The following is a 53,821-nucleotide window of genomic DNA, read 5'->3' on the forward strand; positions in this document are numbered from 1 at the left end:
TTTCGAGTGAATCGGTTACTGACTCGCCTTTTTTAATTAACTCATCAAACGCTGTAATAAGCTTTTTTGATTCTTCTGTTAATTGGTAGGTCTTATCTCTGGCTTTCTCTGCGGCAGCTGCCTGCTCTGCCTTAATTTCGGCCGCCACTTTAGCTTGAGCTGCTTCGAGAAGTTGCTGTTTCTCTAGTTTCTCAATAGCTTCGCCATAACCCATTGCTTTTGCGGCAGCTTCACCCATCCACTCTCCGAGTGGGGTAAGCATGCCGACAACAGCCACACCCATCACACCGAGTGAGGTAATAGCAATACCCAAGGTGCCTAGACGGCCTACCAAGCCCATTAGGCTTGTACCAGCAGAGGCAGTAGCTGTTGCTGCAGATGTTGCTAACTGTCCTTTAGCCACAGCAGTTGCTCTAGTTGCGTTAGCGTTCGCTATTTGCGCCTGCGTATTGGCTACAACCGAGGTGGTTTCTTGAGTAATAGCTAATGATGCAGCTTTAACGCTATTCGCTTTATCCAAGAACATTAGACCGATGTTTAGAGCCTTATATGCTACAAATGCCTGACCAGCCAACATCAACGTAGAGACAATCGTATCCAAGTTTTCAGCAACAAACTTAATAGCTTCTGCAACTTTAGAGCTTGCACCAGTAGCAGCATCCGCCTCACCAATATAAACCGTCCATGCAGTTTTAAGATTTTCAATTGATGCACCGATTGTTGTGGGGAATTTAGCGAATTCAGCACTAATTGCTTCGCTTTGGCTTAATAAAGCCTTTGTTACAACATCAGTTGTAAGCTTCCCCTCACCAGCCATTTCGCGCAATTTACCGGTGGTTACATCAAGCCCATCAGCCAACGCTTGAGCTAATCGTGGCGACTGCTCCATGATCGAGTTGAATTCATCACCGCGAAGTACACCTGAACCTAATGCTTGGTTAAGTTGAGTAATAGCTGCTTCATTGGATGCGGCAGATCCACCGCCCACCTGAATGGCTTTGTTAATTGTTTCAGTTAAAGAAAGCGCCTGTTCTTGCGGCCACTTCATCTCTTGGCCAATCTTGGTTAGTCGAGAATATAGATCACCAGTTGCGGTTAAATTAGAGTTGGTATTAATGGCGACATTTTTAACATCATCCATGGCTTTTTGTAGATTGCCATGCTCTCCAATTGCTATTGATAGACGACCAGATAGGTTTTTATACTCATCGGCAGTCTGTGCAATTTCCATTGCCGTGGTGCCAATACCGAGAGCAGCTAAAGCCCCGGTTAGAGCATTAAAGCCGATTTTTAAGCCCTGCAACTCCCCTGACGCACCTTTTGAAGCCTGCTCTGTTTGTTGTAACTCTTGTGATGTTGCTTCTAATTCTTTATCAAGCTGCTTTACTTGTTGAGCTGTCTCTTGAGATTGGTTGCCAAGCTGATCTACCTCTCTTGTTGCACTATTGGTATCACCTACAACACTGGCTGATCCATTCTTAAGTGCTGCAAATGCATCCTTTGCTGCTTTCTCTGACTGATGCATATTGGAAACAAAAGCTTTTGTATCCGCATCCATCACCAGCTTAAATGTTAAATTCTTACCAGACATGCTGACCTCTAAATTTTAGGTACTAAAAAAGCGCCTAGAGGCGCAGCAGATATAAAAAAACCGACCTCTTATTGGGTCAGCTTTATTTAATTGAATTCACAATTACATTCCTAAGTAAAATTTGGCGACCTGTATCAGGAAAGATGCAGCCATTATAAAAACCGCAATAAAGGCCAAGTGCCAAAATACTTTCACAAAATTCTCTGGTTTTAAGTTCATTGCTTCCATTGTTGCTCCTAGAAACTTTAATGAAAATTTGTTATCCTTGTCGCTCATTTATGGTTTTTAATCCTTTTGGGTTGGAAACAAAAAAGCCCATGATTACGAGTCACGGGCTTTTTGCTTTTTTGGTACTAAAAAACCACCCGAAGGTGCTTTTGTTAACTACACTTGGAAGACCAAAGTCTGTCCATTATTTGAGGTGTAAATATTGCATCTTTTGCATCAGACTCAATGATTACACTCTTATCTTCTGGGAAGTAGATATAGCGCGAAAAGCCTGTATATCCACCCATTCTGTTTTTGGCGTTTACCTCACCACAATTACCCTTTTGATTTCTAAATTTAGCTGAATCGGAATCTATTAAGCCATCTTTAACCTTTTGGGCGGCAACTTCAATTTGAGCGCGCTCTTTATCCTGTTCTGCCTTTTGATTAGCCTCATTAAGCTTAATGCGATCTAATTCAGCTTGAGCTTTCTTTTCTGCAGCAGACTTGGCAGCGTTTGCAGCATCAATCTTTTCCTGCTCTAATTTTTGCTGGTGAGCAATCTCAGCTTGTTTTAGTCTTTCAGCTGATGCCTTGTTGCTTTGATGCATAAAATAAAACATACCGGATGCCAAAACTAAAAGACCAATGATTAAGTATTTCATTCGGCATCCCTCTTAAATATTACGCCATAAGATTTTCACAATTCTGTCTCGGCATAAAATGACGGTGTACTCCTGCAAATCTACCTGTTTTACATACTCAGTAGCTGAACAGTGAAGTCTTCCATCTTCCAGGACGTAGAATCTCGGCTTACCAAGCTCAAGCTTACTTTTAAGTGCTTGATGGCTATCCCCAATTCTTACCAAATCACCGGATGGAGTGCGAATGCTGGTAGTTGTCCTTTCTGCATACGAGAACCCCGACACCAAACATAAAGCTAATAATAATTTTTTCACACTAACCCCCTAAATAGTTATTTACGCATCATAACTTTAGGGAGATGCTTGATCAATCAGAGACCATTTCTTTTTTAAATGATTCAAAGCCTTTTTTATCGGACTGCGCTACACGTCCAGCAATAGCAGAGTTGAAGATTCCCTGCTTGTACAGCTTGTTTGCTGCCTTGATATAGCCCTGGAATGCGCCGTAGGTCATTTCCATGATTTCGCTATGCTGATGGCCCATTGATACCAGAAACTGAAATGAATCAAACCAGGTGGATTCTGTAGCTGGCTTTTTAACACTGCGCCTTGGTTTTTCGTATTTGAAGTAAGCCTGATTGACCAGAAGCACCGCTTTAAGTAGATCTTTAAATCCCTGTTCATCAGTAGCAAGTTCCACCAGTGATTCATTGTCCAGATCAGTAACACAGCCAATAGTCGAAATGACTTGCACGCCGTGAGCCTTGAATAGCCCTGTCAAAATCTCATCTGAATGATTTTGGTCTTTGATGAAGTTTTTCAAAACTTCAGCATGCATTGCCCAGGTGTCAAAGTCTTTTATCTGGATCTGGCGGACTTCGATATCATTAATCCGGATGCTGCGATTTGTTGCTAAGAAAAAATCATTCATGATGGGGTCCTGAGAAAAATTTTAGATATTAAAAAAGCACCCTAAGGTGCTTTTTTGATCTGATTATTTATTAGAATGCCATGGCTACTAACTTAGTAAACGTTTTACTATCAGTGGTGGCTAGCATTTTTCGCCCATCTTTAAACTTCAAGATGAACGTGACATCCTTACCTTTACCACCAAGCAACAAGCCCGCAAGCAAACCAACTGGGCCTAGCAGTGCTGCACCAGCAACACCCCACCCGACTGTACCACCTATTCTTTTTACATTTTCTTCAGTTGCTACAGTTATCTCTTCAATTTCGACACTGGAAAATGACTGAACATTACCAGAAAAACCATCACCTGCCGCCCATGGTGCAGAAATTGTAAAAACCCCACCCAATATAGTGATTGAGCCCTTACCCTTTGTGAAGTCACCAGCATGTATAATTAAGTTTGCCATTATAATTCCGTGATTTTTAAAATTATCAACAAACAAGATACTAATTAAATAGATAAAAAGAAACCTCCCGAAGGAGGTTTGGTTTCATCTAACCCATTTTGGCAACTGGCCATGTTTCTTCAAATATTTTTCATCATGGCGACCTGAGACATCCCAATAAAAAAATACAGCAAGTACCACTGGGATAACAAGTTGCCCCCAGAATAACCAACTTATATTTTCTGAAATAAAATTTTGAAGCGGATAATTCCCGAAATAATTAAAACTATGTGCCAATTTTAAAACAGGTATATAAAAAATCGCTGACAAAATTACCAATGCGGAATAAAGCAAAGACAAGTACTTCAGTTTTGGAAACTCTCTATAAGCACAATCTATTTTAGTTAATCTAAAATCTAACCACTCAGGCATGGCAACCTCATAACTTATTTTATATTCAACTTATACTATAAATTGCTGCTTTTTCAAGCACTAAAGAACCTCTCTGGAGAGTGGCTTGTGCTTTAAATATTATCAAATAAATCTAATCCAATTTTTAACTCATTTCTTGAAAAAACTTTTAAATTTAATTCAAGATTTTTGACGCAACTAAGAACACCTTTATCCTCGGACAGTAATATTTCAGCACCATTCGAAAGCGCGATCGCTATTATCTGCAAGTCAACTTTGACTCTTTGTTTATCACTATTAAGAATGTCTTTGTGAAGCTTACTGGATAACTCTCCACAAATTAAAGCGGCTTTTTTATCAAAGATACCAGTGAGGACTTTATTGTGTTCGTATGACAATAATTGCATGCGACGCTTATTAAAATCGTGCGCTGTAAACTCAGCAATCACAGGAGTTGGAATTAATAACGTTGCACTATTCTGATGTAAGAAAGTTTCTAAATTGTTATGTACAGCCCTATCAGAAACCAAGTGAATCAAAATATTATTATCAATAGCAACAATCACTCATGACGCTCCTTAAGCCATTCTGCTATAGGGTCGTCAAACTCATTCCAACCACTATCCCCAGCATCCTTGAAATCATTAATCCAGTCTAAAATATTTCCATCTTCAATTTCTTGAATATTATCAGCAGTGAACTCAACAAGCTCTAGATCATCATAACTTCTATATCTATATTTTGCTTTACCAATGAACTGCAATTGATGTTGTGTACGCCATTTATTACCCAAGCTCATCGACAGGGCTGGTGATATTGCAACACTAACATTTTTTCCTGCTATTGTTTGAACTTGGATGTGATCAGTCTTATCACTCCCCTCTTTAAGTCCAATTACCCGGCCACGAATAGCCTCTTGTTGAGTAAAAAGAAATCCTTCTTCCTTTCTCTTAAAGTCATATAGTTTTATATATTCATCATTAGCAGAGGTCTTGTAACGCAGCAATGTACTTGCTTTTGGGTATTTATTTAAAAATTCTGTAATTGTTTTATAAGCACCAGTTTCATCATTAACTGATTTGTGAAAATTTGCGATCTTCTCTTCAAAATACTGATAGTCAAACTTGACGCAATAGTCTGCCGATCCTTCTTTTACATCTCCCCATACAAGATTCTTAGAGCCTAGCAACTTACATAAAGATTCTAATAACTTTGCTGAATCAAGAGGGTTAATTTCTTTAAGCTTTATACCTCTAACATATAAAGAGAATGTGTATTCTGTTTCATTAGACATGATACTCACCCCCTATTTAATGTTATGGATTTATCACTAATGCTATATTAGCATTTGCTGTAATTTAACATCTTTACATTTTTGTTCAATAGATTAGAAAAAATATATGACACAGAATGTCGTTAAAAAAGAAACCAACTCACGCTGATTCCTTACTCATTTTCTCACCCATTCACATCATAAAAGTAAGGCTTTCCAGTAGAGGGATTGATTGGTGATAGTACGGTTTTTAATATCGCACTTTTTAATTCATTAATCTCAATTTTACCGCGCTGACCAACATACTGACGAAACTCACCGCGACTTACCCCATAAGATTTAACCAATTGCTCACTGACTAACGGCGCATATTCAGCAATCTGATTAAGTGACTCACAATCCAAGGGCTGACCTTTTAGGTGCAACTCAATCGCCTCTATGAGTAGTTCTTTGTTTATATCCATCTTCTCGCCCATGCTTATAATTCTGCCTAAATTATAACATTGATAAAAACACAGGCACAAAAAAAGACGCTAATGCGCCGTGGAGTTCTTTGTGCCTGTGTTTGTTAGACGGCTGCTGGAATTGTCACAACATGGCCATATAGACCTAATGCTGGATCTGATTTTTTAGTCACATCCGATAAAGCCTGACCTGAAATTTCATACTGACCCAGTTCTTCATGGATCAATGGGAAAGTGGTTTCTGGTGACTTCTTGGTACGCCATAGCGTTACAGCCACATGCTCACCGTTTGCAGTATTAATTCCCTTAAAGAAGAGCTGATACTCTTTTTCAAAGTCTGATGCCAGAGTAGTACGAGTTACAGCACCAGTTTCATAACTTGCCAGAATTGGCATGGTTAAGTCAGCCACATCATGGAAAATCACTGTGCCAAACTTTGCATCAAGTGTGTAGCTTTCCGGATCGACCGTTTTGGCTGTCCCGCTGGTTGAATCCTTGAACGAAACGGTTTTCAGGTTATAGCCATCAAGTTTGATTTCTTGACCCGCGACTACAGTACCTAAAGACACATCTGTTTCGGTTTTAGTTGCCACAGTATGATTCATACCTGACAAGATATATTCAAGGTTCTCAGGAGTAACTTCTTCTAACTGCCCGGAGAAGTTGACTGATGTGGTAGTAATCATGGTGAAATCGGTAGTTCGCTTACCAGACATTGATTCCTGATGCTCAATGACATCAGCACCGATCTCTAACTCAAACTCGGGCACGTTACCAATATGGCGCATTGCACCAGCAACACCATTCACAATTTCTGCCAGGTAGAACTTACCATGTAGAGAAATATAGTTGTTCTTAGCCATTACTTTTCATCCCCTGTGCTTTTCTTGGCTGGAGCTGCTTTAGGTTCAGGTGCTTCCTGAATCACGCCATCTGCCACTAATTTTTTAATTTGTGCATCATCAAGCCCGCCGACTACATCGCCTTTTTGAAAGCGACCGACAGGCTGTAATGCTTTGTATTGTTTTGCCATGACCGGCTCCTAAATGAATTTCTGTGATTCAAAGATAATCGTGATATATGCAAAGCCTGGACTATACCCATCTCGTACCGAAATAAAATCCAGTGCTGTACGTGATGCCAAAGGTTGCCAGCCTGACAGAAGCTGAATAACTCTTTCAGTCAAAAGCCCCGCTTCATCACTTACCGCCCGACCATCGGTCATTTGAGATTGAGCATTGCGACATGCCACCGTAACCGCCCATTGCTGGCCGATCTGGTTGATGCTTCCACGACCTGCACTGGCTTTCTTGTCTATACGGACAAAATTGACATGTGCCGACGGCGTGACCTGCGACATCTCAGTTACGCTGACTGAGTTTAACGGCGTATAGATCTTTAGAAATTCTGGAATCTCTTTCAGTTTTTCTGCAATCTCATCACGCACCGCGAAGAAGGTGCTCATCTATAAAACTCCCGACAATATCCAAAACCATGACCTCATCTTCCGCATCAAGCCCGAGTTGAGTTCGAGGCGGTAAAATCGACTGCTTAACTTTCCGATATTGACCACCCACTGCAAAAGTAATGTATTGGCCATTCTTAGGTAGGATTGTTGCGCCATAATGCAGATGAGGTGCGTACGCCACATCTGTACCCACCTCCACACCGCTTGAAAGAACATTGTGTGTGTAGGAATTCATGAGGCGGCCAGTATCACGCAATGTTTCACCAACACCCACACCATTACGTCCTTGCAGCTTGGCTCTCCATGAAACCTTCCATGGGTTACCATCCACACCAGTACCGGTTAAAAACCGATGCTGAATACTATTCACAAGCCCAGCACCAATCTCATCAAACAACTGGTTCTTTAGCGAATCAAAGTTACCTAATTGGTTAAGCACTGCTTCAATAGGTGAGCTATCGGCTTGAATGGTTATTGCAAAAGCCATAAACACCTCACTTCATACTGGGCATCATGTCTAAAGTGGCATCACCAAATACACCACCGGTGTAACTTGTACCGATGGGTGCTGTTGATGGTCTGCCTTTGGGTTGGTCGTCGCTGATTTGGTTACTGGTATCTAAAATTGCCAGTGAGTTTTTGCCATCCCGTACACCCTTTAAGAAATCTATCGCCATCTTGTAGCGTAGTTCAACTGCCTCAGGCGCTGCTTCAAAATGGAGTTTATAACGTGCTATATCACACACTAGTCGCTTCAAATTATTAGGCACATTTGGCAAGGGCAATGGGTAACGTACTGCTAGATATCCGTCCACCTCCTCACAAGCATCCTGCAAAGAAATTTCTAATGGATCTGAAACATCAGCAGGAAACATGAGCGCAAGGTTAAGTACGTTTTCACCAAATCGAGCGACTAAATCAGCTTTAGTCGCATACATAGATCACCTACTTGGTTTCATCAGCAGGTTTTTCACCGGCTTTAGGTTTTGCGGCAGGTTTCACCTTTTCAAGTTCAGCCACTTTTGCTTTTAGCTCGGTAACTTCTTGATCTGCCTTCGCCTTGTCAGCAGCTACTGTCTGATTGGCTTCGGTTAAGGTTTTATTTGCTGCTGTCAGCTCAGCATTAGCCTTTTCAAGCTCAGCCAAGCGTGCAGCGGTATTGTCTGCCTTAGGTTCTTCCGGCTCTTGATATTCTTCAATAGCCCCAGATGCTAAAAGGGCCTGAAGTTGTTTAGCTTCAAGCCCCGCTATTTCCTGACCTGGACGAAAGTGTCCGATCGATTGTTTTGCAATGTACTTTGGCATTTGATTCCCCTTAAACGAAGCCGCGACCGCCGACTAAGCCATTTTTGTTATTTGGAACAGCAAGTGGAGAAGATTCAGCAAGCAATTGAATGCTTGAAGGGTTTTTTTCCTGCCATTGGCTTAAATAGAACTCTAAAGCCTGACCGAATGCTTCAACGTTTTGCAATGCACAGTGCGCAATCCAACCATTCGCATCAGAAACCAGACCAAAGAAATCTTCTGGAATGAAGCGCTCAATATCCCCACCCATATTGTGCTTAGCATCATAAGTCCAGATTTCCATATTATCGACCGTGCCACGGAATTGAGGCTTGTCAGCTTGGTCGAAAGTTGGAGTCAGTGGAACGCTAATACCTGCATAAGGAGCAATGAACTTTTCTTTAAATTCAGGATCTTTAATCATCACGTTATACACTTTTGAGGTAGTCAGCGCCATGATTGGTGATGTACCAGAATGTTCTACCGAAAGATCAATCATTGCCTGAATATCTTTAACAAGTGTCGCTCCAACTTGTCCCCATTTCACCAATGGTGAGAAATTACAAGCCGCATTACGCTCATAATTCACTTCATACATTGGGAAATCAGCAGAGGCAAAGGTGGTTTTGCCGTAAAGCAATACATCACGTGCAATTAACACCTTCCGGTTTTCAATTGACTGACGCAGATACAATGCTTTTTGAGCTTGGTCGATCAGTAGCAGATCAGCATCAGATAAACGATTTGAACCGGTGGCAATCACACCAAACTGACGTAAGCGTGCGATAAGAGCAGTGTTCTGCACTTCACTTGGCATCACCGTCATCATTGGTTTCAGATAAGCTGGCTTAACGAATTTCACGTTACCAGATTCACCTACTTTAATCTGACGTCCAGCTGCAGTCGGAGTAACAAACGGCGCAAGTGGTGTCGCAGTATTCAGCTCACCAACTGGAACTTCTTTTTTAGTGTATGAAACACGTTGAGGGAAAAAGCGGTCCATCAGCCAGGTATCTACCTTTTGAGTGGTATCAGTCAGTAATACCAGCTGTGGCACATCCAGTAATTCCACTGGTGCATTTTGAAATGTAAAAGTTTGACTCATGTCTTAGTTCCCCACAACTTTACGAAGTTCGATTTTGTTTTTTAATGCTTGTGCACGTACTGCATCATATTGAGCAGTAGTCAGAGGTGTTCCATTCACTGTAACTACTGCAATATCAAATGGGCCTTGCACGTAGATCGGCATCTCAAGATTATTAGCCGCATGGTAAGTAGATTGAGCTACAGTGAAATCCGAAACAGCAATTGCATTCCATTCACCTACTACACCTTCAGTGACAACAGGATGATCAGCAACGTTATTGGCACTCACGTTAAGTAAATCGCCGCGCTTATATGCTGTAGCAGTTTTTACTTTGGCATTTTCTGTACGTACGCCGTCACCGACCACTAGTTGTTTATTTTCAATAGTGCCTGTTAATACTTGGCTCATGATTTAGCTCCTTGTTGCTGCGCTGCTACAAACTGATTAAATGCCTGATCTAAAGCCGAGCCTTGTGGAACTTGACCACCCTGCCCTGGATTGGCTTGATGAGTGAACAAGTGAGCAAATGCCGGATTTACACTTGGTGTTTGTGTTTGTGTTTGCTGTTGTTGTCCAGCTGGCTGCTGTGTATTACCTGCCGAGAATTGACGAAGCTGCTTAGCAGTAAAGCTAAAAACTGAATCATCCATATTGGTATAAGCTGTTTTATCTTCAGCACAGAACTGTGTTTTCAGCTCAGTTTCTAAAGCTGCAATTTCATCAGCACGTTTTTGCGCTTTGAATTGCTTAAGTTCAGCCAGTGCTTCATCACGCTCACGCTCTGCCTGCTCTTTGGCTTGTTGTGCTTTTTCTAATTCGGTCACGTTGGTGTCCTCTTTGGTTGGGTTTGGATTGGCTTTGCCCGAAAAGGCTTTGATTGATGTATTGCGATCAGCACCGGTTGAACAGATCGTAAATTCACGAATGCGGTTTTGACGGAAGATGGTGATTGGGCCTTCAAACGACTGACCATTTACCGTGACCGTTTTGCCTTGTGAGACTTCCTCAATAGATCCTGGATCAATCATCATCGACATCTGGAATGGGAAGCCGTCATCAGAGTCCTGAACAATTTCCTGTGCCTTAGCATTCGTGAGAAAATCACCAGATACATCAATCTTTCCGTTGGTATCTACACTCTGAACAACACCAATTCGACTTGAGCCGAAGTGCTCTTCAAGTAAGGCTGTCGGCTTATCAATCTCAATTCCATCAAGATCAAAAACGACACCAGAACGCCCCCAATACCAATGACCATCTACACGGCCACCCGCATAAGCAGTGCCTTTAAATTTCCGCTTCTGCCCTTCTTCAGCTTTCGGTACCTCAATCGCTGAAGCATTAAATAAATACTTCAGCCGCTCTTCATTTGGATCTGGCATTTTTCATGCTCCATAAAAAAAGCACCCATATGGGTGCTATTCATCTATTTCTACTTAGTTAATTTTTTTCGATATCAACATCACACTGGAAAAGACCTTTATTTTCAATTCCAAGAGTTAAAGAGGGATTTTTAGGCTTGGCTTGATACTCTAATGAAATACCATCAATTCGATGCCCCGTACGCGCTTCGAACTCATGACATTGTTGATCTATAAGCTTATTTAAATTGCGTTTAAAAGCATTTTCTTCATGCTTAAGCATTGCATCATTCATGAGCATCTCCACTTAGGTTTTGATCATTATATCACCACAATACTTAAACTCTTCTTACAGATGAATACCTTGAAGATTAATTTACTAATGCCATCAACGTGTAAACCATCTGTCCTTCAACCACTTCTATCGAAACCACCTCAAAAGATAGCCCCATCGGCATGAGAACGCCGTTACCAGCATTGAGCATATCCAGATCAATACCGAGCCCTTTTGCATTTTCGATCTTAATCACGATATCTGAAGTCGTATCAACCATCAGCAACGGCGCATTCATCTGAATAGTTTGCCCTACCTGATAAGCCGCTACTTGATTAAGAGTTGCAGCACCTACTACGGTAGAAGCCGTATTGCTTGCCACAACTTGAATCGCTGCCATGTCAGTACTCAGCCAGCGTTTAAGTACATCATCAGCCAGTGAGCTTGTAGCAGAGTTTAAATAGCCGGTCAGTGCAGCATCATTTCCCTGCACGTAGTCCAGAAAGGTACGAATCGCACTTGGTCGAATACTTGGATCAAGTGGAATTACCGTATTGGCTACCGTATCAAACAGGTCCCGTGTCTTATCATCCATCGGAGCAAATAGACTGGTGAGCTTTTTACTCGCCGTCCATTCAGCCTTAATGACCTCCTTTTGCTCGAGTAGATATTCTTTATCTAGTGATGAGGCACTGATCTTTTTATCCACCAGTGATTCAAACTCACCAAACTGCAATGGGTGAGAACTCCAATCCAAAGCCTCGGCAATTTCAGGCAACTGATCATCAGGTGTAATGCCGTATTTCAGTGCCTGCTTCTCGGTTAAGGCAATCACGGTGCACCGGCAACGAAATCCCAATGGTGGATAATGTGTTAGCCAGAATGGATGATCAATCGGCAGTACGATACGATTCAAAGCTAAATGAGCAGGACGTACGCGACTATCATTGATCGCCGAGTACATCAGGTATTGTCGTTTAGCTTTATTCCGTTGCTGCTGTTGCCATCGTCCATGTCCATAAGCACTTTGGATATTGGTACGAAATACATTATCCAAATAGTGTTTAGGCAGGATGATTTCAGATTCTTCAATCAGCTTCTGAAAGTCCTTGAAAGTACCGCCATCGGCAATCGATTTATTCACGGCCTTAATGACTGTTTCAACCTGCTCAAGGCTCGATAGAAAGCTAACCGTAGTTGCCATCTGTCGGGTCTTAAGGTCCATTGAGTAGAATTCATCAGGTAGCACGATCTTTTTACTGTGAGCGTACTGAAGCGCCTCAAGAAACGTGACTGGTTGCATATAAACCTCATGGCTTTCGTGGAGGTTGAGCTAATAGCGCATCAATCAAGACTCTAACTCTACTTTGTTTAGATTCAGCACCCAAAATAGCTACCTTGACTGTTTTCTTGCATCCACATGGGCTGTAACCACTCCCATTCCGACCATCAAAACCACGGCGGCATGATTCGCATTTTTCACTCATTACTTCCCACCTTGCGCCGTCACATACCCCAACATATCTGCAGCATATAAGGCTTGATCTAAATTAGCCGTGAACTGTGTCTGAGTTGCACCAGGTATTAATTGCATCAGGTTATAAGCCAGACTTTCTGGACTATCAGACTTGAATATCAATTCCTTGACCTGGTCCGGCTTAAGTAACTGCAATTCATCTTGGCCATCAGTCAGTTCTTCAACTTCTTGCTGTTCTGGTGATAACTTGTTTGCTTGTGCCTTGAAGTTAAACGCCGTCTTAGGCAATGCAGTAAATTGATTGAAGCCAGTTTGAGGCTGTTCAATCACATCACCATCTTCAAGCCCGTACTCACGCTTAAAGTATTGTGGCGTTAAGACTGCACCGGCATTCTTTAACTTCACATCACGATCCGCTTTAGGCTCTTCCAGTGATTTCTCTTCACCAATGATGACTCGATGACGTTCCCAGCTATTTAGATCGCATAACGCATTAATAACGGCTTGGATCGTTGGCATGATCATTCGTACGTCAGCTTTATACTTCGAGTTCTGTACTTCTAAATGCACATCACCTAAAGCTCGTGAACCTGCGCCGTCGGTACCACTTGTCAAAGTCTGACCCAGAATCACCTTTTGAATACGGCGCTCTAAGTTCTTGTCAAAGACTTCAAATGTCTGGGAAGCATTACCATTAGTATTGGCAGTTTGTATTTCAACTGAATCTGTACCACTTAAAGCAATAACCGAACTGGCATGAGCTCTAAGTAGTGCATCACGCATATCTGTTGTCTTGCCGGTAGTTTTACCAACCAGCATGGGTAAGCCAAACTTTTCGACAAACTTGGCCCAGAACTTAAAACCAGAAGTCTTGAAGAACCAGACCCAGTACAGTCGACTTAATAAAGCCTCACCTAATGGATTTTCATAAGTAGATTTACAACGTGTCAAAAAGTGCTTGAAACGTTGGTCTACTTCCTGATCCTGTCGAGTCGTGTTGTAGTTGGCCAACAACATCAGGCGACCATCATTTTTAGGCTCATACCACTGCATTGGCTTTTCACCAATCCATTTAAAACCAATAAAAGGCGTAATAGTATCGCCTTCAATATGCAGGCTTGGTTCTTCCGGCTTGGTATAAATCGCCTCTAAGACTGAGTATCCATACCAACGGGCATTCTGTGCACCCAAGAGAATCTCAGACCACCACTCACGTAAATGTTCCATGATGATTTTTGATTCAGGCCGATCCATTGGCTCTACACGCCATGATGCACTTTCAAGTTTATCTTGGCGTTTTTCGATTGCCTGATAAATCTCGTCGTCATACATCATGACTTTTAATCGCGGCCGGGTGACCCCCGCCTTACGAAGGACCTCATCACCATCTGGCATTTTGGTCAGATAGCTGATTAAGGCCTGCTCTGCCTCATGAGAATAGAGTGCACCAGATTCGGGCTTGCTATTTTCAGACTTTTTACTTTTCTTAGCCATAAATAAAACCTTAAGCCGCTGGTGGGCTGTAATTAATTGCAATCACTGCATCTTCAATCGCATCAATGAGCGTATCCACCTGATCGTCATGATCATGGGTAAATGCCGCATTAAATGCTTCACACTCTTCAAAGAATTCACCGACCCAATGAGCATCTTTGGGCGCCAATACAAATCGGTCATCAGGCTTATCTTTGTAATTCGCTTCAAGATGGACCTGTACATCCATAAAACGGGATAACTTGTCCGTATTCCGCTGTACTGGAATCACAGCAACACCAGAGTAAGTACCGAGTGTTTGGATCAGTTGGGTACCAGATGCCTTGTCCTCTACTTTCATGTAGCGAATAGGCTTGGTGTGCCAGGTGTATTCTTTATGCTTATCCAGAAAGGCTTTCGCCTGACGGTTTAGCTCCGGTGCTTCCCATTTGCCACGTAAGAGGTCAAGCAAGTACAGCTTGCCATCTATCCCCATGCCTACAAGCAGGAATACAGAATAGTCATTGTGCTCTTTGGTTTTCTGCGCCGTATCAACAAGGACGGCGCGCCACTGTAATTCTGGATGCTCTTTATAGAATCCAAACCACTCGGACTTGATTAAGTCACCACCCAGTTTCTTAGGCTGCTGCATGTACTGACTTGAAAACGTATAACGGGAAACTGTCGCACCTTCTTTGTCCTTGCCGCCCTTTTCAAGCTGCAAAAGAGATTGAAGTGACTCCTTCTTTGGCCAGTAACTTTGACGGCCTTGCCCATCACGTTCAGTATCTTGCGGTACCAGCTTTTGAATATGCTCTGGCAAGGTTGCAATGTACTTATCGTCAATCAGGGCTGGAATAGAAATTTGAGTCCATTCACCAGGTAGATTTCCAGTCATGACAAAGTTAGTCGGATCCTCGGTATGCAGGCGCTGCATGATCATGATGATGGGCGTATCAGACTTAGCTTTACGTGAGTTCACCGTATTGAGTAGCTTACGATTTGCAGCATCTCGCTTGATCTTACTGAAAGCATCTTCAGGCTTTAACGGGTCATCAATGATGATACAGCCAGTAAAGCCATCATCTGCCAATGTCCCTGCTCGTCGTCCTGTTACCTGACCACCCATGGAGGCCACATATACGTGACCCACATCGTAATCTTCAACCGTAATTTTCCACTCTTTCTTGGAGTCAGTGCTGTTTGAGACAGTTAGATCCCACATCTGGCGATAGTCTTTCGACTTCACAATGTCACGCGCCGTATCCGATACGCCTTCTACCAGTGACTGAGAGAAAGATAAATACAGAAACCGTGACCGGGCATTTAGAGCTAAGCCGCGCGGGATCAGGTTAGTTGTTAGTTCGGTTTTGCCTGCTCCTGGTGGAACATTGATAACAACGTTTGCAATCTCACCTGCAATGACTTGATCGATAATCCAAGAGATATAAACGTGGTGCCAGTTCACTGTAAATTTAAAGCCCATACGAGGCTTGAAGAAACGCCGGGTGAAATATAAATGCTCATCTTCACACAGCTTCTTTTCAACCTGTGTTTGCAGATCCATTTAGTATTCCTCTTGGGCCTTCTTTACTGCAGCTTCAACCTGTGCTTGGGTAGCATGAACAACTGTTGTTTGAAGAGGTTCGCCGTCTTTACCAGTAATCTCTATTTTCTTTTCATAGTGACCTTTAACAATTTTTTGCATCTGATCAATTAATTTAATTGCTGAAACTACATTGCTTTTTTTATTCACCAATAGATCACTGAGAATTTTCAACTGAACAATATCGTTGGCACCTTCAATATTGTGAATTGGTTGATCAATGTATTCCTTACGCGCCTCATTAAATAGATCAATAAATTCCTGTGCTAAATCTGCACTAGCGGCTTTCGTTGGATCGTAATATTCCACCTGTTGAGGAGAGACATCTACATTAAATTTTTCCTTGATATCCCTCACTACATCAGAGATAGGCATAAACTGCGCAAGTGACCGAACAATAAAGATTTTTTCCGCTTTTTTAAGCCTTGCCATAAATCACCATCCATCAAGGAATATCAAGGAAAGTGGGCAAAAAAAATTAACCTATGACACAGTTCCCACAACACGCCGCCATACTTGCCTCTGATACAAACGGCGCATTTTTGGCAATTTCCAAAAGTCGCTTAACAGATTCGTCTGCACCCCATCGTTTAGTCTCACCAAAGAACACTTCAACGTCATGGCCAGCTAAATAATGCTTAGGTAAACCAGTCATATCGCTATAAATGATTTCGCCATCTTCATCACGCTCTACACCGATGTGATATAGCTCATGCTCAATCAGCCGACAAAACTCACGATCTGAGGCTTGCTCACAGAAAGCAGCATCCACAGTAATCAGATATTGAGGTACAAAGCCGAACCAATCCCGCATCTGTTGTTCCTGGCGTGCTTTCTTCCAGCCACCCACGTTAAACATGACCTTTTCACATTGCCCAAGCACCATACGTTTTTTCGCTACGGCGGCCGATGAAGCCCAGGCGAATGCAAGGAACTCTTCATTGTCATGGAGTAGTTCGGCAATATGATCATGATCGGGGTTATGTAGTTCACCACCTAAAGTAAGCCAATTTGTAATGACCCATTCTTTAAGCTCTGGTGCTGGTGCCAAGCGAATGGCTTCCTCTTGCTCAGCCTGATCAATCAGCTCCGTCGGCGGGAATGGTCTGAACTGTTCCATCTTCTAATCTCTCTAACTGGCTTCTAATCCAATTAATTGCATAACCTGATTCAATTTGATGAGGCTCAAGACGCACAAATGTATAACCTTGATCTTCAGCAAGATCATACTTATTAAATGAATTCGCTATCTTTTTCCCACCACGGCCAACCGACCATGAACTACCCACGATTTCTATAAGAAGATTCAATTTCACAATATAAAAATCAAAGCGCCAATTTTTGGTCGATTCAAATTGAAACTTGCGTCGATAACCAATTCGGTATTCTTCTAATTCTTGAAATAAGGTTTCTTCTGCTTCTAGATATTTTTCTTTAGCCTTAGGCAAAGGCTTGGTGCGTGATTTTGTTTTAATTGGGCGTTTTTTGGTTTTCCAGAAGTAGTCATCAACATCCATAAATTGCGCCCATTAAAAAAACCTCCCGAGGGAGGTTTATGTTACAACTGATTCCAATCTGATAGGTTTTCAACATATTCATTTAAATTGTAGGCACTTCTTATGTTATCAAGCATTTCACTTAACGCCTCATCAGCACTAATATTTGATAAGGTGCGATAACGCCCTTGATAAGCACAGCCCGCAGGCTTATAAGCTAAGCTTGCTGTATACCCACCAGTATTCATATCATCACCATAATAAATATAATAAGCATCCACCTTTAGAGGTGTTTCGCCAAACTGCTTTTTTTCAAATAACTCAATTCTTTTATAAGGCATTTTTTAAATATCACTATTAAAAAGGAGCTTGAGGTTAGCATTGGAATTCAGCTTAATTCAACCATGAAGCGCATCAAATTCACACCGAATACACGGCAGCTTTCTGATTGCCGCGAGTCTTTTGGGGTTGCGCTTCATAGAGATTGATTCTGATGTTTCTTGCCCGCTCTCGGTGGCGTTTAAGCTTTTCATCAACATTCACCATCTCTTTAGCAGTCATCATGCTGCGGGACAGACTGAGTAAAATATCAATCTGGTCGCAGTGTTCTTTTAATTCCCTTTGCGCAGATACTATGTCCATATTCACCGACCTTGACGCTTATACTTGCGTCTCTTTGCCTGACTTACACGATTAGGCTTTGATTTGTTTGATTGTGGCTCACCCCACAAGATTGAATCCCAATCACCACCACTTGAGCGTGAGTATTCCGCAAATGCCGTACCTAGCATTGCAGCAACAACCATTCGACCTAATCGCATATCTACCACCAATAAGAAAAGAAAACCCCTCAACATCTAGAATGCGAGGGGCTTTGATTGCCGTAATACGTTCGGCTAGTGTCACCGAAGTGACAAGGGTTACTTTTGTTGCTCGAGCTTAAGCTCATCATAACGGTCTAAACCAAAAGCCCAGTCAGCATTGCGATCATGCATTTCATGTGCCCAATTTTTTGGAATAAACATCATAAGTGGATGCACGATGCAATTATGAACAAAACATTTTAACCAATTTTTCATAAGGTACTCTCTGCCAATTATTCAACATTTTTCAAACAATCCCGACACACTTTGATTTCTTCATCATCAATCGTGTAATTGATCTCAGTTGCACCATGTAGGCCGAATAAACAGAATATAAATTGGAGCATACTTTTCTCCAGGCAAAAAAATACCCCCTTTGGGAAAAGGAGGCTGAAATTGGAAAGAAACTACAGCATAGAATCTATGGGCCATTCTACATGGGTTTGTTTTTTAACCACTGGCAAAATATTACATTTCACATAAATATCAATCAACAAAAAAGCCCACCTTTCGATGAGCCTAATTTAATTATTGGAATTCTAGATGTTTTTATACATCTCGCTTCCCAATAACTCTCTTGCGAATCTTCCTGCTAATTCTTCATTATAGATTTTCTGAGCTTTACTAAAATTCGAGTCATAGTCAGAGTTAAACATACCACTATCTCTATTAAGATACATATATAGTTCTATTTGCTTATTTCGACCAAGTTGCTGAACATAGTTGGGATCATATGCACCAGTAACCTGCATAGTTCTTAATTCTTCTATTTCATTCTGCGTGAGATGTCTTAATTCCATGTAATACACCTTAAGATTAAGCTTGGTCTCGGTTGAACCGTAATACGACCAGTATAGTAAAACTATACCTTGGTTTCCGGAATAATGGAATCCCTATACCTCAAATTCTTTATAGGTATTTTTTCTATAGTTTTTAATGGTTTTCGCCGCCTCATCAATTGCATTCTCAATAGCTAAAACCATGAGGTTCTCGTATGGCTTCCAAGTCTTGCGATAACACTCAGCATCCATTTGCCAACTACGCAAACCTGCATAATACAAACGACCTTGAGCTGTAAAATTGTTCTCAAGATCGGGGTTAAGAGAAAAGTCTATTACCATTCGCGCAATCATTGATGCCATCTCATCAATAGTTACTTTGGCTGGCTCTTTGCGTTTATCCAACTTGGCATTGGTAGACATGATGAGTGCAAGGTGTGACTGTACATGTCTATAATCCATCTCTGATTTACCCTCAAATACAATTAGTGCTGTAACTGATTTGGCAAGCTGTGTTTCCATGGATGCCACCGCACCAAGGCGGTCTTGATAATCTAACGGCTTCTCATTAGTCCCATGCACCACAGGCTCAAAGTTAGGTGACTTTGCTGTAGTGCCCCGAATCAACCATTCAAACTGTTCAAATTTTTCAACCATCGCATTCATCCCTATTCCCTCTCAAATCTCTCTAACGTCTATACCGTGTACTGTTTTCATCAAGTGTTTCTTATTACGGAAACTTGCTAACTTTCTGGTTGCTGCTGACTTCACATCCTCAACAATCTGCACCCCATCCTTCAGGTATGTGAAATCTGCAAAATATCGAAGTGCAGGCTTTGCTCTTTTCTCACCTGCAATCTTTACTTTGGGCGCCAATTCAAATTTGACCTGACACCGTAAATCTTGAATCTCACCTCTTTGCATTTGCGCTGTAAGTTCGATATAGCGCTTGTACTCCTTTTGGCTATCAAAGGTCATTCCGTCCTTTTCGATCTTCACAGCATTAAATTTGTTGCGTTTGGTGGCAGTCTTACGACCACCGCCATATTGTTTGTGATATTCAGCGAGTGAGATTGATGTCATTGGCACCCCACTTCTCGCAAAAGAACACCACTGGCTTATCCGTAAATTCAACCAATCCAAAGCGAAGTGAATGACGAAAAGTGTGCGAATCTCGAATCAGGGCATTTCGATAACCAGTTAAAACACCTCGCCAACCTTCAAGTGACATGGATGATTTGTTTAAGTTGCACGGAATGCATGCCGGGTTCATATTCTCAATTGTGTCCAAGTGCGGCTTATGCATTTCACCAGAGGTTTTAATTCCTCTTTTTTCACACTCAACCATCACCCGATCCACCGCCTCAATATGATCCGCATGCCATTTATCACTCAGATCACAACCACAATAAGCACAGTGCCCACCAAATTTATTTTTAAGTTGCTCACGTTGAGCTTTGGTTAATTTCATACTGCAGCCCCAAATAGCTGTTTTGTCTTTTCAGTGGCTACATACAGTCTTGTGCTGTGATTACATCTAAAAGCCAAGTAACCTGCCTGGACAAGTCCTCGCAGTTTCTGATTTAAAGAAGATCTGGTTTTGTCACATACATGTTCTTCTAGCTCTGCTGATGTGACTTCATGTTTTGAAAAAGCCACATACACCAGGATGTCTTTGATTTCTTCAAACCGCTGGATGGTGGGTGTGTTCATGCCGCCACCTGCTTCATCTTCGCCTTGAGAGCGGCACGTTGATTGCTAATCGCTTTAGCTTCCTTGCAGAACTCACAGCGGCATTTATGCTTGTTGTATGCGTAAACAGTGCCGTGATTGATTACAGGTGCATAAGCAAGGCCTTCTAATTCTTCGCACCAGTCGATAGTGTTTTTATCTCTCATTTCATATCTCCAATACGGCACATGAATACGATGTTCATTCCACCCCATGACGGACGATTAAAATTTTTAAGTTCTTTTCTTAAAGATGATTCAATACTTGCTCTGGTTTCAATTTTGTAAGGCATTGGGCTTTTGAAAATACGTCTCGCATCCTGATATGCCTCAACAATTACTACCTGCTTTTGACGGTCAATTGCCGTAACTTGAACATCTACGCTCACACCCCACCCCCTACACGCCGATCCATCCAATTGCACTCAACCACAGCCAATCCGTCATGCTGGAACCGGGACCATAGTCGATCACCCAAATCAGTCGCCAAATCATCCTTGGTCATATTTGAAATCAGCATGGTCGGCTTACCTGCGTCATAACGCGCATATAAAACCTTGTGAACCAGTTGCAGGCGGTTTTCATGGCGATCATGCAATCCATATTCATCCAGAATCAGAAGGTCATAATCGGTATAGCGCCAGATTGCGTTGGCTTCGTTGTCATCGGCTTTTTTCCAAGCGTTGGCAATCTCATTAGCCATATCTTCAGAAGTGACGTAGCGGGCGTATTTACGCGCCTCCAGAACGTTGCGAGCGACTGCGCATGCCAAATGGGTTTTTCCAGTACCAGTACGACCCACCATAATCAGATTGCGAGTGATGCCTTCCAGAAAGTCTTTAGTGAATTTCACACACTGAGCTTTAGCATGTTTCTGGCCGTCGTTAGTGGTGATGTATTCCTTAAAACCACTGTTTGCATGACGACCTGGTAACTTCGCGCCTTCAAAATGCTTTTCACGAACCATCTGATTGACAGAGGCTGCATGATCCTGATGGGCCTGATTTAAGATTTCAGATGCACACTGTTTGCAAATTGACTGGTTACCCAGTTGAACTTTTTGCATCTGGTGGCGGTCACAGTATTCAGAGCTGATCTGAATTTTTGAACCAAGTAGAGCTGCTGCATTCATACTAAGCCCTCCAAGTCGATGTCATCGGTTGCGGGTGCGTATTGTTGAACCTGGCCCCAGTTTTGATTTACGTTGCGGTTGTTTTGGGCGGGTGCTGCAGAGTGTGAATTTTGTTTTTGAGTGTATTTACGTTTGATCCACTTCACGAAGTTTGAATACATTTGGGTGTCTGTGATCAAGCCTGCGTTCAAACGTGGTTCGTAGTGAGCATTCACTTCAAGTAAAATCTGATTCACTAGTTCTTGGGTCATCGGAGTTTCACCTGATCTCTGTAACCAGGAATTCAGAGAATGTAAATCTGGTGTCCAGAGATTCAGAACCTGATCAACTGAATTTTCCTGCGCGTTTTTCTCTTTAAAGTTTTCTTTAAATATTTCTTTAAGTGTTTCTTTAATAGTGCCCCGTTCAACGGTACTGGTCCCGTCACCTTTCGCGGTACTAGTCCCGTCCCGTTTGGTGGCACTAGTCCCATCACCTTTAAGGGTACTACCCTCATTTGGTACTAGTCCCTTTTCGCGGTACTGGTCAGGAGTAAATAAATATTCATTCAAACAGCCTGTTGTTCTCTCGACTTTGATCAAGCCAAGCTCTTCCAGATCGCGAATACATGACATAACCGTATCGCGTTTTTTAATACCGCAATATTTTTGAAATTGAGTGATAGCAATTGGATGGGATGCACGGTCAAATCCAATGGTTTGACGCATGACAAACATTAAACACTTAAATGCCTTATCGTTCAGTTGAGCCATGATCTGACCATCAATTAAACCATTTGGCATCTTGGTGTAGCGCTCTTCTTTATTCGACATAGCTTTGCGCTCATTTTTTGGAAAATGAACTACTTGCCCTTGAGGTATTGGTGGTTCATGTGCTAGATTTGATTTCATATTTAAAATTCTCTCTAAGTATTTTGAATACAAAAAGCCTGATCTCGCAAATCAGGCTTTTTCTCGTTGTAGAGCTGATAAATACTTTGCGCACTCGCCTTTCATGGCCTTACGCAAAGACTGAATTTTGTGTTCGATTTCTTCCAGGATGCGATCCGTCTCATCCATTTCGGCAGGTGTCACTACGCCATCTTCTAAAGCAGATAAAACCTGCTTGTTTGCTGCACCATTTCCCACATTCATACCAAGCAGTGATTCAAGAACACCTAGTTCATGATCCTTGCCTTGAGCTTGATCTACCGGAACCAATACAAAACCTAATTTGTGCGCCCATACTTTTAATGGTGCTGGGTTTTGCGTATAGGTCAGCATTGCTTCAAATGCCTTTAGGCTCGGTAAATGGTTTTCCATGTTTGGATTGGCATAGTTCAAAATCGTGTTATGAGACACGCCAACAAGATCAGCTATCTCTTTTGGAGTAATGCCGTTCGACTGGTGCACCATCTTGTGCAATGCGGTTTTGGTCTCTTTCGATATATCCATGTGAACACCTTGTTTACTTTCACGTTTATTAAAAACACTAAGTTGTTGATAATTGGTTTAAGCGGTTAAGGCTTCCAAATTTGCCTTTAGCTTGCCCTGGGTGAGAACTTCAAAAGTTGCTTGCGTACGAGGTGGGATTCCATTTTTTTCCCACTTCCATAAAGTGACTTCTGAAAAGCCTGTTTTTTGGGATAATTCGCGTTTGGTCTTGCAGCCGTAATGGCTCATAAGATCACTGGGTTTCATTGCCTTCTCTACTTAACTGTAGTTAATAAACTAAAGTTATCACACCTTAACCACAGTTTCAACTTAATGTATTAACATTAGTTAAGATTATTTAGAATGGATTTGATCATGTCCTTCCACTTGCGCCTCCAAGAAAAATTAAAAGAAAAAGGCTATAAGCCTGCGGATTTAGCTAGAGCTGCTGAAGTTTCAGGTGTGGCTGCTGGAAAGTGGATTCACGGAGATAGTCAACCAAAAGCCGGAAAGCTAAAGCTTATAGCGAGGTTTCTCGATGTTAGTGATGATTGGCTTTTGACAGGCAGAGAAGCATCTCCACGGCTGGATAACAATGTGGATCTTTCTCAGAGAATACCTTTTGAAGGTCGTCCGGTTCCGGTCATCTCGTGGGTGGCTGCTGGCGCGTTTGATCCAATTCAGACTGTTTTAAAGGATGCGGAAATCGACGAATACCTGCCGCCAATCAAGGAATGTGGAAAAAATGGCTACGGCCTAGTAGTGACTGGCATTTCAATGTCTCCAAAGTTTGAGCCTGAAGATCGCATTTATGTAAATCCAGACTTCCAGGTTAGTGACCTAAAGACTGGGGATTTAGTTATTGTTTCCTGCACTGGAGATAACGAGGCCACCTTTAAACAGCTTATTATTGAAGGCACAACCAAGTACCTGAAACCATTAAATCCAAAGTGGGATGAGCAAATTATCAAGCTGACGGAAGATTGTCGATTGGTTGGTAAAGTTGTTGGTTTGTATAGAAAAATTTAAGAAATAAAAAAGCCGCTATATGCGGCTTGTAGCAAAAATACCCCATAAATAAAAAACTCTTGAAGAGGAAACTACAATGATCGCAACACTCAACAAATCTAAAACTGCGCTAACGATTAATCGTCAAGAGTTTAAGTTGGCATTAGGCAAAATTGGCACAGGAGTTGATAAACAAATAGCCTCGCTTAAAAAAGCCAAACAAAGCTATGACGCTGCTGAAATAGCACGTGAGGTCATTAGTGAAGCAAATATCTTTGAAGCGATTATAGAAGGCTTTAACGAAGCAGAAGAGACAAATCTAAAGTTGACTGACATAACCAATCTTGAAGTGGCACAAGGATGGATAGATGAGTTTTTAGAAAAGTATTCTGCGCTATAAACCCTAAATCATTTTTTGTTGATTGACGAAGGGAAATTGGGCCAAAAGATGGTTGCTAAAAAAGACTGATTGAAACTGAGGAAATAGCTAATAAATATAATGCAAAAGATTGAAATAAATTCACCCAAGATAAGTCATGTGTTTTACCAGCATCATCTACTGACAGTAATACTTAAGACTGGTGAAAGGTTCCTTTACCAGCTTCTTGAGCGCAGTACATTTACTAAATTTATAGATTCTGATGATAAGGACAGATTTTATAAAATGGAAATTGAAGCTAATAAAAAGTTTAAGCGTATTCAGCTTTTTATTTAGTTAAAATGGAGTTTGAGCACCACCCTCATATCATTTAAAAACAACTATTTAATATCAAAATTAAGTGATTTGAGCACCACCCCTATCAGTATAAATATGAAACAAAATGAGGAATTAAATGTCATTAATTAATCAAAGAAACTTAGGTCTTTTTTCAATCACTGAATCAAGAAATAATGATCTAGGCATGGGTGTTTTAAGCGATGGCACCCCTTATCTAACAAATAGGGGTTTAGCAAAATTATGCGGTGTTGACCCTTCAGTTACTTTACGTCTTTTGCAAAAATGGGATGATGAAAAAAACAGACCTCGCGGTAAAAAAATTTTAGAGCTATTAGCAGCTCAAGGATATGGTGAACAACATTTATATATTGAAGCGAATGGCATTCATGGACCATTCTTAGCGATATCTGATGCTGTCTGCATGGCTATGCTTGAGTATTATGCTTTTGAAGCCGGGCAAACTAATGCTGAAATCGCTAAAACAAACTTTCGTATTTTAGCTAGATCATCCTTCAAGCTATATGTATACGAGCAGTGCAACTATAATCCAAATCAAAAAATTGATGACTCTTGGCAAATGTTTCATGAGAGACTTCTTTTAAATGACAACATACCAATTAATTATTTTTCAATCTTCAAAGAATTATCTGCTGTAATTGTAAACATGATTCGTGAGGGATGTAAGATCGATGATACGACCATACCAGATATTAGTGTTGGGCAAATATGGTCACGATATTGGACTCAAAATAGCTTAGATAAAACTTATGGGGAAAGATTTAAATTTCCACATACTTATCCTGATACTTTTAGACAGTCTTCAGGTGGACAATATGATGCATGGGTTTACCCTGTAGATGCTTTAGGGGTTTTTCGCAGATGGTTATATGAAGCATACTTTATGGATAAATTTCCAAAATATCTCAATACTAAAGTTACTAGCGGTGCCATTGTTGCACAAGATGCATCAAGATTAATTGATGCGCTGCAGAAACCATCATTAACCACCTCACAGCCGCATAACAATACTAATGAAGATTAAATAAAAGGCCCTAACACAACGCTAGCGCCTTTCGCCGACTGGGATTCCCCGGTCAATGTATAAATTATAGAACATTAATAACAGTTAATTGAAGCCGCATACCCGAGCGGCTCTTGGATCGGGTGGAGAGAATAATGGCCTACTATTCTGTAACTTACGATTTAATAAAATCTAAGGATTACAATAAAATGTACGAAGGCATAAAGGCTGTTTCCAATGATATTTGGGCTAGGCCCACAAGATCACAATGGATAATCGTGACAAATAAAACTGCGGCTCAAGTTCGTGACTTCCTTAAAAACTATATGGATTCTGATGATGTTTTATTTGTTATTGAAGTTGATAAAAATTCTTGGGCCTCTTGGAATGTTGGTAAAAAAATTACTGATTGGCTGAACTCGTAGCGCTATTATCACCAACATTTCCCAAACGATTGCAGTAATCATTTCTATCTTTGATTGCTGGATAATCCACTCTTGATTTGCTTTTACTGCAACGTCCTCCAGGAGTTTGATTGAGCCTTCATATAGGCTAATGCGTGTTCCAGCAGGAATGATGCCACGTTCTAATTCTTGATTCTTATTCACAACAAACTCCAAACAACCCACCCTAGCGGTGGGTTTCCTTTTATAAAATTCTCTATATAATTCAAAGTCCAAAAACAATAAAACTAGACTATGAAAACAATAACTTTAACCGCCCTACTCTTATCCTTAGCTTTCACTGGTTGTGAGAAGCAACCAGATGAAGATATAGATCCAATCACAACCACTACAGCTTTTGAGAACTCAGATAATATTCTTAGCAAATATCTGGAAAAGTTAGATTCAGAGTTCACTACTCAAGATGTGCGGGTAAAAATCTTATGCAGAGACTATCCGCGTGAGTATGAAAAGAACTATATGCCTAACTTGTTGAAACTCTCACCAGGTGAATACTCTGAAGCTGTGCTTCTAACTGATATGGATCTAGTTCTGGATCACTACAAGGCTGCCCACAACATTCAGTGCTAGATGTTTTCTTGTTATGTAAGCAAAATGTAAGTTTTAATTCTAAAACTAAATTATTACCACTAGTATAGATAGATATATGATTTATATAGAAAAGGTAAATTAAATGAAATATGTTTTAGGTGTGGCTTTGTTGGCTCTGGCAATGACTGGATGTGCTTCAAATCAAAAAAATGAGGTCTTACAAGAAAAAGCCATGAATACCACTTCAACTGACACTCATGTCATTAATTTTTCTGGTCCGAATGGTTTGCTGATTCTTCTAAAGTCATCAGATAACTTTGAAACGGCGGAAATGACAGATAATTTGGGGAAAGTATATCGTCTTAAACGTACTATATCAGGAAGCGGTATTCGTTTAGCTAATGATGATGGAATTGTAATTCACTTCAAAGCTGGTGAAGGTATGGTCGAGTTTGTGAAAGACCAGCCTATCAGTATCGTTGAATATAAAAAATAAGCTTCACGCTTTAGAACAACCCATCCCTGTGATGGGTTTTCTTTTGTCTATTAAAACATGGTTAATAAAAAAAGTTAACTTTTCTTTAACTAAGGTTAATTTTATTGTTGACTATTTTATTAACTACAGTTAATCTTTTCATCACAAACAAAGAAAAGCCCCAGCGTGCTGCGAACCACCTGAGGCATGACCCACAACCTAACCTGTGAGTGAAATTATTATGAACACAAAACTAACTCCACACAATAGCTTTAAGGTAACTCTGTTTACTGCTGCCTTAACAGTAAGCGCTTTAGCAGTCGCTTTTCATGCGGACTTAAATGTTGGACAACCTGCTCCAGCGCAAAACATTCAGTCTGAATACGGCATTATTTCACTAAAAATGCATGACCAAAGCCGTGGTGAAGCAATTCTTAATCTGGATGGATTCCGTTTAAATATCTCTTCATTTGAAGTTCAGGCTTATCCAGATAGCTACGGCGTACCTGGTTCAGAGTTTACTGCAGTCGAAGTAACAGAGCTGGGTGAAATCAATGTATTTGATGCCAATGGTAATCCATATAAAGACTTCACTGATCATCAGGATCACCGCGAAATCAATTCAATGATCACTAGCTACATCATGAAGCATCGCCTAGTGGAGGTGCAGTCATGATTTTAAATTCTGCTGATCAAATCTTTGAGGCGCTTTTGAATGGTCAATCAGTCTACTGGTGTGAATGCGGCTCTGATGACTGGTCTCCTCTAAATGATCGAACTCAAATTAATTTTGTAGATCTTTACACTGGTTTCCTGCAATTCAAAGCAGATGAGCTACCTATAGTTCCAATGCCGATTGAGTTCAACTCAACTCATCGCTACTTCTCTGAATACATCAAGACCTTCGAAGGACTTGAAATATATCGAGTGGGTAAAACGCGTGTGAGCTATTTCGCTCTACGCATCAAAAGCTCTGGAACTATTGCTGACTATTTCTGTAATACGCAGATCTACTCCATTCAACCCAATGACTCATTGAAGAAGATGGATAAATCTCTTACTTCGCAATGGGTTCTGGATGGATTGGAAAATGCGCGTGTTGCTATGCGCAAGAACAAGCGTCATCAAGCTTTAGAAAGTACGGGCTTCTTTGCATCTGAAGACTATAAAAACTTTAAACGTAATAACCGTTCTGCAGGAGTACGTTGAGATGGCGATTAATATTATTCCAGCGAATCAAGCGCTGCTAGTTCAGGCAATTATTGTTTACCTGTATGCAGATCCAGGCTTGGGTAAAACATCTATCGGCTTTACTGGTGATAAAGCTATTTCATTCGACTTTGACAAGGGTTCTCACCGTACTGGCGAACTTCGTCGCGGTGCTGTAGTTCAGGCTCACCAGTGGTCTGATGTTGCAAACCTCACAATGGCCGATCTTGAACCGTACAACACTATTGTAATCGATACCGTTGGGGCAATGCTTGAAAGTATCAAAACACATTTAATGCTGAATGCGACCAACAAACAAAAAGATGGATCGTTAAAGCTTAAAGCCCAGGGCTTGGCCAACAACATCTTTAAGCAGTACGTGAATACGCTGATCGCTTCAGGAAAAGATGTGGTGTTTATTGCCCATGCTTCTGAAGATCAAAGCGGTGACCAGGTAATTTATCGTCCTGATCTGGGTGGTAAAAACCGAAATGAGCTTTACCGCATTGCTGACATCATGGGCTATTTGACCACAGTCACCACTGGTGAAGGTAAGAATGCCCGGGTAATTAGCTTTAAGCCTTGCCCTACTCATCATGCTAAAAATGCGGGTGGTTTAGGTGGTGATACTGGTGAAGTATGGGTGCCGGATCTAAAGACCAGTCCTACATTTCTGGCCGATCTCATCAAACAGGCTAAGGACCATATCAACACCCTGACGCCTGATCAATTGGCCGCAATCAAGGCTCAAGAAGATTTAGAAAACTGGGTACAAAGCTGTGGTGAGGCCCAGTATGCGAGTGATCTAAATCAGCTCACTCAGTCTCTTGAAGACACTCATCTGTATTACAAGAATATGCGTGCTGAATTAGTCCGTCGTGCCCTAGAAATGAAATGCACATTTGATAAACAGCGCAATGCCTGGGTAGATCCACCAGAGTTCAATGGTATTTCTGATGAGCAGCTGGCCGATCTGCAGGATTTCATCGACACATGTGGTCTTGATGCGAAAACAGTATGTGAACATTTAGGGCTTGATGCTCTCAACCAGATAGAAGCTTCAAAATTTGAAGCCGTAAAAAATGAAATAGAACAAGTAGCGAAGGGAGCAATGACAGCATGAAAATTTTAAATAGCAAAGAAGCCTTTGAAGCAATGATGGCTGGCCGAAATATCATGTGTCGCGCTGCTGGTGAGTTAATGGATTTTGATGACCTGTCTCAGTTCCCTGCCACGATTTTCGCTATGCCAGGCTATGAGTTCTGCATCAAGGTTGAAACCATGGAGCTGGCAGGTATTACTTTTGCTAAGCCTCTAACGCTTGAAGATGTTGTAGAAGATCAGGAAATCTTTATTGTTCATCCTGATCACGTTTCCCGGGTTAAATACAGTAAACAGAATGGGGAATATTTTGCTTGTGTGCGTAATGGTTTTGCTCAAGCAGATAATAAAAATGCAGTGTTACAACTAGAGGCAATGGGTAAGCTGTTTGGTCGAGTCATTTGTTATTCACCAACAATCGATAATACAGGTAAAGCCAAAAAGAAACGCTCAACTAAAGCCAAGGAAGATACCGAGCAGGTTGGCATACCAGCTGGTCCAGGTAATTCCATACCAAATATTGAGAAGCAGCCTGAGCTAGAAGTGATTCAACCTGTTGAGGCTATAGCACAAGAAAACACATTTGGAAGTCAGTCTAATATTCAAATTACCGAGCAAGGTCCGATTGCTATATCAGAAGACGGCTTGATCGATGAACTGATTGAAACCAACCCAGTAAAGCTTGTTGAGAAGTTCACAGCACAAATTGACCAGTTTACCAATGCTGAGGACGTTCTTTCATTCCGTCACGTATTTCTGGCCAATGGACACCTGGATCAAAAAGATCAACAGCACTTGTGCAAGCTTACTGAAGACAAATTACTTGAACTAGATCCTGAGCAATACACACCCAAGGTGGAACCAGTTGTAGATGAAGTTATTGAAGTCATACAGCCAAGCTTGATTGATGAAATAAATCAACAAGCCACCAAAGTTGTTCGGGACAAGATATCTAAAGACGCGATGTCAGGTAGTGGTCAATCAAGCTATCCGATCGACATGCTTTACACCCAAAAGAAAAAGATACTGATCAATCGAATCTATGACATGGATTCAGTTGAAACTCTAGAACGATTAGCACCAGCAATACCTGCAGCTAAATTACTTCCAGCTGATCATCAGGAGCTACTCAGTATTTATGCTCAGCGCAAAGATGCCTTGATCCAAGCTGCTGAAACTGGGGAGGCTTCATGAGTTATTCCTACTCTTCTATGACCCGAGTGCTGCTTGTGCAGCACAAAGGTCGGGTTAGAACTTACCGCAACATCAACCTATTCGGTATTGATGATTGCCTTCGAAATTTTGCGAACACCTGGGGGTATAGATGATCTTCAGAATTAAAAAGAAGCATGAAGCCGGTTTCAAATTGTGGTTGGAAAAATTGGGTTATACCAAAAATGAACTTGCGGATGGCAGCTCGACATTTAGCGGCAAAGGCACACGCAAGACATTGAGCTATGTGTTTTTAAAAAATGATTTAACAGGCAATGCAGCATGCCAAGTGCTATTTGATGAATATGAAGAGCACCTGGATAACCCTGATTATTTAGATGTGAAGGTGGCGTGATGGATATTCAAAAGGAAAAAGAAGCATTTATTAACGTTTATGTGAATTACAAAGATGATTCTCGAAAAATCCAATTCAATGAAGAAACAGAACAGTTTATGTGGCGCAAAAACAATGTTAGCGACACAGAGGTTGAGTATGTTCACCTTATGAACCAGCGGTGGTACGCGTGGTTGGCTTGTGCAAAAAGTAAAGCCCAAGCGGTGCCTGACTTAAGTGAGCTGCAAGAAAGGATTGCAGGACATCAGTATTACCATGATGAGCATAGTCACATGGTTGTGGATATGGATGATGTGGTTAAGGAGATCAGCGGATTTGATAGTTGGAAAGCTCAAGCGGTGCCGGAGTGGAAAGATTATGAATTAGAAAAACCTAATGATGGTCAAAAATGCTTAGTGATCTTTGAAAGCAAGGATTGTGAGGATGCTCAGCGCTGGATGTGCATAGACGAATTTAATGAAGGTATGTTTGATTTCATAGCCAATTGGGAAGATCAGTGTGCAAGTGTGGCATTGCCTGCTGGTTCTATTATTTCAAAAGTACGTGCGGTTTGTTGGGCTACAACAAATCTAAGTAATGCCCCGCTCTCTTTTGATCGGTTTTATGAAGCACAGGAGCCAAGCCAATGACTGAAATTCAATTAACCAAACTTCAATTGGCTAACTATGTTTGTGATGAGCTGCATAAAGAAATGCCATTTGATCTGATTTTTAATCAGGACGAATTCGTGCCATTTATGGAAATCATTGATGCTTCAAACCTTAATGTTGGATTTTCAGTTAAGAATATCGGTGACAAGATTCATGTCGGTGTAACAAAGGGAAATTCAAACGGTATATATCAAGCACTGAGCAGCTACATCGCAAAGCATCAAAAACCGGAAAACTGTATTGATCAATTTATTGCTAGTGGTGAATTTGATAAGGCTTTTAAGGATGTGTTTGGCCTGTCTGATAGTGCTGTGAAAAGTTTGGGAGAGGTAAGTTAATGGGAGCACTTAAGTACACCATTACAGTTGAAGCCGATGTTGAGCCTCAACTTTATCTTGGACAGAGCATCTTTGGTGGGAAAATTGTTCAACTTAAGATGGAGGATTTGCCCGCTTTGGTTCCAGTGTCGTGGTTGGTTGAAAAATATGGATTAACCAAAACCACAATCATCAAAAAGCTTGAGGGCTATAACCAAGGAACTGAAGGTAAGCATCTTTATGAAACCAAGGTGGCCATGATGATACTATCAAAGCCACAAAGAAATAAACGCGGAGCAAAACGGGTCAATTAGACCCGTTCAGCATCTCACTGATTTCGCTTGCTGTGGGATTATAATAAGTGTTAATCAAAATACCAGCAGTCTTGTGACCGGTAATTTTCATTAGAATCTCAATTGGCACCTTTCTTAATTTAACTAATCTGGTAATACCTTCATGTCGGGTATCATGGAAATGCAGCTCCTTAATATTTGCTTTTTTCACCCTTTTGCTAAACGTATTTTGAAAAGTGCTGCTACTTATCTCAATTAGCTTGTCGGATCCATTGTCTGGAATTAATTTTAATAACTCTTTCGCACTATCCATTAACGGCACATCACGCGAATGGCCATTCTTTGTGTCAGGCAGGTGGATATAGTCCTTATGGATATTCGACCTTTTAATAGATAGTATCTCCCCTTGCCGCATAGTTGTTTCAATGGCGAAAAGAAAAGCCCAAGCGATAAAATGTTGTATCTCGGTTGGAATCTGCCCTCTCTCATAATTATGAGCTTCTAGCACCAAATTAATTTCAGCATTGCTTATGCGTCGATTTCTTGATTTTGGCTGAGATGGTTTGCTAACCATGGAGAACGGATTGCTTTCAATAAGGAAAAGCTCTTTCTGGGCATAAGTGAAGATAGCTGAAAACAAAGATATATCACGAAGCACAGTACCAACACTCACACTTTTTAGTCTTGAGTTGCGCCAGTCAGTTAGAATTTGTGGGGTAATGTCGTGCACTGACATTTCCGAGATAACAGGATAGGTATCAAGAAACTGCTTGATTGAGATTCTAATGGTTCGGCTAGATTTCTTATGCCTTCCAATTTCCTCATAGTACTTATGCATTAATGCGGAAAATGGATAGTGTTGTTTGACTTCGCTCTGATTTTTATTTTGCTCAGTTTTCAATTCTAGAATTTTGAGCATGGCCCATTGCTCACACTCTTTTTCAGTATCTCGTGTAGCACTGATGCGCTTGCCATTAAACATCAGTTCAATGCGGTATGACTCTCCACGTTTCCTTGCTTTTGGTAGTTTCATTTCTGGCGTAATCTTGGCGTAAATAGTCTTTCATCTTAACTTATTTTTTGTCCAAAGCGTCCAATATGTTCAATTAGAATGGATTTAAGAAGAAGTTTTTAAGGTGGATCATGTTATTCAGTTTTATTTAATTTGTTGTTTTATATAGCCTTATTAAACAGCCCCATAGAATATTATTATAATTCAGCTATTTGGGATAGCACTTAACCATGGGGCTTTTTAATGCTTAAATTTTTTGAAATAATATTCATAGATTTTTGAAAAAATTCAGCAACTTAACCAAAGATGCTCAATATAAACTGAATCACCACTGCATTCACAATATCCACAAAGAAAGCACCTGTTAAAGGGATGATCAGGAAAGCTTTATGTGAAGGTCCATAAGTATTGGTAACTGCCTGAATATTGGCAATTGCTGTTGGAGTGGCACCCAGATTGACCCCACATTGTCCCGCGCACAATACTGCAGCATCATAACTTTTACCCATCACCCTAAATGTCACAAAGTATAGATAAAGTGCAAGAACAAAGGCTTGTACAATCAATATAATTACCAATGCTCCAGCCAAATCTGCCAGTAACCATAACTGCAATGACATCAATGCCATAGCTAAAAATAAAGACAATGAGGCATTTCCAAAAACATCAATACACCGGTCAAATATTTCAATTTTGAGTACATGTTCCAGAAAGTTCCGTAAAATCACTCCACACATCAAGGCCCATACAAAAGACGGAAGTTCGAACCACTGTCCTTTAGCCGCTATTGTCATGAAATAGGCAAAACTGATACAGATCGCAAACATGCCTAGCGTTTTTACTGCATCATCTGCTGTGATCAGTCGAGTTTTTTCCGGGTATTCAAAAGGCGCCGTTTCAGATGAAGGTGGGGCTTCATTTCGCCCTGAACTTGGTGCTAATTCTTCTGCCAGCTGATGACGACGAATCAGAAACTTGGCCACTGGCCCACCCATCATACCGCCGATGACTAAACCAAAAGTTGCACTGGCCATACCTAAAACTACAGCACCCTGAATACCATAATCCCTTTCAAAAACCATACCCCATGCACCGGCCGTACCATGACCTCCGGTTAGGGTGACTGAACCTGTAATCAAACCAATCAGGGGATCTAGGCCCAAGACCTTGGCCAGGCTGATTCCGACGACATTCTGCACAAAAACAAAAGCCACGACACAACCTAAAAATAGAAAAAGAGCCTTACCTCCCTCTTTCAGCTTTACCAAACTGGCACTGAGACCTACAGAGGTAAAGAACATCAGCATAAATATTTGCTGAATGTTGGCATCAAAATTTACTGTAATATTAAAATTTTTAAATAAAATATAAGTAATTACTGCAGCGACAAGCCCTCCGGCAACAGGCTCAGGAATATTATATTGTTTTAGAATTCTGATTTTATTTACTACCAAAAATCCGACCATCAAAACAAAAACAGCGATGATAATGGTCAGAAAGGCATCCATTTCATAATTCATATTCAGTCCAGCAATAAATTTATCCTCTAGTATGTAGTTTTCCGCAATTTTACACAGTGAATCAATCAGATAAGTGTTATATATCTTACTGTTTTTGTTAAACCTTTAATGAAATTAAAATATTCCAAAATTTTGAAATATATCAAATTATAAGTTTTCTTAGCTTTAATTTAAAAAAATTCCAACACACATCTTTTTTCAATTAACCAGCGATCGAAGAGATACCTTACCCATATATTCTAAGGTACTTATTTTTTTAGAAATCTATATATTATCTCGATTTATTATAAAAACTCATAATAAAATATAAAATCTAGAATGTGCAATTAGATAAATCCACTAAAACCACCAACCTTCTCTGCCTTTTCCATTTTGATATATTCAACATATAAGAAAAACGGTATAAAATTTATACCCCCAACATCTATATTAATATTTTATTAATAAGAATTTTATAATTTTGCACAAAAATAGTATTATTAAATTTAAAATCCATCAATAAAAATATAACCAGCATGACTGAACTAGCTTAAGATTATTTATTCAATCAAGCTCATAATTTAAAAAAAACATTTAAATTCAATTTACTAACAGTTAACTCTAATAAAAATCTTAAAACCTTCTAAACAATTATTTTAAAACAAATAAACCCTCATCAATATCATTTTTATTATAATAGAGGGTTATATAAAATAATTTTATCATTCTTTAATTGTGTTTTTAGAGATAAACAACAGGGATTAAAACTATCTATAATATTAAACATTCTTCTATTTAAAAAAAATTTCTATCCATTAAGCGCAAATCAACTCCACCATTATTAATTTATATTTAAAATATATTTTACATAAAAAGTTTAATAAATTTTATTGAGACCACCTTAAAGCCCCTGCTCTTTTTATGGAGAATATGTTACCAGCGCTAGACTTCAATATCAATTGTGATCATTATGATCAAATAATAATTATTATTATGTGTGGGAGTAAGGCGTGATGGGATTTAAATTAATACCAACATTAGTTTCCGTGGCTATCACATTGATTATCTGGCTTCTTATTCCTATACCACAAGGCGTTACCGCGAACGCCTGGTTGCTGTTCGCCATGTTCATAGGTGTGATTGCTGCCATTATCGGTAAAGCGATGCCGATCGGTGCCATTTCAATTATTGCAATTACTCTCGTTGCAGTTACACGCGTGACATCAGATAACCCCGCTGATGCGATTAAAGATGCGCTAAGTGGCTTTGCTCTTCCACTGATTTGGTTGATTGGTATATCCATCATGATCTCGAAAGGATTACAAAAAACAGGTTTGGGAGCTCGGCTAGGTTATTATTTTATTGCGGTGTGGGGCAAAAGAACGATAGGTATTGGTTATAGTATGGCCCTATCAGAATTAATTCTTGCTCCAGTCACGCCAAGTAATACTGCGCGTGGCGGTGGGATCATTCACCCGATCGTCCGCTCCATTGCTACAAGTTTTGACTCCGATCCGGCAAAAGGTACGGAAGGTAAAATCGGCAAATACTTAGCTTTGGTGAATTATCATTCCAATCCCATTACGTCTGCAATGTTTATCACTGCGACTGCACCAAACCCTTTAATCGTTCAACTTATTGCAGATGCAACCGACATGCAAATTAGTCTGAGTTGGACTACATGGGCATTGGCCATGGTTTTACCCGGGATTGTGGCGCTTGCTGTAATGCCACTTGTACTTTATTTCATGTATCCACCCGAAATTAAAAAGACACCGGATGCTGCGCAGTTTGCCAAAGATCGTTTAAGAGAAATGGGGCCCATCAGCAGAGATGAAATGATAATGCTGTTTGTCTTCGGCGTTTTATTAGTACTCTGGGCAGGGATTCCAGCCATGATTCTGGGTGATATATGGTCATTAGACCCAACTACCACCGCTTTTATTGGATTATCACTTTTGCTTCTCACCGGTGTTCTAACTTGGGAAGATGTTTTGACACATAAGAGCGCCTGGGACACTATTACATGGTTCGCAGCCTTGGTCATGATGGCAACCTTTCTCAATAAGCTGGGACTAATCGCATGGTTTTCCAGCGCCTTACAAGCAAGCATTGAGCAAATGGGATTGAGTTGGGTTCCTGCATCCATGTTTTTATTATTGTCTTATATGTATGCCCATTATATTTTTGCCAGTACAACTGCCCATATTACCGCAATGTTTTCAGCATTTTACATAGCTGGTATTGCAGTAGGTGCTCCCCCAATGTATTTTGCTTTAATGATGGCCGCCGCCTCAAGTATCATGATGACACTTACCCATTACGCAACCGGGACCTCACCTATTATTTACGGTTCAGGTTATACAACGCTCGGTGAGTGGTGGAAAGCCGGTTTTGTCATGAGTGTAATCAATATGCTTATATTTATAGTATTAGGCGGAATTTGGTGGAAAATACTTGGGTATTGGTAAATTCAAAAGATTATGGACTATTTATGAAAATCTGGTGAAAGTCGCAGTCAGGAAACCCAAATACGATATAGTCTTCTGATGTATATAAAATAGCCCCTTAACCTTGGGGCTTTTTAATATCTGAAATTTATAAAAATAACGGTTTAATCAGCTTTCAATGTCATAGACCCAATTACGAGCTTGTTTGTCTGTGATGATTTCACAAACATAGTAGTCATGATTCCATGAATCGGGATGGAAAATTTCCTTTTTGGTATAGGTTACGTTTTTACCTTTTTCGACACAGACAAAGCTGTCACCTTGGTCTTTGACTTGGGTTCCATTGAGGAAACCGCCGATACAGAGGAAGCGGGATTGTTTGGGCATTTAATTATTTCAAGAAACAAATGACAAACCAGATTATGTATGAAATATTTTCATAATCTAGCAATAAAATCACTAATTGAGTATTTTCGATAACACTTTCTTCCCATCAGACGATAGCTCAAATAGTTTCCCTTCATTATTCAAGTCTTTGAGCAAACCTTTTCTTGTCAAAGACGTTATTGCATCCATAACTCTATAATAACTTGGCGAATTATCATTTTCGTTAAATTGTTCGCCATTAAGTAAAAGAACATGTTACCCATTTATTCTTTTCTTTTGAACGTAATGATCTTTACTTTTACTCAACTCATTTACCAAATTAAATTCATTGTCCGTCAGATCAGCTAAACTCTTATTCTCAACATTCTCCTTAGTATGAACCAATTGATTTCGCTCTTGCCGTAATTTGTCAATTTCCATCTTCAATTTATTGCGTGTTTCTTCGTCAGCAATTTGATCAATATCAACATCTCGTTTAGCCTGATCAATTAATTCTTCTTCTTTATTTGCTAATTCTATTGCCCTTTCCTTTTCTAATTTATTTTTTTCAGTTATATACCTATGTTCTCTAACTAATTCTTGCGAATTTAATTTTTCATAAGCTAATCTAGACACCGATCCAAATAAAACCTTTAACTAAGGTGTTAATAAAGTAATAGCAAGAGCAACTAAAATTGGATATAAAAATAAATTTGTAAAAGAAGTATTTAAGTCAAAAATATCTAATCGTGCTTCTGCCGTTCCATTTGTGAAGCATAATAAAAACAAAGCTCGCCAATTAAATGCTACAAAAGATATTAGAAAAAATCCCCAATATGGCTCTTTAACACGCGTATTAATTGCATCTAATAAGTCTTTCATTTTTTTATTCTCTTACTTCAAATTTTACGCCCAACTTAATTTGGGTACATCTACTATCCCTAAAGCTTCTTTTGTAGCACCCTTAAGCTTATCTACATTCGTATAAATCCAATCTACAAGCTGTTCACCTTCCATAATATTGATTTGGTTTTCGTCAGCATATGATTTAGACTCGTCAGAAACCCGTCCTGTAGTTATTACCCACTTATAAGCATTAGCTGCCGTCTCTTTTTCATATGCAATTAATTGATTAATTGCATGCTTGCTCGTCTCACCCCTATGATGCTTTACTTGAACAAGAATATCTTTCAAAAACGGATTTTTTTCTGAAGTTGCCTGAATATCTATATCTGCAATTCCTTCCCCATTTTTCTTATCCAAAATATCTACACTTGAATAACCTTCTATTTCTAATAGCTCTTTAACAAGTTCTTCTAACCCTCTTCCACCAGCTTTTAATCGTGTATTTCCTTTCCATAAAGCATTTAGTAATTCAGCCTTAAACTCTTTTTCATATTGATCACTTTTTTCTTGAAAACTATTTTTTATATCAAAGCCACCAAACTCATTTATATTCTGAATGATATGATCAATTTCTTGAGAAAATTTTGTAAGGTCACCTATTGTGGTTCGAAGTTTTAATCGACTTTCTAGATTTTCTTTTAATTTTGAACGTGGAATAAAAATAACTTTTCCATCTTTTCTAAAAAATTCCACCTCAACCTGATTGGCTCCATGACCCTCATTAAAAGAAGGATCATAATGCTTGGTCCCCACAACTTTAGCAATTGCAATTTTTCGACCTAAAGGAACAACAACAATATCTTCACTTTTTATTTCAAAATAATTTTTAACTTGATTAGTCATACGACCAATAGAACCATTTTTTTCAATGATTTCTGCAATTACAGATTTTATATTTTTATGAACTGAAAAATTAATTTGTTTCCAACCATAACCAATTTTGTTTTCTCTTATTAAAGATTCCGGACTTCTAACCATTAAATATTTTTTCATTTTACTCTGCTTAAAAAATAAGGGCTGATTACTCAGCCCTTATTCTTAACTCAAATTAGTTTAATTATCAACAAATTAAGCTAATTGAGCAGCAGCAATTTTCTTGGTATCGATGTCTTTAGCAGCATCTGTATACTCGCTCATCTTGTCGAAGTTCAAGTATTGGTAGATGTCAGCAGACATGCTGTCGATTTGAGCAGCGTACTGTTGGTATTCTTCTGGAGAAGGTAATTTACCCAATACAGCAGCAACAGATGCAAGCTCAGCAGATGCCAAGTAAACGTTCGCACCTTGACCTAGACGGTTCGGGAAGTTACGAGTAGAAGTCGATACACAAGTCGTGTTCGGTGCTACACGTGCCTGGTTACCCATACATAATGAACAGCCTGGCATTTCTGTACGAGCGCCAGCTTTACCATAAGTATTGTAGAAACCTTCTTCCATCAACTGGTGTTCGTCCATACGTGTTGGAGGAGCCAACCATAGACGAGTAGATAAAGAACCACCAGGAACTTTGTCTAGAAGTTTACCAGCTGCACGGAAGTGACCGATGTTAGTCATACAAGAACCGATGAATACTTCATCAATTTTCACGCCTTGAACGTCAGAAAGAAGTTTTGCATCATCTGGGTCGTTCGGGCAGCAAAGAACTGGTTCAGTAATCGTAGAAAGGTCGATTTCGTACACTTTAGTGTATTCAGCATCAGCATCAGCTTTAAGAAGTGATGGATTTTCCAACCATTTTTCCATGTTCTCAACACGGCGCGCCATAGTACGAGCATCGCCATAGCCTTGTGAAATCATCCACTTCAGCATAGTGATGTTAGAACGTAGGTATTCAGCAACTTTCTCTTCAGAAAGCGTGATCGCACAACCAGCAGCAGAACGTTCAGCAGAAGCATCAGAAAGTTCGAATGCTTGCTCAACAGTCAGGTCAGTTTCCATTTCTGTCAGGTCGATCTCAAGGATACGGCCAGAGAAGATGTTTTTCTTACCTTTCTTCTCAACAGTCAGGTCACCTTCTTGGATCGCTACGTAAGGAATTGCATGTACCAGGTCACGTAGTGTGATACCAGGTTGCATTTTACCTTTGAACTTCACAAGAACAGACTCTGGCATGTCAAGTGGCATAACACCAGTTGCAGCAGCGAATGCTACCAGACCAGAACCCGCAGGGAATGAAATACCGATTGGGAAACGAGTATGTGAGTCACCACCAGTACCAACTGTATCCGGAAGAAGCATACGGTTTAACCAAGAGTGGATAATACCGTCACCTGGACGTAGAGAAACACCACCACGGTTCATGATGAAATCAGGAAGCGTGTGTTGCATTTGAACGTCAACTGGTTTTGGATACGCAGCTGTGTGACAGAAAGATTGCATTACCAGGTCAGCAGAGAAGCCTAGGCAAGCCAAATCTTTAAGTTCGTCACGCGTCATCGGACCTGTTGTATCTTGAGAACCAACAGTTGTCATACGTGGTTCACAGTATGTACCTGGAACAACACCTTGACCTTCTGGAAGACCACAAGCACGACCAACCATCTTCTGAGCAAGGGTGAAGCCTTTGCCAGTTGCAGCAGGTTGTACAGGCGTACGGAACAGTGTAGAAACAGGAAGACCTAACTCTTCACGCGCTTTAGTAGTCAAACCACGACCAATGATCAGGTTAATACGACCACCGGCACGAACTTCGTCTAGAAGTACTGGAGTTTTAAGATCTGCTTCAGCAATTTGCGCGCCGTCTTTGAACGCAGTTACTTTAGCAGCAGCTTTGTCGATCTTAAGGGTGATCTCGTCGCCCATGTTCATGTTTGCTACGTCGATTTCAACTGGTAACGCACCAGCGTCTTCCATTGTGTTGAAGAAAATCGGAGCAATTTTAGAACCCAGGCAGTAACCGCCTTCTTTTTTGTTCGGAATATGCGGGATTTCGTCACCGAAGAACCAAAGTACAGAGTTAGTAGCAGACTTACGAGAAGAACCTGTACCAACAACGTCACCTACGTAAGCAACTTTGTTGCCTTTCGCGATCAGTTCTTTGATCTGGTTTAATGGACCAACTTCACCCGGAACTTCTGGGTTGATACCATCACGTTCGTTTTTCAGCATTGCATTTGCGTGCAATGGAATGTCTGGACGGCTCCAAGCGTCTTGAGCTGGAGACAGGTCATCAGTATTGGTTTCGCCAGTGACTTTGAAAACTGTCAGTTTGATTTCTTCAGGAACATCTGGACGGTTTGTGAACCATTCAGCATCTGCCCATGATTGAAGAACTGCTTTCGCATTTTCATTGCCTGCACGTGCTTTGTCAGCAACGTCGTGGAACGCGTCAAATACAAGAAGCGTTTTTTTCAATGCTTCAGCTGCAAGTTCAGCAAGCTCGGCATTGTCTAAAAGTTCAACTAAAGGCGCTACGTTATAACCACCAAGCATAGTGCCCAGTAAGTAAACCGCACGTTCTTTAGAAACAAGTGGAGAGGTTGCTTCGCCTTTTGCCAATGCAGCTAAGAACGCAGCTTTTACATATGCAGCTTGGTCAACACCTGCTGGTACACGGTTTTCAAGCAAATCTACCAAGTATGCTTCTTCACCAGCTGGCGGATTTTTTAGTAGTTCAACTAATGCAGCAGTTTGGGCATCGTCAAGTGGCTTCGGTGGGACTCCGAGTGCGGCACGTTCTTCAACGTGTTGGCGGTAAGCTTCTAGCACAGTGTTATTCCTCTTTTTTAAAAAATTACTTATGAATTCCTGCTTATTTCAAGCTTCACAAATAATATGGACTCCGAAATTTTACTAAATTTCCAGTTAAAAGTTAATGCAACTCAAGTGTTTCTTTGTGATGCTCGTTATTTTATAACTAAATGATGCCCTTAATGATTATTCCATAATCAGTTCCAGCTTACACCACATGAAACGAGCGCATGAATTGACTCTTTTAACGGAATTTAATGTATAAAAAAGGCAACCATGATGTTGCCTGATTTGAAGTGAAAAAGATACTCCACCTTAGTGTACAGTGGTTGAGTTTAAATACTGCTGATATGAGTTGCGGCAGCCTTGGAATTTCACCACACATTCATCTTCACAGGTTGTACTGTGATTATTGCTGGCAAAGGAAATATCTATCTGATAAAGCTTTTTATCCTGTTCTAGCATCTTCTTTAAAATGACTTTATCACCGATGCTGAGTACATAGCGGCTTCCGCCAATAATGACCACACCTTCTTCATCTTCCAAAAGCAGATCCGAATGATGCAAATATCTTACGACTTCCATATAGTGCTACTCCTCGGTTAATTGGAGTTAAGTTCATTATTCAGTATTAAGATAAGCTTTTCTATATTTGAGATTTAGAAATTGTCACAAAGTGTGCCTTTACTTAGGCTATTTCTATTGCACCGTGTTTTAGATGTTGATAGTTAAATATTTTGTAGTTGTAATATTTACCGAGTGATTTTAGTTATTCATAAAAAACCGTTCCTTAGAACGGTTTGTAATCTGGTAATTCATCATGCGGAGTCGCAATACACTTTGCAGTAAATTCAGCGCGAACTTTTTCACGAGCTGCTTTTACATCTGTCTTGATCTCAGCTTCTGGAAGCGCATAAACTTCATCAATAATATCCAGTATAAAACCTTTAGTGATTTCATCGTCGATCTTGTTGGCATGCTCAATTGCTTTTTCTTTCTCAATTGCATTCTGACGATCCAGCATAATGGTACGCGCTGCATTACCGACACTTCGACAATAACCTTGCCACTGCTCTTCAGGGGTTAAGGGTTTCTTCTCGGCACAACCAGCCAGAGCCAGCATAAACGATAAAGCCAATAACTTTTTCATGAATTTCTCCTTCCGAGGGGCAATATAAAAGATCGGAGAAGATTTGTCATTTCAAAATGCCGGTCATGCTAAATTTTAAAAAACTCCTCAACGGATTTCTTCAATCTGCATGATTACCCGCATGAGGCCTGAATAATCTTTTTACTTACAGGATCCACCGTTACAGTCACCCGTTCTTCACGATAATCCATGGTTACTGCTTGTCCCGGCTCGACCATACGTACAATTTGTGCTTTGGTTTTTTGCTTGATTTGTTCTTCATTCAGATTAAATTGACCGACCAAAGCCGCTGCCTGATCAGCAATACATTTAGGTTGATTCAAGTGCAGCAACTCCCACTCCTCGACAACCTGACCATTCTTTAAATGACAATATCCAACCTGACCCTTACTTTCAGTGCGGATTTCAATCTTGCCACCCTGCTTAACACAATACTCACTTGCGGGATTTGCCATCCCTATCTTAGGAGTTTCCGTTTCTGATGATGGCATGGTGGTACATGCGCTTAAAGCGATAGCTAATATACTCAACAGTATTGTTTTTTTCATGAGAGCTTATTCTTTCTTAATCATTCTTTGTCAATCTAGCATATTTTTTAATCACCATCAGGCCCAAGTCTGTATAGATTTTTAGCCCTTATAATTATTAAAAACTGAAAATAAAACAGCAATAAATTAAGCTCTATAACGCTTTGAAATCTCGAGTAAAAGAATACATATCAAATAAAAGAAGAGCTTTAAAATAAAAATACAATCAATTAACATTTCATGTAGATATTTATACATTCCAACAGAATTACATTGTAATTACATAACTCCTATCTATTCTTACTTTTAAATTTGTGATCTAAGCGGGATTGATTTAATATTTGATTGAATCTTAAACTTTCTATTGGCATGACAGACGATCCTCAACTCTCCCTTAAGGAATATCTTGCTACGGTGCAGAAAGTGGTCAAACAGACTTTCGATACGCCGGTATGGGTCAAAGCCGAGATTCGAAATTTAAGCATTAAAGCCGGCCATTATTATCTTGAGCTGGCAGAAAAAGAAGCGGATAGCGATCAGGTCATTGCCAGTTGCCGTGCAACCATCTGGAAATTTAGTGCCCAGAAAATGGTCTCGCAGTTTGAACGTGAAAGCGGGATTGAACTGAGTCGAGACCTAAAAGTGCTGATTAAGGTCAAAGCCAATTTCGATCCACAGTATGGATTTTCATTAAATATCGTCGAAATTGACTCAAGCTACACGTTGGGAGATATTGCCCGGCGCTACCAGCAGATTGTCGAGCGGTTGACGGCTGAAGGACTCATTCAGCGTAATAAAAATTTGCCCAGTCCCTTTGATCTAAACCGGGTTTTAGTAATTTCTCCCGAAAATGCAGCAGGACTTGGAGATTTTAGAAAAGATGCCGATGCATTACAGCGAGCACAAGTGTGTGAGTTTATTTATCACAGTGCGACTTTTCAGGGAAATACGGCCCCTCAAAATATTATGCAAAGTCTGGCACAAGCACTTAAACAATGGGTGCAGACCTATGAGACTGCACCGGATCTGATCGTCATTATACGGGGCGGCGGTGCAGTCAATGATCTGGCTTATTTGAACGATTATGATCTGGCTGCCCTGCTCTGCAAACGCTCGGTACCCATTTGGGTCGGCATTGGCCATGAGAAAGACCGTACTATTCTGGATGAAATTGCGCATCGTTCCTTTGATACTCCAAGTAAAGTCATTGCAGGCATCCGCAATCATATAGTTGAACTGACTCAGGAGGTGGCGAACTGTCTACAGCGGATTCAGCGTTTATCTCAACAACAGATTCAGGCTTACCAGAACCAGAATGATCATTTTTTTAAACTGATTCAAACTCTGGCCAATAACCAGATTCTCGATGCCCTGCAACGTCTGCAACAGATCAAGTCTAATACTGCCAGTCTAGCCCAGCAGCATACCCAACTCATGAATCAGCAGCTTGATGCCCTGATGCGAGAAACGCTGCTACAAAACCCTCAACACGTTTTATCCAAAGGTTATGCCATCGTTCGCCAGCAAGATCATGTGATGAGTTCAATTACTCAAATTGATAATCAGCAGCCTGTTCAGATTGAATTACACGATGGCCTATTTTCAGCACAGCTCATACAGGTACTTCCTCATGAATCATGATACTTTAAGCTTTGAAGAAGGTTATAACATCTTGAAAAAGAATGCGGAACTGCTGGAATCCCAGCAAGAACCAGATATCGACAACTTAATGAGAATCGTGGAAGAATCCATGACTGCATATAAGGCCTGTAAAGCACGCGTTGAAGCGGTGCAAACCGCTCTCAATGAGACCTTTAAAGAGTAAATCTTTTTTCACTCAAAAGATAACTTCGGCTATTTATTGTTTTATTTGATCTGATCTAGAAGATCTCGTAATGGAGAGCTTTTTATGAAGATGAAAAATAAGATTAGTGATCATTTTTTTAGGTATTTTTTACTCAATAGCTTGACTCATTAAATGAAAAATACTGCAGCTCATATTTCTTCTACCATACAATAAAAAGCCCAATATTAAATTGGGCTTTTTATTACTCTTCTATTTCAATCGGGTCGCCATCTTCAGGTCGAATATGACGTGTCCCGTCATCTGCAGGATCAATACTTGAACCGTCTTTGGTAATAGCGTTGTACATTTCATCCTCTTTCTGATCATCGATAAACTCTTCATCTTCAAAATCTTGAGGCACATTATCATCGTCAAAGTTCAACGGCTTTTCTTCATCTATCATGGCGGTCCCTCATTTATTTAACCAAGAAAATATCATGCTCAAATATTTACGGGATTCATTCAATAGTTAACGATGATCATTTGTGTAACTGAATAAACAAAATAGAGGTTTGAATTTTGGTCTTCTCTGTTCAAAAAATCCTCCTTAGAAAGGAAGGCAACAACTGGAAGAAACTACAGCTATAGAATATAGAGTTCTTTAATATAAGATTACATCAGTTTTTCAATTAAAAAACCTCTTTAACCTTTTGAATAAGCAGGCTAATACTGTAGTCAATATCTCTATATTATGTACATTTTCTTATTTTTCATAAAACATATATAGCATTTCAAATTTATAAATAGAATATAAAGAGTATTAATAATCTTCACCTTTATATTCATTTTAAATTACATTTCATTGAATGAAATGTACATCTAAAAAAAAGCCTATCTAGCGATAGGCTTTCCCCTTCCTCAATTTTGCGCTGATTCAGGTATGTTGTTAAAATGAACAACATGCAGAGCATAGGCAATTTCTAAATAAAAATATATAATCATCCATAAGCATATAAAAAAACTATAGTTGCATAATTAATAGCTATAGTTGTTGAATTAATTAAAGATTTTAACCATCAATATACTTCAAAATTTACTTAATTGACGATACATATATGTCATAAATAATCTTTTATCCTGATAATCAGGAATTTCAAACACCCAAAAAATATAATTCTTAGATCTTAACTTAAACTTGATATTTACTGTCTTTATCTGAATAGTTGCCTCATCGTTGCGCATCTCGACGAATAATTCTAAAATCAAGGCAAAGAATCTAAGTTTATCAATTGCCTTATAACGTGATGTTTTGTGTAGTATTAAAGCCTCAGAATATATAAGTTCACACCATTCATCTTCATCGCCCATTTTTTCTCATTTAATTATTTAAAATAGCCAATGTAATAGCTTTATAGCACGCTGAGTATAATAAAACTGCTTTTAATATGAATATTAAAGTTATAAGCTTTTAGAAAATAAAAAAGCTCACTATTTTATGAGCCTTTTTATAAAAAAATCAGGAATGTGAAGCTGCAAATTCTTGCAAGACAAACCGTTTTACACTTTCATCAAAGTCAGGCTTTGAAAGAGCGAGCTTGCCATTTTTCATAGTTTTATAACAATAACTTGCTGCAACTCCCATACCTACCAAAGTTAACAACTTCATTGTTTACCTCATCACCGGGAAGATTTAAATATAAAGTTATCATTCAAGTTTGTAGCTTTCCAATCCAGTTTTGATTATTTTCTGTACTACATGTTACTGAATGTATGAATAATAACTAGAATCCAGCCTATGATGAGTCAGTGTGAAAACTTAACAGTTAATCTGCGCATCAATCCAGTTAATGAAATTTTCTTTATCAGTGAATTTTGGCATAGATCCTAAATTTATGATTTCTTTAGCACCAAATTTTCCTGCTACAACATGAGGTGTTTGAACCCTAAAATCCAGAGGATCACTTTCATGTAGAGTTTTAAAATACTCTATTGATTTATCAAATTCGCTTTGATTTTTAAAATTTGGACGCTCTATTAAAAATTCATAAACTTGTTCTAGAGCTGGCAAATAGTTATTTCTAGGCATTCTTTTTTCTCTAAAATAATGAGTTATGATGAATCCCTATATTGAATGAGTAAGGATTGGAATATTCCACTATTTCTTAGGGTTTATGTAAATTAGATAATTACAAGCTTAAATCAAAACTATCAGATAAAGCCATAAAAAATGAGCATATACATACACTCATTTTTTGACGTACTAAGATGTCGTGTATTACTTAAAAAATTTATTAGGAATAAATTCACCAAAATGGCGGCTACTCTAACTTTTAGCTCAAGATTAGATTCTAATTCACGCTATGAAGGTCCAGCTCTTCATTGGTGGCCAATACCACAGAAGCTAAAATTGGTATACCTAAAATGAAAGGCACAGCAAAAATCCATAGCACGATGGTTACATCTGGGCTAAAGAAAAATTTAATAACTAATGCAGTCAAAATAAGTATAGAAAATAGTATCGCAGCAAAACGGATGATAAATTTAGTCGACATACAAAGATGCTCTTATACAAAAAAAATTGTATTTCCAATATACACCTAATTTTATTATGGGTTTATTGATTTTTAGGCAGTTATTCTATCTTTTAATTAATTTTTTATATTTTATTGGGGTCATAACATAAGAAGTATTTAACTTTCTTAGGAGATAAAATCGCCAGGATTTAGTCATGTTGGATGAATTATTTATTTCTATTGAGCTTAATTTTAGACATTCATTGTTTCCACTGATTGATACTTAAACTGGATGATTTTATGATAAATAAAAATTTTCTACATAAAAAGCCCTCAGTTGAGGGCTTTTTTACTGCGCTTAGAAGCGCCAGTTATAGAACAAGTCTATTGCACGCTCTAAGGACTGACTAGCTTCTAAGTAAAGACGCTGATTTACCTGATAACGTAAAGTCAGTTTATTTACTGGTGTAAATACCCCAACTCCATAACGAAGATAGAGATCTGGCGTAATGTAACCAGTCACAGAAACCTGCGTATCATCTCCTGTTCCCTGTGCATCCAAGGCTAAGCCACTCAAGCCAAAACTACGCCCAATCTGGTTAGTCAGTGCACGGGTACCACCCAAGCCCAGACTGATACCTGCGGCAGCGATCGTATTATTTACATCAGACCTGAATCCTTCAGTCTGGTTTAAACCAGATGCACCTTCATTGATACGACCGGTAATCAAGGCATTTAAGGCTTCCTGCTCTGACAAGCCCGCATCATTATAAATCTGAATGCTTGGACTCGATGCAGTACCCGTTACGCGCACCCCAACCGTACTACCCTGAACCATTTTATTGGCATCAATGTCTAGCGTCGGATTGGTGAGTTCACCATTAAAACGCGCGATGGCACGATTCAAATCCAGACTCTGACCATAGGCTTCGATTTTCACCCGTTGTGATACCCCGATTGCACCATTGGCGCGCATTGCGGTTTCCAGACCACGCTGTGACAGGTTCACTCGGCCTAATAGCGGGATACGACTATCAAAGCCCTGGAAGATCACCTGATTACCCAAAGAAACAGCCACATCCGCCCGGATATCCCATGGACGTGCCGCTCTCAAAATCGCCAGTTGATCCTCACCTTCACGCACGACACGTACATCTGGGGATAAGCCGACTACCGGTTCCGAAGCTTCAGGCATTGAAATCAGTGCACGCGGTACATCTACCGTGCCACTTAAACTCAGTTTTTTATTAAATGGATACATGTCCAAGGTCAGATCAGGCGTCACCATGGCCGTAATTAATGGTGCCTGACGAATCAGCAGATTTTCACCTTGCAGTTTTAACTGTACCCTTGGATCACCTTTCCAGTCGACTGAACCGGTTAATTTACCGACACCCTGACCACTGTTAAATGCCCCATTAATGCTGGCAGAGTTCTGACGTATGGATGAATATAGTTGTACATTGGTCAGATTCACCGGCAAAGAAATCATACTGATCGAGGCATCTTTGACCCGAAGCTCACCTTCCAGCAAAGGATCCGTTAAAGTGCCACCAATCTTTCCGGCATAGGATAAAGTCCCGTCCAGATTACGAATGTCCTCAATAAATGGTTTAAAGACCTTGAGCTGTACCTGGTTAAAGGCAATTTCGCCACGCATCGGTTTGCTGTCCCGATATGGGTCAATAATCACATTGGCATAACCTGCACCTATATCTGGAGTTTTTACATCCAGGCGAAGCTGCAAGCCTTGTGCCACACTTTTTGCTACCAAGCCAACTTCATCGTATTTTAGCGTAGAACCTAAATATTCCGGGTCTTCAGAAGATAAACCTACAACGCCATTTCGGGTGACCAGACGTGCATCAATTTTTGGTTTAGCCCCTTGTGCCCAAGCTGCCTTGGCATAACCATTGACTTTACCTGTCAACGCCAATCCATCAGGCAGGAATGCGCTGAAATCTTCCAGATCAAGGTTTTGGGTAATAAAAGAGACACTACCTCCAGTTTTATTGACCCGGATCGGCTGATCAAAACACAACTGGCTTTGTTGACTCATCCAGCAATGAGCACCGATAAACAGACTAGACTGGGCAGTATTATAAATCACTGCCGCATTTTGACGCTGCACCAAATGGGCGCGCAAAGAGTCGAAGTCACCTTTTTGAATCTGACCCAGCCAGTTATTTTGTGCATTAAAGCCACCAGCCAGCTGAACAAAGAATTTTGACAGTTTATTTTCTGCCTGAACTTTAAGTATATGCGCAGAACGTGTGCCGGCGAGTGATACTTCGCCTCGAACAATTTCCCGTGAGCCATTACGCAAGCGATCCATTGTTGCAGTTAATAAGGTTGGTGTAGTCTGCGATGTTGGCAACTGTCCACGAATACGGACTTTCTGTACGCTGAACAGGTTTTTAAAAGCAAAATTGTCGATTGAAAGATTTGCCGAAGCCTGCAAACGCGGTTGCGCCTGCATATTGATATAGCCCTGCGCACGACCTCTTAAGCCCGGATATAACTCATACAATGCCGGCGCATTCACCTTCAGTTGCAGGTTTTGTGCATTTCCAGTCGCCTGAATCTGGTTGCTGGCATAAGACAGGAACAGGTTATTGGCTTCAAATTGCTCTGGAACAAAACCGCGCTGATTTGAGTTAATAATGACCGATAAATTACCTGTACCACGTACCGGCTTATTATTCAGCATACCGGCCAGATTCAAACGTTGAATCTGAATGCGTTTTAAGGCATCTGACCAGACACCACGAGTTTGTACATTGCCAGATAATTCGCCCTTCAATTGAGCATTAAAGTATTGTGGTTTAAAGCGGATGAGTGAAGCATTAATATCCCAACCGATACCATTCTTCAAATTGACCAGACCGCTCGCGTTAATCTTGCCAGCCACACCATCATGACGGAATTCATTGACTTTCAGTAGCTCGGGTGTACCTGAAACCCGAAGTTTCAGCATGCCCTGACTGGCTTTAAGCTGACTAGCATTTAAAGCGCCATCATAATTGACTGCATAGCCTTTAAATCCACCGCCAGCTTTTTCATTGTGGAATAACAGGGCAATAGTACTGTTACCAGTCAGACGCACAGTTTCATTCTGCTCTGCCAAGCGTCCGGTCAGGTTGACATTATTCAGTTTAATAATCTGCTGATTCGGTTGTGCATAGCCATTGGCCTTGATCTGGCCATTCAAACGGTCTACCGGTGAAGCTACTGCAATACTTTGGGTATTTAAATTTTTGGCATTTAATACCGCTGTCCATTTCAACTGACGTTTTTCTTGTGGCAGTTCAATCCGTGCATTGCCGCTTAAACTGCCTGCCTGTGCATTGCTACTATAATTATAACTTGGGACATTCAGGATATTATTTTTCAGATTCAGCTTGGCCTGATACATGCCTGCAGGCAAAAGACCTTGTTCATGCTGCTCGACTTTGGTCGCCACATGAATATTCTGCTGACCTTCAACCAGTGCCAATTTGACATCACCAGACTGACTGCTGAGCCAGCCCACATAAGGTACGGCGCGATCAATATTTTTCCAGGCAATATCCAGTAGCATCGGCTGCGCTTTATTGCCCTTGGCCGGGTTTTGATCCAGCTTCAGATTCCAGCTTTCATAACGGTCGAAATCAACCAGTCCGGTAAGGTGCAGGCCATTTTCCAGGTTACCCGCAGAAGCAATATTGGCATCCAGACTTGGCGGCAAGAAATCCTGTACGACTTGCGGAATGCGCTCATGTTTAGGATCAATGCCATTTAAGCGCCCCGTCAGATCCCAACTGACCCGATCTTTCCAGCCCACTGTTCCAGCAAGGCTGACTGCACCTTTCATCAACTGGCCATTCAGGTCGGTAATATTCAGCTGATTGACCAGATCAGTAAACATCACCGCATTATATTGACCTTGCGGAATATTTTCCCCAATCAGGTCAGTATCAACATTCAGATCCAGACGCTTGATATCACCATTAAACTTGGCAACCCCGTCTTTGCTAAACAGTTTCTGCTCAGTCAGAATAGGCCAATGATAATCTTTGAACTGTAATTCACCGCGCATCGGTACCTGTGGACGCATTGGATGTACGATAACCCAACCCGTCAACAAATCAGGCGTATTGGTCGCTACTCCTGCCTGAATAGTATCTAGCGTTCCACGCGCCCGAACCTGAATATCATGAATATTCAGGCTTTCTCTTAAAGAAGGCAGATTGAGGATACCCGTGGCATCCAGAGGATATTTGCCTTCGAACTGCATTTTTCCCGTGGCTTCACGTAGCGAAAGATAGCCCATATCCATACGGGAGTCTTCAAAATTTAATTCGGTGCCGGACCAAAGTGCATCATTTAATTCAATATTGTAAAAATCTACGGCATTGGTCTGGGTGTTAATGACCAGATGATCCAGCAGCAGATGATCGACACGCAGTATAAAAGGCAAGCGGATAGCATTAAACTTGAATGGTTCGCCTGTAGACGGATTTTTATTAATAATTTGCAGATTGCGAACATCCGCCTCTGTAAGATGAATTTCTTTTTTGACAATTGCCCGCCAGCCCAGTTTGACATCAGCACGATCAATTTTGACATCCACCGGTTTTAAAGTGACAAGCACATTTTTAAGGATAATCCCACGCCATAAATTACCGCCTTCATATTCATAATGAATAATTTGCTGGCGTTGCAGAACCTGATCCAGCAGAAATTTACTGCCCTGATTGGTCGAAAACAAGAGGGCCAGCACAGACAGCAGAAAAATCAGGGAGAAAAGTACTGACAATAAGATACTTCTAAATATACGCCGCTTTTTCGGCACAACGCTATTTTGTGGTTCTTGTTCTGGCTGTGGTTGGTTCTCGACCATGATCTACCCAAATAACTATTTTTTAAAATTGAAGTTTTATAACTGTGATCCAATAAAGAAATGTAACCGAATCGGGTGATTGTCATCAGACAGCCCCGTCGCAACATCTACACGTATTGGCCCAATCGGTGAAGCCCAACGTAAGCCTACCCCCGCACCATATTCGGTCGGATTACTGAATTCCTTATTATAGGCATTTCCGGCATCTGCAAAGACCGCAGCACGCCAGCCTTCCTTAAACTGATAATTATATTCTAATGAAGCCACACCCAAGGCCTGACCACCCACTTTAAAGCCGT

At 40.4% G+C, this 53,821-nt stretch carries 76 protein-coding genes (2 of these 76 only partly in view); 17 read left to right on the top strand and 59 right to left on the bottom strand.

The features are described from left to right. The 41 genes from VXQ92_RS04240 to VXQ92_RS04440 form a co-directional block, all read right to left on the bottom strand. Positions 1–1,525 carry the 5' portion of a tape measure protein gene (locus tag VXQ92_RS04240; RefSeq protein ID WP_416680547.1) on the bottom strand. It extends 1,505 nt beyond the left edge of the window, so 1,525 of the gene's 3,030 nt are visible here — the first part of the coding sequence; the start codon lies at positions 1,523–1,525; the stop codon falls past the left edge of the window. A 168-nt stretch (positions 1,526–1,693) separates the two neighbouring features. Beyond that, on the bottom strand, positions 1,694–1,867 hold the full coding sequence (locus tag VXQ92_RS04245) for a hypothetical protein (RefSeq protein WP_171255725.1): 174 nt from the start codon (positions 1,865–1,867) through the stop codon (positions 1,694–1,696). Between the two features lie 104 nt (positions 1,868–1,971). After that, complete coding sequence (locus tag VXQ92_RS04250; protein ID WP_416680549.1) at positions 1,972–2,463, bottom strand: hypothetical protein; 492 nt, start codon at positions 2,461–2,463, stop codon at positions 1,972–1,974. A gap of 346 nt (positions 2,464–2,809) precedes the next feature. After that, positions 2,810–3,373 carry a hypothetical protein gene (locus tag VXQ92_RS04255; protein ID WP_416680551.1) on the bottom strand — a complete coding sequence of 188 codons (564 nt, stop codon included), beginning with the start codon at positions 3,371–3,373 and terminating at the stop codon, positions 2,810–2,812. Between the two features lie 70 nt (positions 3,374–3,443). Beyond that, on the bottom strand, positions 3,444–3,818 hold the full coding sequence (locus tag VXQ92_RS04260) for a hypothetical protein (RefSeq protein WP_416680553.1): 375 nt from the start codon (positions 3,816–3,818) through the stop codon (positions 3,444–3,446). An 84-nt stretch (positions 3,819–3,902) separates the two neighbouring features. Beyond that, positions 3,903–4,229: a hypothetical protein gene (locus tag VXQ92_RS04265; protein WP_416680555.1), complete on the bottom strand. Its 327-nt coding sequence runs from the start codon at positions 4,227–4,229 to the stop codon at positions 3,903–3,905. 92 nt (positions 4,230–4,321) lie between these two features. Beyond that, positions 4,322–4,774, bottom strand: a complete 453-nt coding sequence (locus VXQ92_RS04270; protein ID WP_416680556.1) for a type II toxin-antitoxin system VapC family toxin — start codon at positions 4,772–4,774, stop codon at positions 4,322–4,324. Further along, positions 4,771–5,502, bottom strand: coding sequence for a hypothetical protein (locus VXQ92_RS04275; protein WP_416680558.1), 732 nt, complete (start codon positions 5,500–5,502; stop codon positions 4,771–4,773). Before VXQ92_RS04275 ends, VXQ92_RS04270 begins: the two co-directional genes overlap by 4 nt. 164 nt (positions 5,503–5,666) lie before the next feature. Further along, positions 5,667–5,957, bottom strand: coding sequence for a tape measure protein (locus tag VXQ92_RS04280; RefSeq protein WP_416680560.1), 291 nt, complete (start codon positions 5,955–5,957; stop codon positions 5,667–5,669). 92 nt (positions 5,958–6,049) lie between these two features. Next, positions 6,050–6,808 (bottom strand): hypothetical protein, encoded by a 759-nt coding sequence (locus VXQ92_RS04285; protein WP_416680561.1) that lies wholly within the window; start codon positions 6,806–6,808, stop codon positions 6,050–6,052. Next, a complete protein-coding gene (locus VXQ92_RS04290) occupies positions 6,808–6,978 on the bottom strand; it encodes a hypothetical protein (protein ID WP_416680563.1) in 171 nt (56 codons plus the stop codon). Before VXQ92_RS04290 ends, VXQ92_RS04285 begins: the two co-directional genes overlap by 1 nt. Before the next feature lie 9 nt (positions 6,979–6,987). Then, positions 6,988–7,410, bottom strand: a complete 423-nt coding sequence (locus VXQ92_RS04295; RefSeq protein WP_191730650.1) for a hypothetical protein — start codon at positions 7,408–7,410, stop codon at positions 6,988–6,990. Further along, positions 7,385–7,900: a phage virion morphogenesis protein gene (locus VXQ92_RS04300; RefSeq protein ID WP_416680564.1), complete on the bottom strand. Its 516-nt coding sequence runs from the start codon at positions 7,898–7,900 to the stop codon at positions 7,385–7,387. Before VXQ92_RS04300 ends, VXQ92_RS04295 begins: the two co-directional genes overlap by 26 nt. A gap of 7 nt (positions 7,901–7,907) precedes the next feature. Beyond that, positions 7,908–8,351 (bottom strand): gp436 family protein, encoded by a 444-nt coding sequence (locus VXQ92_RS04305; RefSeq protein ID WP_191730652.1) that lies wholly within the window; start codon positions 8,349–8,351, stop codon positions 7,908–7,910. A 7-nt stretch (positions 8,352–8,358) separates the two neighbouring features. After that, the gene (locus VXQ92_RS04310; RefSeq protein WP_416680566.1) at positions 8,359–8,718 is read right to left on the bottom strand and encodes a hypothetical protein; all 360 of its coding nucleotides are present in this window, start codon (positions 8,716–8,718) and stop codon (positions 8,359–8,361) included. 10 nt (positions 8,719–8,728) lie between these two features. Then, a complete protein-coding gene (locus VXQ92_RS04315) occupies positions 8,729–9,802 on the bottom strand; it encodes a major capsid protein (RefSeq protein WP_416680567.1) in 1,074 nt (357 codons plus the stop codon). 3 nt (positions 9,803–9,805) lie between these two features. Then, positions 9,806–10,192 (bottom strand): hypothetical protein, encoded by a 387-nt coding sequence (locus tag VXQ92_RS04320; RefSeq protein ID WP_395522129.1) that lies wholly within the window; start codon positions 10,190–10,192, stop codon positions 9,806–9,808. Then, a complete protein-coding gene (locus tag VXQ92_RS04325) occupies positions 10,189–11,166 on the bottom strand; it encodes a hypothetical protein (protein WP_416680569.1) in 978 nt (325 codons plus the stop codon). Before VXQ92_RS04325 ends, VXQ92_RS04320 begins: the two co-directional genes overlap by 4 nt. Positions 11,167–11,224: 58 nt before the next feature. Continuing rightward, a complete protein-coding gene (locus VXQ92_RS04330) occupies positions 11,225–11,440 on the bottom strand; it encodes a hypothetical protein (protein ID WP_174894555.1) in 216 nt (71 codons plus the stop codon). Between the two features lie 76 nt (positions 11,441–11,516). Beyond that, complete coding sequence (locus VXQ92_RS04335) at positions 11,517–12,722, bottom strand: phage minor head protein (protein ID WP_416680570.1); 1,206 nt, start codon at positions 12,720–12,722, stop codon at positions 11,517–11,519. Positions 12,723–12,729: 7 nt separating this feature from the next. Beyond that, complete coding sequence (locus VXQ92_RS04340) at positions 12,730–12,906, bottom strand: hypothetical protein (RefSeq protein ID WP_416680572.1); 177 nt, start codon at positions 12,904–12,906, stop codon at positions 12,730–12,732. Then, positions 12,906–14,390, bottom strand: a complete 1,485-nt coding sequence (locus VXQ92_RS04345; protein WP_416680573.1) for a phage portal protein family protein — start codon at positions 14,388–14,390, stop codon at positions 12,906–12,908. Before VXQ92_RS04345 ends, VXQ92_RS04340 begins: the two co-directional genes overlap by 1 nt. A 10-nt stretch (positions 14,391–14,400) precedes the next feature. Beyond that, a complete protein-coding gene (gene terL, locus VXQ92_RS04350) occupies positions 14,401–15,936 on the bottom strand; it encodes a phage terminase large subunit (protein ID WP_416680574.1) in 1,536 nt (511 codons plus the stop codon). Next, entirely contained in the window at positions 15,937–16,407 is a 471-nt protein-coding gene (locus VXQ92_RS04355; RefSeq protein ID WP_416680575.1) for a DUF2280 domain-containing protein, read from the bottom strand. A 46-nt stretch (positions 16,408–16,453) separates the two neighbouring features. After that, positions 16,454–17,095: a putative metallopeptidase gene (locus tag VXQ92_RS04360; protein ID WP_416680577.1), complete on the bottom strand. Its 642-nt coding sequence runs from the start codon at positions 17,093–17,095 to the stop codon at positions 16,454–16,456. After that, positions 17,055–17,492: a hypothetical protein gene (locus tag VXQ92_RS04365; protein WP_416680578.1), complete on the bottom strand. Its 438-nt coding sequence runs from the start codon at positions 17,490–17,492 to the stop codon at positions 17,055–17,057. The genes VXQ92_RS04360 and VXQ92_RS04365 overlap by 41 nt, the downstream gene beginning before the upstream one ends. Before the next feature lie 41 nt (positions 17,493–17,533). Continuing rightward, positions 17,534–17,812 carry a hypothetical protein gene (locus VXQ92_RS04370; protein WP_416680580.1) on the bottom strand — a complete coding sequence of 93 codons (279 nt, stop codon included), beginning with the start codon at positions 17,810–17,812 and terminating at the stop codon, positions 17,534–17,536. 79 nt (positions 17,813–17,891) lie between these two features. Next, complete coding sequence (locus tag VXQ92_RS04375) at positions 17,892–18,113, bottom strand: hypothetical protein (protein ID WP_416680581.1); 222 nt, start codon at positions 18,111–18,113, stop codon at positions 17,892–17,894. 2 nt (positions 18,114–18,115) lie between these two features. After that, positions 18,116–18,292 (bottom strand): hypothetical protein, encoded by a 177-nt coding sequence (locus VXQ92_RS04380; protein ID WP_416656324.1) that lies wholly within the window; start codon positions 18,290–18,292, stop codon positions 18,116–18,118. Between the two features lie 99 nt (positions 18,293–18,391). Further along, positions 18,392–18,550: a hypothetical protein gene (locus VXQ92_RS04385; RefSeq protein ID WP_416680582.1), complete on the bottom strand. Its 159-nt coding sequence runs from the start codon at positions 18,548–18,550 to the stop codon at positions 18,392–18,394. 323 nt (positions 18,551–18,873) lie between these two features. Continuing rightward, the gene (locus VXQ92_RS04390) at positions 18,874–19,134 is read right to left on the bottom strand and encodes a hypothetical protein (protein WP_416680583.1); all 261 of its coding nucleotides are present in this window, start codon (positions 19,132–19,134) and stop codon (positions 18,874–18,876) included. Between the two features lie 93 nt (positions 19,135–19,227). Beyond that, positions 19,228–19,779 (bottom strand): hypothetical protein, encoded by a 552-nt coding sequence (locus VXQ92_RS04395; protein ID WP_416680584.1) that lies wholly within the window; start codon positions 19,777–19,779, stop codon positions 19,228–19,230. 12 nt (positions 19,780–19,791) lie between these two features. Further along, positions 19,792–20,196, bottom strand: a complete 405-nt coding sequence (locus VXQ92_RS04400) for a DUF1064 domain-containing protein (RefSeq protein ID WP_313582571.1) — start codon at positions 20,194–20,196, stop codon at positions 19,792–19,794. Continuing rightward, on the bottom strand, positions 20,174–20,584 hold the full coding sequence (locus VXQ92_RS04405; RefSeq protein ID WP_416680585.1) for an HNH endonuclease: 411 nt from the start codon (positions 20,582–20,584) through the stop codon (positions 20,174–20,176). The genes VXQ92_RS04400 and VXQ92_RS04405 overlap by 23 nt, the downstream gene beginning before the upstream one ends. Beyond that, on the bottom strand, positions 20,581–20,826 hold the full coding sequence (locus tag VXQ92_RS04410; protein WP_416680587.1) for a hypothetical protein: 246 nt from the start codon (positions 20,824–20,826) through the stop codon (positions 20,581–20,583). The genes VXQ92_RS04405 and VXQ92_RS04410 overlap by 4 nt, the downstream gene beginning before the upstream one ends. Further along, positions 20,823–21,011, bottom strand: a complete 189-nt coding sequence (locus VXQ92_RS04415; protein ID WP_416680589.1) for a hypothetical protein — start codon at positions 21,009–21,011, stop codon at positions 20,823–20,825. Before VXQ92_RS04415 ends, VXQ92_RS04410 begins: the two co-directional genes overlap by 4 nt. Then, positions 21,008–21,232 (bottom strand): hypothetical protein, encoded by a 225-nt coding sequence (locus VXQ92_RS04420; protein ID WP_416680590.1) that lies wholly within the window; start codon positions 21,230–21,232, stop codon positions 21,008–21,010. The genes VXQ92_RS04415 and VXQ92_RS04420 overlap by 4 nt, the downstream gene beginning before the upstream one ends. Next, positions 21,229–21,975 carry an ATP-binding protein gene (locus VXQ92_RS04425; protein WP_005262240.1) on the bottom strand — a complete coding sequence of 249 codons (747 nt, stop codon included), beginning with the start codon at positions 21,973–21,975 and terminating at the stop codon, positions 21,229–21,231. Before VXQ92_RS04425 ends, VXQ92_RS04420 begins: the two co-directional genes overlap by 4 nt. Then, positions 21,972–22,865 (bottom strand): replication protein, encoded by an 894-nt coding sequence (locus tag VXQ92_RS04430; protein WP_416680591.1) that lies wholly within the window; start codon positions 22,863–22,865, stop codon positions 21,972–21,974. The genes VXQ92_RS04425 and VXQ92_RS04430 overlap by 4 nt, the downstream gene beginning before the upstream one ends. 51 nt (positions 22,866–22,916) lie before the next feature. After that, complete coding sequence (locus VXQ92_RS04435) at positions 22,917–23,408, bottom strand: phage regulatory CII family protein (RefSeq protein WP_278364532.1); 492 nt, start codon at positions 23,406–23,408, stop codon at positions 22,917–22,919. A 57-nt stretch (positions 23,409–23,465) separates the two neighbouring features. Then, complete coding sequence (locus tag VXQ92_RS04440; protein ID WP_160361934.1) at positions 23,466–23,654, bottom strand: hypothetical protein; 189 nt, start codon at positions 23,652–23,654, stop codon at positions 23,466–23,468. A 108-nt stretch (positions 23,655–23,762) separates the two neighbouring features. Between VXQ92_RS04440 and VXQ92_RS04445 the strand changes: the two genes are divergently transcribed. From VXQ92_RS04445 to VXQ92_RS04460, 4 genes are all read left to right on the top strand, one after another. Beyond that, a complete protein-coding gene (locus VXQ92_RS04445; protein ID WP_279665350.1) occupies positions 23,763–24,416 on the top strand; it encodes a LexA family protein in 654 nt (217 codons plus the stop codon). A gap of 76 nt (positions 24,417–24,492) precedes the next feature. After that, entirely contained in the window at positions 24,493–24,795 is a 303-nt protein-coding gene (locus VXQ92_RS04450; RefSeq protein ID WP_180075164.1) for a hypothetical protein, read from the top strand. Positions 24,796–24,894: 99 nt separating this feature from the next. Then, entirely contained in the window at positions 24,895–25,110 is a 216-nt protein-coding gene (locus VXQ92_RS04455) for a hypothetical protein (protein ID WP_416680592.1), read from the top strand. Positions 25,111–25,228: 118 nt separating this feature from the next. Next, complete coding sequence (locus tag VXQ92_RS04460) at positions 25,229–26,155, top strand: hypothetical protein (protein ID WP_416680593.1); 927 nt, start codon at positions 25,229–25,231, stop codon at positions 26,153–26,155. 323 nt (positions 26,156–26,478) lie between these two features. Here the strand turns inward: VXQ92_RS04460 and VXQ92_RS04465 are convergent, their stop codons facing one another. Then, positions 26,479–26,742 (bottom strand): hypothetical protein, encoded by a 264-nt coding sequence (locus tag VXQ92_RS04465; protein ID WP_416680594.1) that lies wholly within the window; start codon positions 26,740–26,742, stop codon positions 26,479–26,481. 90 nt (positions 26,743–26,832) lie between these two features. Between VXQ92_RS04465 and VXQ92_RS04470 the strand changes: the two genes are divergently transcribed. From VXQ92_RS04470 to VXQ92_RS04515, 10 genes are all read left to right on the top strand, one after another. After that, a complete protein-coding gene (locus VXQ92_RS04470) occupies positions 26,833–27,168 on the top strand; it encodes a hypothetical protein (RefSeq protein ID WP_416680595.1) in 336 nt (111 codons plus the stop codon). A 103-nt stretch (positions 27,169–27,271) separates the two neighbouring features. Beyond that, on the top strand, positions 27,272–27,625 hold the full coding sequence (locus tag VXQ92_RS04475; RefSeq protein WP_416680596.1) for a hypothetical protein: 354 nt from the start codon (positions 27,272–27,274) through the stop codon (positions 27,623–27,625). 220 nt (positions 27,626–27,845) lie between these two features. After that, positions 27,846–28,280, top strand: coding sequence for a hypothetical protein (locus tag VXQ92_RS04480; RefSeq protein WP_416680598.1), 435 nt, complete (start codon positions 27,846–27,848; stop codon positions 28,278–28,280). Then, on the top strand, positions 28,277–28,813 hold the full coding sequence (locus VXQ92_RS04485; protein ID WP_416680599.1) for a hypothetical protein: 537 nt from the start codon (positions 28,277–28,279) through the stop codon (positions 28,811–28,813). Before VXQ92_RS04480 ends, VXQ92_RS04485 begins: the two co-directional genes overlap by 4 nt. 1 nt (position 28,814) lies before the next feature. Next, positions 28,815–29,936 (top strand): ATP-binding protein, encoded by a 1,122-nt coding sequence (locus tag VXQ92_RS04490; RefSeq protein ID WP_005266744.1) that lies wholly within the window; start codon positions 28,815–28,817, stop codon positions 29,934–29,936. Further along, entirely contained in the window at positions 29,933–31,108 is a 1,176-nt protein-coding gene (locus tag VXQ92_RS04495; protein WP_416680601.1) for a hypothetical protein, read from the top strand. Before VXQ92_RS04490 ends, VXQ92_RS04495 begins: the two co-directional genes overlap by 4 nt. Positions 31,109–31,238: 130 nt before the next feature. Continuing rightward, a complete protein-coding gene (locus tag VXQ92_RS04500) occupies positions 31,239–31,481 on the top strand; it encodes a hypothetical protein (protein WP_416680602.1) in 243 nt (80 codons plus the stop codon). Continuing rightward, complete coding sequence (locus tag VXQ92_RS04505; protein ID WP_416680603.1) at positions 31,481–32,110, top strand: hypothetical protein; 630 nt, start codon at positions 31,481–31,483, stop codon at positions 32,108–32,110. The genes VXQ92_RS04500 and VXQ92_RS04505 overlap by 1 nt, the downstream gene beginning before the upstream one ends. Continuing rightward, positions 32,107–32,469, top strand: a complete 363-nt coding sequence (locus VXQ92_RS04510; protein WP_416680604.1) for a hypothetical protein — start codon at positions 32,107–32,109, stop codon at positions 32,467–32,469. The genes VXQ92_RS04505 and VXQ92_RS04510 overlap by 4 nt, the downstream gene beginning before the upstream one ends. Further along, complete coding sequence (locus VXQ92_RS04515) at positions 32,469–32,762, top strand: hypothetical protein (protein ID WP_184413194.1); 294 nt, start codon at positions 32,469–32,471, stop codon at positions 32,760–32,762. The genes VXQ92_RS04510 and VXQ92_RS04515 overlap by 1 nt, the downstream gene beginning before the upstream one ends. On the opposite strand, the gene VXQ92_RS04520 is transcribed toward VXQ92_RS04515, so the two are convergent. Together VXQ92_RS04520 and gltS are read right to left on the bottom strand one after the other, a co-directional pair. Continuing rightward, positions 32,755–33,774, bottom strand: coding sequence for a tyrosine-type recombinase/integrase (locus tag VXQ92_RS04520; RefSeq protein WP_416680605.1), 1,020 nt, complete (start codon positions 33,772–33,774; stop codon positions 32,755–32,757). The genes VXQ92_RS04515 and VXQ92_RS04520 overlap by 8 nt on opposite strands. Positions 33,775–34,049: 275 nt before the next feature. After that, on the bottom strand, positions 34,050–35,273 hold the full coding sequence (gene gltS / locus VXQ92_RS04525; protein ID WP_064095285.1) for a sodium/glutamate symporter: 1,224 nt from the start codon (positions 35,271–35,273) through the stop codon (positions 34,050–34,052). Positions 35,274–36,265: 992 nt separating this feature from the next. On the opposite strand from gltS, the gene VXQ92_RS04530 reads away from it, so the two are divergent. Next, positions 36,266–37,723: a DASS family sodium-coupled anion symporter gene (locus tag VXQ92_RS04530; protein ID WP_416680606.1), complete on the top strand. Its 1,458-nt coding sequence runs from the start codon at positions 36,266–36,268 to the stop codon at positions 37,721–37,723. 147 nt (positions 37,724–37,870) lie between these two features. Here VXQ92_RS04530 and VXQ92_RS04535 read toward each other — a convergent pair whose 3' ends face one another. From VXQ92_RS04535 to VXQ92_RS04570, 8 genes are all read right to left on the bottom strand, one after another. Beyond that, positions 37,871–38,089, bottom strand: coding sequence for a hypothetical protein (locus VXQ92_RS04535; RefSeq protein ID WP_416680607.1), 219 nt, complete (start codon positions 38,087–38,089; stop codon positions 37,871–37,873). A gap of 255 nt (positions 38,090–38,344) precedes the next feature. Then, entirely contained in the window at positions 38,345–38,704 is a 360-nt protein-coding gene (locus VXQ92_RS04540) for a hypothetical protein (RefSeq protein WP_416680608.1), read from the bottom strand. A gap of 21 nt (positions 38,705–38,725) precedes the next feature. Continuing rightward, positions 38,726–38,950 carry a hypothetical protein gene (locus VXQ92_RS04545; RefSeq protein WP_416680609.1) on the bottom strand — a complete coding sequence of 75 codons (225 nt, stop codon included), beginning with the start codon at positions 38,948–38,950 and terminating at the stop codon, positions 38,726–38,728. Positions 38,951–38,974: 24 nt separating this feature from the next. Next, positions 38,975–39,967 carry a restriction endonuclease gene (locus VXQ92_RS04550; RefSeq protein ID WP_416680610.1) on the bottom strand — a complete coding sequence of 331 codons (993 nt, stop codon included), beginning with the start codon at positions 39,965–39,967 and terminating at the stop codon, positions 38,975–38,977. Between the two features lie 75 nt (positions 39,968–40,042). Next, positions 40,043–42,682: a bifunctional aconitate hydratase 2/2-methylisocitrate dehydratase gene (locus tag VXQ92_RS04555; RefSeq protein WP_064102672.1), complete on the bottom strand. Its 2,640-nt coding sequence runs from the start codon at positions 42,680–42,682 to the stop codon at positions 40,043–40,045. Between the two features lie 297 nt (positions 42,683–42,979). Continuing rightward, positions 42,980–43,249, bottom strand: coding sequence for a hypothetical protein (locus VXQ92_RS04560; protein WP_416680612.1), 270 nt, complete (start codon positions 43,247–43,249; stop codon positions 42,980–42,982). A gap of 205 nt (positions 43,250–43,454) precedes the next feature. After that, a complete protein-coding gene (locus VXQ92_RS04565) occupies positions 43,455–43,814 on the bottom strand; it encodes a hypothetical protein (protein WP_416680613.1) in 360 nt (119 codons plus the stop codon). Positions 43,815–43,927: 113 nt separating this feature from the next. Then, the gene (locus tag VXQ92_RS04570) at positions 43,928–44,362 is read right to left on the bottom strand and encodes an I78 family peptidase inhibitor (protein ID WP_416680616.1); all 435 of its coding nucleotides are present in this window, start codon (positions 44,360–44,362) and stop codon (positions 43,928–43,930) included. Between the two features lie 348 nt (positions 44,363–44,710). On the opposite strand from VXQ92_RS04570, the gene xseA reads away from it, so the two are divergent. Continuing rightward, positions 44,711–45,982 carry an exodeoxyribonuclease VII large subunit gene (xseA, locus tag VXQ92_RS04575; protein ID WP_416680618.1) on the top strand — a complete coding sequence of 424 codons (1,272 nt, stop codon included), beginning with the start codon at positions 44,711–44,713 and terminating at the stop codon, positions 45,980–45,982. Continuing rightward, complete coding sequence (gene xseB, locus VXQ92_RS04580; protein WP_064096484.1) at positions 45,972–46,166, top strand: exodeoxyribonuclease VII small subunit; 195 nt, start codon at positions 45,972–45,974, stop codon at positions 46,164–46,166. The genes xseA and xseB overlap by 11 nt, the downstream gene beginning before the upstream one ends. Before the next feature lie 223 nt (positions 46,167–46,389). Here the strand turns inward: xseB and VXQ92_RS04585 are convergent, their stop codons facing one another. From VXQ92_RS04585 to VXQ92_RS04615, 7 genes are all read right to left on the bottom strand, one after another. Next, positions 46,390–46,590, bottom strand: coding sequence for a hypothetical protein (locus tag VXQ92_RS04585; RefSeq protein WP_416680620.1), 201 nt, complete (start codon positions 46,588–46,590; stop codon positions 46,390–46,392). Between the two features lie 623 nt (positions 46,591–47,213). Next, positions 47,214–47,495 (bottom strand): hypothetical protein, encoded by a 282-nt coding sequence (locus VXQ92_RS04590; protein ID WP_416680622.1) that lies wholly within the window; start codon positions 47,493–47,495, stop codon positions 47,214–47,216. Between the two features lie 148 nt (positions 47,496–47,643). Beyond that, positions 47,644–47,793: a hypothetical protein gene (locus tag VXQ92_RS04595; RefSeq protein WP_171255309.1), complete on the bottom strand. Its 150-nt coding sequence runs from the start codon at positions 47,791–47,793 to the stop codon at positions 47,644–47,646. 150 nt (positions 47,794–47,943) lie between these two features. Continuing rightward, entirely contained in the window at positions 47,944–48,213 is a 270-nt protein-coding gene (locus VXQ92_RS04600; RefSeq protein WP_064096487.1) for a hypothetical protein, read from the bottom strand. Positions 48,214–48,475: 262 nt separating this feature from the next. Continuing rightward, entirely contained in the window at positions 48,476–48,679 is a 204-nt protein-coding gene (locus VXQ92_RS04605) for a hypothetical protein (RefSeq protein ID WP_064102676.1), read from the bottom strand. Between the two features lie 319 nt (positions 48,680–48,998). After that, a complete protein-coding gene (locus tag VXQ92_RS04610) occupies positions 48,999–53,522 on the bottom strand; it encodes a translocation/assembly module TamB domain-containing protein (protein ID WP_416680624.1) in 4,524 nt (1,507 codons plus the stop codon). A gap of 36 nt (positions 53,523–53,558) precedes the next feature. Continuing rightward, positions 53,559–53,821, bottom strand: the 3' portion of a protein-coding gene (locus VXQ92_RS04615; protein ID WP_416680626.1) for an autotransporter assembly complex protein TamA. The gene runs 2,494 nt beyond the window's last position; only the last 263 of its 2,757 coding nucleotides appear in the window; its start codon lies beyond the right edge, outside the window; its stop codon occupies positions 53,559–53,561.

This window comes from Acinetobacter sp. 228, assembly GCF_048147885.1.

What these genes read in the sequence shown, in the direction of transcription:
- VXQ92_RS04245 (WP_171255725.1), bottom strand. Translation starts at nt 1,867, where the DNA reads ATGAGCGACAAGGATAACAAATTTTCATTAAAGTTTCTAGGAGCAACA.
- VXQ92_RS04250 (WP_416680549.1), bottom strand. Translation starts at nt 2,463, where the DNA reads ATGAAATACTTAATCATTGGTCTTTTAGTTTTGGCATCCGGTATGTTT.
- VXQ92_RS04255 (WP_416680551.1), bottom strand. Translation starts at nt 3,373, where the DNA reads ATGAATGATTTTTTCTTAGCAACAAATCGCAGCATCCGGATTAATGAT.
- VXQ92_RS04260 (WP_416680553.1), bottom strand. Translation starts at nt 3,818, where the DNA reads ATGGCAAACTTAATTATACATGCTGGTGACTTCACAAAGGGTAAGGGC.
- VXQ92_RS04265 (WP_416680555.1), bottom strand. Translation starts at nt 4,229, where the DNA reads ATGCCTGAGTGGTTAGATTTTAGATTAACTAAAATAGATTGTGCTTAT.
- VXQ92_RS04275 (WP_416680558.1), bottom strand. Translation starts at nt 5,502, where the DNA reads ATGTCTAATGAAACAGAATACACATTCTCTTTATATGTTAGAGGTATA.
- VXQ92_RS04280 (WP_416680560.1), bottom strand. Translation starts at nt 5,957, where the DNA reads ATGGGCGAGAAGATGGATATAAACAAAGAACTACTCATAGAGGCGATT.
- VXQ92_RS04285 (WP_416680561.1), bottom strand. Translation starts at nt 6,808, where the DNA reads ATGGCTAAGAACAACTATATTTCTCTACATGGTAAGTTCTACCTGGCA.
- VXQ92_RS04290 (WP_416680563.1), bottom strand. Translation starts at nt 6,978, where the DNA reads ATGGCAAAACAATACAAAGCATTACAGCCTGTCGGTCGCTTTCAAAAA.
- VXQ92_RS04295 (WP_191730650.1), bottom strand. Translation starts at nt 7,410, where the DNA reads ATGAGCACCTTCTTCGCGGTGCGTGATGAGATTGCAGAAAAACTGAAA.
- VXQ92_RS04300 (WP_416680564.1), bottom strand. Translation starts at nt 7,900, where the DNA reads ATGGCTTTTGCAATAACCATTCAAGCCGATAGCTCACCTATTGAAGCA.
- VXQ92_RS04305 (WP_191730652.1), bottom strand. Translation starts at nt 8,351, where the DNA reads ATGTATGCGACTAAAGCTGATTTAGTCGCTCGATTTGGTGAAAACGTA.
- VXQ92_RS04310 (WP_416680566.1), bottom strand. Translation starts at nt 8,718, where the DNA reads ATGCCAAAGTACATTGCAAAACAATCGATCGGACACTTTCGTCCAGGT.
- VXQ92_RS04315 (WP_416680567.1), bottom strand. Translation starts at nt 9,802, where the DNA reads ATGAGTCAAACTTTTACATTTCAAAATGCACCAGTGGAATTACTGGAT.
- VXQ92_RS04320 (WP_395522129.1), bottom strand. Translation starts at nt 10,192, where the DNA reads ATGAGCCAAGTATTAACAGGCACTATTGAAAATAAACAACTAGTGGTC.
- VXQ92_RS04325 (WP_416680569.1), bottom strand. Translation starts at nt 11,166, where the DNA reads ATGCCAGATCCAAATGAAGAGCGGCTGAAGTATTTATTTAATGCTTCA.
- VXQ92_RS04330 (WP_174894555.1), bottom strand. Translation starts at nt 11,440, where the DNA reads ATGAATGATGCAATGCTTAAGCATGAAGAAAATGCTTTTAAACGCAAT.
- VXQ92_RS04335 (WP_416680570.1), bottom strand. Translation starts at nt 12,722, where the DNA reads ATGCAACCAGTCACGTTTCTTGAGGCGCTTCAGTACGCTCACAGTAAA.
- VXQ92_RS04340 (WP_416680572.1), bottom strand. Translation starts at nt 12,906, where the DNA reads ATGAGTGAAAAATGCGAATCATGCCGCCGTGGTTTTGATGGTCGGAAT.
- VXQ92_RS04345 (WP_416680573.1), bottom strand. Translation starts at nt 14,390, where the DNA reads ATGGCTAAGAAAAGTAAAAAGTCTGAAAATAGCAAGCCCGAATCTGGT.
- terL (WP_416680574.1), bottom strand. Translation starts at nt 15,936, where the DNA reads ATGGATCTGCAAACACAGGTTGAAAAGAAGCTGTGTGAAGATGAGCAT.
- VXQ92_RS04355 (WP_416680575.1), bottom strand. Translation starts at nt 16,407, where the DNA reads ATGGCAAGGCTTAAAAAAGCGGAAAAAATCTTTATTGTTCGGTCACTT.
- VXQ92_RS04360 (WP_416680577.1), bottom strand. Translation starts at nt 17,095, where the DNA reads ATGGAACAGTTCAGACCATTCCCGCCGACGGAGCTGATTGATCAGGCT.
- VXQ92_RS04365 (WP_416680578.1), bottom strand. Translation starts at nt 17,492, where the DNA reads ATGGATGTTGATGACTACTTCTGGAAAACCAAAAAACGCCCAATTAAA.
- VXQ92_RS04370 (WP_416680580.1), bottom strand. Translation starts at nt 17,812, where the DNA reads ATGCCTTATAAAAGAATTGAGTTATTTGAAAAAAAGCAGTTTGGCGAA.
- VXQ92_RS04375 (WP_416680581.1), bottom strand. Translation starts at nt 18,113, where the DNA reads ATGGACATAGTATCTGCGCAAAGGGAATTAAAAGAACACTGCGACCAG.
- VXQ92_RS04380 (WP_416656324.1), bottom strand. Translation starts at nt 18,292, where the DNA reads ATGCGATTAGGTCGAATGGTTGTTGCTGCAATGCTAGGTACGGCATTT.
- VXQ92_RS04385 (WP_416680582.1), bottom strand. Translation starts at nt 18,550, where the DNA reads ATGAAAAATTGGTTAAAATGTTTTGTTCATAATTGCATCGTGCATCCA.
- VXQ92_RS04390 (WP_416680583.1), bottom strand. Translation starts at nt 19,134, where the DNA reads ATGGAATTAAGACATCTCACGCAGAATGAAATAGAAGAATTAAGAACT.
- VXQ92_RS04395 (WP_416680584.1), bottom strand. Translation starts at nt 19,779, where the DNA reads ATGAATGCGATGGTTGAAAAATTTGAACAGTTTGAATGGTTGATTCGG.
- VXQ92_RS04400 (WP_313582571.1), bottom strand. Translation starts at nt 20,196, where the DNA reads ATGACATCAATCTCACTCGCTGAATATCACAAACAATATGGCGGTGGT.
- VXQ92_RS04405 (WP_416680585.1), bottom strand. Translation starts at nt 20,584, where the DNA reads ATGAAATTAACCAAAGCTCAACGTGAGCAACTTAAAAATAAATTTGGT.
- VXQ92_RS04410 (WP_416680587.1), bottom strand. Translation starts at nt 20,826, where the DNA reads ATGAACACACCCACCATCCAGCGGTTTGAAGAAATCAAAGACATCCTG.
- VXQ92_RS04415 (WP_416680589.1), bottom strand. Translation starts at nt 21,011, where the DNA reads ATGAGAGATAAAAACACTATCGACTGGTGCGAAGAATTAGAAGGCCTT.
- VXQ92_RS04425 (WP_005262240.1), bottom strand. Translation starts at nt 21,975, where the DNA reads ATGAATGCAGCAGCTCTACTTGGTTCAAAAATTCAGATCAGCTCTGAA.
- VXQ92_RS04430 (WP_416680591.1), bottom strand. Translation starts at nt 22,865, where the DNA reads ATGAAATCAAATCTAGCACATGAACCACCAATACCTCAAGGGCAAGTA.
- VXQ92_RS04435 (WP_278364532.1), bottom strand. Translation starts at nt 23,408, where the DNA reads ATGGATATATCGAAAGAGACCAAAACCGCATTGCACAAGATGGTGCAC.
- VXQ92_RS04440 (WP_160361934.1), bottom strand. Translation starts at nt 23,654, where the DNA reads ATGAAACCCAGTGATCTTATGAGCCATTACGGCTGCAAGACCAAACGC.
- VXQ92_RS04445 (WP_279665350.1), top strand. Translation starts at nt 23,763, where the DNA reads ATGTCCTTCCACTTGCGCCTCCAAGAAAAATTAAAAGAAAAAGGCTAT.
- VXQ92_RS04450 (WP_180075164.1), top strand. Translation starts at nt 24,493, where the DNA reads ATGATCGCAACACTCAACAAATCTAAAACTGCGCTAACGATTAATCGT.
- VXQ92_RS04455 (WP_416680592.1), top strand. Translation starts at nt 24,895, where the DNA reads ATGCAAAAGATTGAAATAAATTCACCCAAGATAAGTCATGTGTTTTAC.
- VXQ92_RS04460 (WP_416680593.1), top strand. Translation starts at nt 25,229, where the DNA reads ATGTCATTAATTAATCAAAGAAACTTAGGTCTTTTTTCAATCACTGAA.
- VXQ92_RS04470 (WP_416680595.1), top strand. Translation starts at nt 26,833, where the DNA reads ATGAAAACAATAACTTTAACCGCCCTACTCTTATCCTTAGCTTTCACT.
- VXQ92_RS04475 (WP_416680596.1), top strand. Translation starts at nt 27,272, where the DNA reads ATGAAATATGTTTTAGGTGTGGCTTTGTTGGCTCTGGCAATGACTGGA.
- VXQ92_RS04480 (WP_416680598.1), top strand. Translation starts at nt 27,846, where the DNA reads ATGAACACAAAACTAACTCCACACAATAGCTTTAAGGTAACTCTGTTT.
- VXQ92_RS04485 (WP_416680599.1), top strand. Translation starts at nt 28,277, where the DNA reads ATGATTTTAAATTCTGCTGATCAAATCTTTGAGGCGCTTTTGAATGGT.
- VXQ92_RS04490 (WP_005266744.1), top strand. Translation starts at nt 28,815, where the DNA reads ATGGCGATTAATATTATTCCAGCGAATCAAGCGCTGCTAGTTCAGGCA.
- VXQ92_RS04495 (WP_416680601.1), top strand. Translation starts at nt 29,933, where the DNA reads ATGAAAATTTTAAATAGCAAAGAAGCCTTTGAAGCAATGATGGCTGGC.
- VXQ92_RS04500 (WP_416680602.1), top strand. Translation starts at nt 31,239, where the DNA reads ATGATCTTCAGAATTAAAAAGAAGCATGAAGCCGGTTTCAAATTGTGG.
- VXQ92_RS04505 (WP_416680603.1), top strand. Translation starts at nt 31,481, where the DNA reads ATGGATATTCAAAAGGAAAAAGAAGCATTTATTAACGTTTATGTGAAT.
- VXQ92_RS04510 (WP_416680604.1), top strand. Translation starts at nt 32,107, where the DNA reads ATGACTGAAATTCAATTAACCAAACTTCAATTGGCTAACTATGTTTGT.
- VXQ92_RS04515 (WP_184413194.1), top strand. Translation starts at nt 32,469, where the DNA reads ATGGGAGCACTTAAGTACACCATTACAGTTGAAGCCGATGTTGAGCCT.
- VXQ92_RS04520 (WP_416680605.1), bottom strand. Translation starts at nt 33,774, where the DNA reads ATGAAACTACCAAAAGCAAGGAAACGTGGAGAGTCATACCGCATTGAA.
- gltS (WP_064095285.1), bottom strand. Translation starts at nt 35,273, where the DNA reads ATGAATTATGAAATGGATGCCTTTCTGACCATTATCATCGCTGTTTTT.
- VXQ92_RS04530 (WP_416680606.1), top strand. Translation starts at nt 36,266, where the DNA reads ATGGGATTTAAATTAATACCAACATTAGTTTCCGTGGCTATCACATTG.
- VXQ92_RS04535 (WP_416680607.1), bottom strand. Translation starts at nt 38,089, where the DNA reads ATGCCCAAACAATCCCGCTTCCTCTGTATCGGCGGTTTCCTCAATGGA.
- VXQ92_RS04545 (WP_416680609.1), bottom strand. Translation starts at nt 38,950, where the DNA reads ATGAAAGACTTATTAGATGCAATTAATACGCGTGTTAAAGAGCCATAT.
- VXQ92_RS04550 (WP_416680610.1), bottom strand. Translation starts at nt 39,967, where the DNA reads ATGAAAAAATATTTAATGGTTAGAAGTCCGGAATCTTTAATAAGAGAA.
- VXQ92_RS04560 (WP_416680612.1), bottom strand. Translation starts at nt 43,249, where the DNA reads ATGGAAGTCGTAAGATATTTGCATCATTCGGATCTGCTTTTGGAAGAT.
- VXQ92_RS04565 (WP_416680613.1), bottom strand. Translation starts at nt 43,814, where the DNA reads ATGAAAAAGTTATTGGCTTTATCGTTTATGCTGGCTCTGGCTGGTTGT.
- VXQ92_RS04570 (WP_416680616.1), bottom strand. Translation starts at nt 44,362, where the DNA reads ATGAAAAAAACAATACTGTTGAGTATATTAGCTATCGCTTTAAGCGCA.
- xseA (WP_416680618.1), top strand. Translation starts at nt 44,711, where the DNA reads ATGACAGACGATCCTCAACTCTCCCTTAAGGAATATCTTGCTACGGTG.
- xseB (WP_064096484.1), top strand. Translation starts at nt 45,972, where the DNA reads ATGAATCATGATACTTTAAGCTTTGAAGAAGGTTATAACATCTTGAAA.
- VXQ92_RS04585 (WP_416680620.1), bottom strand. Translation starts at nt 46,590, where the DNA reads ATGATAGATGAAGAAAAGCCGTTGAACTTTGACGATGATAATGTGCCT.
- VXQ92_RS04590 (WP_416680622.1), bottom strand. Translation starts at nt 47,495, where the DNA reads ATGGGCGATGAAGATGAATGGTGTGAACTTATATATTCTGAGGCTTTA.
- VXQ92_RS04595 (WP_171255309.1), bottom strand. Translation starts at nt 47,793, where the DNA reads ATGAAGTTGTTAACTTTGGTAGGTATGGGAGTTGCAGCAAGTTATTGT.
- VXQ92_RS04600 (WP_064096487.1), bottom strand. Translation starts at nt 48,213, where the DNA reads ATGCCTAGAAATAACTATTTGCCAGCTCTAGAACAAGTTTATGAATTT.
- VXQ92_RS04605 (WP_064102676.1), bottom strand. Translation starts at nt 48,679, where the DNA reads ATGTCGACTAAATTTATCATCCGTTTTGCTGCGATACTATTTTCTATA.
- VXQ92_RS04610 (WP_416680624.1), bottom strand. Translation starts at nt 53,522, where the DNA reads ATGGTCGAGAACCAACCACAGCCAGAACAAGAACCACAAAATAGCGTT.